Source organism: Cellulomonas carbonis (assembly GCF_014636275.1).
GTDB lineage: Bacteria > Actinomycetota > Actinomycetes > Actinomycetales > Cellulomonadaceae > Actinotalea > Actinotalea carbonis.
On the sequence record NZ_BMEB01000004.1, the window covers coordinates 57,672 to 115,342 of the forward strand.

General features: G+C 75.2%; 47 protein-coding genes (2 of these 47 cut by a window edge). 23 read left to right on the plus strand and 24 right to left on the minus strand.

Annotated features, from left to right (window positions below; all coding sequences use genetic code 11):
* The 4 genes from IEV86_RS12665 to IEV86_RS12680 all read right to left on the minus strand — a co-directional run.
* Window positions 1-235, minus strand: partial view of a GH1 family beta-glucosidase gene (locus IEV86_RS12665; RefSeq protein ID WP_043605245.1) — the start only. It extends 1,247 nt beyond the left edge of the window; 235 of the gene's 1,482 nt are visible here — the first part of the coding sequence; it begins with the start codon at window positions 233-235; its stop codon lies beyond the left edge, outside the window.
* Window positions 232-1,140 (minus strand): carbohydrate ABC transporter permease, encoded by a 909-nt coding sequence (locus tag IEV86_RS12670; protein WP_043605248.1) that lies wholly within the window; start codon window positions 1,138-1,140, stop codon window positions 232-234. Before IEV86_RS12670 ends, IEV86_RS12665 begins: the two co-directional genes overlap by 4 nt.
* Entirely contained in the window at window positions 1,137-2,159 is a 1,023-nt protein-coding gene (locus tag IEV86_RS12675; protein ID WP_043605251.1) for a carbohydrate ABC transporter permease, read from the minus strand. The genes IEV86_RS12670 and IEV86_RS12675 overlap by 4 nt, the downstream gene beginning before the upstream one ends.
* Before the next feature lie 137 nt (window positions 2,160-2,296).
* Window positions 2,297-3,607: an ABC transporter substrate-binding protein gene (locus IEV86_RS12680; RefSeq protein ID WP_043605296.1), complete on the minus strand. Its 1,311-nt coding sequence runs from the start codon at window positions 3,605-3,607 to the stop codon at window positions 2,297-2,299.
* Window positions 3,608-4,208: 601 nt separating this feature from the next.
* Here IEV86_RS12680 and IEV86_RS12685 point away from each other — a divergent pair.
* The 6 genes from IEV86_RS12685 to IEV86_RS12710 all read left to right on the plus strand — a co-directional run bounded on the left by IEV86_RS12685 (window position 4,209) and on the right by IEV86_RS12710 (window position 9,059).
* Complete coding sequence (locus IEV86_RS12685) at window positions 4,209-5,294, plus strand: hypothetical protein (RefSeq protein ID WP_052426110.1); 1,086 nt, start codon at window positions 4,209-4,211, stop codon at window positions 5,292-5,294.
* Entirely contained in the window at window positions 5,291-5,755 is a 465-nt protein-coding gene (locus IEV86_RS12690; protein ID WP_052426111.1) for a phage holin family protein, read from the plus strand. Before IEV86_RS12685 ends, IEV86_RS12690 begins: the two co-directional genes overlap by 4 nt.
* Window positions 5,752-6,462, plus strand: coding sequence for a DUF3618 domain-containing protein (locus IEV86_RS12695; protein ID WP_043605258.1), 711 nt, complete (start codon window positions 5,752-5,754; stop codon window positions 6,460-6,462). The genes IEV86_RS12690 and IEV86_RS12695 overlap by 4 nt, the downstream gene beginning before the upstream one ends.
* Before the next feature lie 123 nt (window positions 6,463-6,585).
* On the plus strand, window positions 6,586-7,392 hold the full coding sequence (locus tag IEV86_RS12700; RefSeq protein WP_052426112.1) for a hypothetical protein: 807 nt from the start codon (window positions 6,586-6,588) through the stop codon (window positions 7,390-7,392).
* Window positions 7,389-8,573, plus strand: coding sequence for a YihY/virulence factor BrkB family protein (locus tag IEV86_RS12705; protein ID WP_052426113.1), 1,185 nt, complete (start codon window positions 7,389-7,391; stop codon window positions 8,571-8,573). Before IEV86_RS12700 ends, IEV86_RS12705 begins: the two co-directional genes overlap by 4 nt.
* A 93-nt stretch (window positions 8,574-8,666) precedes the next feature.
* Window positions 8,667-9,059 carry a cupin domain-containing protein gene (locus IEV86_RS12710; protein ID WP_043605260.1) on the plus strand — a complete coding sequence of 131 codons (393 nt, stop codon included), beginning with the start codon at window positions 8,667-8,669 and terminating at the stop codon, window positions 9,057-9,059.
* A gap of 28 nt (window positions 9,060-9,087) precedes the next feature.
* On the opposite strand, the gene IEV86_RS12715 is transcribed toward IEV86_RS12710, so the two are convergent.
* The gene (locus IEV86_RS12715; protein WP_052426114.1) at window positions 9,088-9,576 is read right to left on the minus strand and encodes a methyltransferase family protein; all 489 of its coding nucleotides are present in this window, start codon (window positions 9,574-9,576) and stop codon (window positions 9,088-9,090) included.
* Window positions 9,577-9,678: 102 nt separating this feature from the next.
* Here IEV86_RS12715 and IEV86_RS12720 point away from each other — a divergent pair, with 102 nt between their 5' ends.
* Complete coding sequence (locus IEV86_RS12720; protein WP_052426115.1) at window positions 9,679-10,389, plus strand: helix-turn-helix transcriptional regulator; 711 nt, start codon at window positions 9,679-9,681, stop codon at window positions 10,387-10,389.
* A gap of 133 nt (window positions 10,390-10,522) precedes the next feature.
* On the opposite strand, the gene IEV86_RS12725 is transcribed toward IEV86_RS12720, so the two are convergent.
* Window positions 10,523-11,917 (minus strand): urease accessory protein UreH domain-containing protein, encoded by a 1,395-nt coding sequence (locus IEV86_RS12725; RefSeq protein WP_152605613.1) that lies wholly within the window; start codon window positions 11,915-11,917, stop codon window positions 10,523-10,525.
* Between the two features lie 173 nt (window positions 11,918-12,090).
* Between IEV86_RS12725 and IEV86_RS12730 the strand changes: the two genes are divergently transcribed.
* A complete protein-coding gene (locus IEV86_RS12730; protein ID WP_161784036.1) occupies window positions 12,091-15,021 on the plus strand; it encodes a putative bifunctional diguanylate cyclase/phosphodiesterase in 2,931 nt (976 codons plus the stop codon).
* A gap of 5 nt (window positions 15,022-15,026) precedes the next feature.
* On the opposite strand, the gene IEV86_RS12735 is transcribed toward IEV86_RS12730, so the two are convergent.
* Window positions 15,027-16,574, minus strand: coding sequence for a helix-turn-helix transcriptional regulator (locus tag IEV86_RS12735; RefSeq protein WP_081978656.1), 1,548 nt, complete (start codon window positions 16,572-16,574; stop codon window positions 15,027-15,029).
* A gap of 115 nt (window positions 16,575-16,689) precedes the next feature.
* Between IEV86_RS12735 and IEV86_RS12740 the strand changes: the two genes are divergently transcribed.
* Window positions 16,690-18,579 carry a phosphoenolpyruvate carboxykinase (GTP) gene (locus IEV86_RS12740; protein ID WP_081978657.1) on the plus strand — a complete coding sequence of 630 codons (1,890 nt, stop codon included), beginning with the start codon at window positions 16,690-16,692 and terminating at the stop codon, window positions 18,577-18,579.
* Between the two features lie 59 nt (window positions 18,580-18,638).
* On the opposite strand, the gene IEV86_RS12745 is transcribed toward IEV86_RS12740, so the two are convergent.
* Window positions 18,639-19,160 carry a DUF6328 family protein gene (locus IEV86_RS12745; RefSeq protein ID WP_043605273.1) on the minus strand — a complete coding sequence of 174 codons (522 nt, stop codon included), beginning with the start codon at window positions 19,158-19,160 and terminating at the stop codon, window positions 18,639-18,641.
* 548 nt (window positions 19,161-19,708) lie between these two features.
* Between IEV86_RS12745 and IEV86_RS12750 the strand changes: the two genes are divergently transcribed.
* A complete protein-coding gene (locus IEV86_RS12750; protein WP_052426116.1) occupies window positions 19,709-20,536 on the plus strand; it encodes a TspO-related membrane protein in 828 nt (275 codons plus the stop codon).
* A gap of 66 nt (window positions 20,537-20,602) precedes the next feature.
* Here the strand turns inward: IEV86_RS12750 and IEV86_RS12755 are convergent, their stop codons facing one another.
* The 4 genes from IEV86_RS12755 to IEV86_RS12770 all read right to left on the minus strand — a co-directional run bounded on the left by IEV86_RS12755 (window position 20,603) and on the right by IEV86_RS12770 (window position 24,944).
* Window positions 20,603-21,205, minus strand: coding sequence for an NYN domain-containing protein (locus IEV86_RS12755; RefSeq protein WP_229734638.1), 603 nt, complete (start codon window positions 21,203-21,205; stop codon window positions 20,603-20,605).
* Between the two features lie 112 nt (window positions 21,206-21,317).
* Window positions 21,318-22,643, minus strand: coding sequence for a Glu/Leu/Phe/Val family dehydrogenase (locus IEV86_RS12760; RefSeq protein WP_081978658.1), 1,326 nt, complete (start codon window positions 22,641-22,643; stop codon window positions 21,318-21,320).
* 115 nt (window positions 22,644-22,758) lie between these two features.
* Window positions 22,759-23,976, minus strand: coding sequence for a M15 family metallopeptidase (locus tag IEV86_RS18135; RefSeq protein ID WP_268235233.1), 1,218 nt, complete (start codon window positions 23,974-23,976; stop codon window positions 22,759-22,761).
* A gap of 167 nt (window positions 23,977-24,143) precedes the next feature.
* Window positions 24,144-24,944 (minus strand): aldo/keto reductase, encoded by an 801-nt coding sequence (locus IEV86_RS12770; RefSeq protein ID WP_043610486.1) that lies wholly within the window; start codon window positions 24,942-24,944, stop codon window positions 24,144-24,146.
* Window positions 24,945-25,131: 187 nt separating this feature from the next.
* Between IEV86_RS12770 and IEV86_RS12775 the strand changes: the two genes are divergently transcribed.
* A complete protein-coding gene (locus IEV86_RS12775) occupies window positions 25,132-25,650 on the plus strand; it encodes a flavodoxin domain-containing protein (RefSeq protein WP_043610488.1) in 519 nt (172 codons plus the stop codon).
* Window positions 25,651-25,687: 37 nt separating this feature from the next.
* On the opposite strand, the gene IEV86_RS12780 is transcribed toward IEV86_RS12775, so the two are convergent.
* From IEV86_RS12780 to IEV86_RS12790, 3 genes are read right to left on the minus strand one after another with little or no spacing between them, the layout of a single operon-like run.
* Window positions 25,688-26,917, minus strand: coding sequence for an APC family permease (locus IEV86_RS12780; RefSeq protein ID WP_229734639.1), 1,230 nt, complete (start codon window positions 26,915-26,917; stop codon window positions 25,688-25,690).
* A gap of 13 nt (window positions 26,918-26,930) precedes the next feature.
* Window positions 26,931-27,974, minus strand: a complete 1,044-nt coding sequence (locus IEV86_RS12785; RefSeq protein WP_052426307.1) for a LacI family DNA-binding transcriptional regulator — start codon at window positions 27,972-27,974, stop codon at window positions 26,931-26,933.
* Window positions 27,971-28,465 (minus strand): DUF2505 domain-containing protein, encoded by a 495-nt coding sequence (locus IEV86_RS12790; RefSeq protein ID WP_043607600.1) that lies wholly within the window; start codon window positions 28,463-28,465, stop codon window positions 27,971-27,973. Before IEV86_RS12790 ends, IEV86_RS12785 begins: the two co-directional genes overlap by 4 nt.
* 84 nt (window positions 28,466-28,549) lie before the next feature.
* Between IEV86_RS12790 and IEV86_RS12795 the strand changes: the two genes are divergently transcribed.
* On the plus strand, window positions 28,550-30,022 hold the full coding sequence (locus IEV86_RS12795; RefSeq protein ID WP_043607601.1) for a sensor histidine kinase: 1,473 nt from the start codon (window positions 28,550-28,552) through the stop codon (window positions 30,020-30,022).
* A gap of 374 nt (window positions 30,023-30,396) precedes the next feature.
* Here the strand turns inward: IEV86_RS12795 and IEV86_RS12800 are convergent, their stop codons facing one another.
* Window positions 30,397-30,645, minus strand: coding sequence for a WhiB family transcriptional regulator (locus IEV86_RS12800; protein WP_034227434.1), 249 nt, complete (start codon window positions 30,643-30,645; stop codon window positions 30,397-30,399).
* 319 nt (window positions 30,646-30,964) lie between these two features.
* Here IEV86_RS12800 and IEV86_RS12805 point away from each other — a divergent pair, with 319 nt between their 5' ends.
* Window positions 30,965-31,390 carry a hypothetical protein gene (locus IEV86_RS12805; RefSeq protein ID WP_052426308.1) on the plus strand — a complete coding sequence of 142 codons (426 nt, stop codon included), beginning with the start codon at window positions 30,965-30,967 and terminating at the stop codon, window positions 31,388-31,390.
* A 46-nt stretch (window positions 31,391-31,436) separates the two neighbouring features.
* Here IEV86_RS12805 and IEV86_RS12810 read toward each other — a convergent pair whose 3' ends face one another.
* The 5 genes from IEV86_RS12810 to IEV86_RS12830 form a co-directional block, all read right to left on the minus strand.
* Window positions 31,437-35,483 (minus strand): FtsK/SpoIIIE domain-containing protein, encoded by a 4,047-nt coding sequence (locus IEV86_RS12810; protein WP_188484694.1) that lies wholly within the window; start codon window positions 35,481-35,483, stop codon window positions 31,437-31,439.
* Between the two features lie 168 nt (window positions 35,484-35,651).
* Window positions 35,652-38,243: an ABC transporter permease gene (locus IEV86_RS12815; RefSeq protein ID WP_043607604.1), complete on the minus strand. Its 2,592-nt coding sequence runs from the start codon at window positions 38,241-38,243 to the stop codon at window positions 35,652-35,654.
* Window positions 38,243-39,046 (minus strand): ABC transporter ATP-binding protein, encoded by an 804-nt coding sequence (locus IEV86_RS12820; RefSeq protein WP_052426311.1) that lies wholly within the window; start codon window positions 39,044-39,046, stop codon window positions 38,243-38,245. The genes IEV86_RS12815 and IEV86_RS12820 overlap by 1 nt, the downstream gene beginning before the upstream one ends.
* 163 nt (window positions 39,047-39,209) lie before the next feature.
* Window positions 39,210-39,941 carry a response regulator gene (locus tag IEV86_RS12825; protein WP_043607605.1) on the minus strand — a complete coding sequence of 244 codons (732 nt, stop codon included), beginning with the start codon at window positions 39,939-39,941 and terminating at the stop codon, window positions 39,210-39,212.
* On the minus strand, window positions 39,938-41,278 hold the full coding sequence (locus IEV86_RS12830; RefSeq protein ID WP_043607607.1) for a sensor histidine kinase: 1,341 nt from the start codon (window positions 41,276-41,278) through the stop codon (window positions 39,938-39,940). Before IEV86_RS12830 ends, IEV86_RS12825 begins: the two co-directional genes overlap by 4 nt.
* Window positions 41,279-41,332: 54 nt before the next feature.
* Between IEV86_RS12830 and IEV86_RS12835 the strand changes: the two genes are divergently transcribed.
* The 5 genes from IEV86_RS12835 (at window position 41,333) to IEV86_RS12855 (ending at window position 46,615) form a co-directional block, all read left to right on the plus strand.
* Complete coding sequence (locus IEV86_RS12835; RefSeq protein ID WP_043607618.1) at window positions 41,333-42,016, plus strand: response regulator transcription factor; 684 nt, start codon at window positions 41,333-41,335, stop codon at window positions 42,014-42,016.
* 51 nt (window positions 42,017-42,067) lie between these two features.
* Window positions 42,068-43,408: a sensor histidine kinase gene (locus IEV86_RS12840; RefSeq protein ID WP_043607608.1), complete on the plus strand. Its 1,341-nt coding sequence runs from the start codon at window positions 42,068-42,070 to the stop codon at window positions 43,406-43,408.
* A gap of 84 nt (window positions 43,409-43,492) precedes the next feature.
* Window positions 43,493-44,731: a 5-(carboxyamino)imidazole ribonucleotide synthase gene (locus tag IEV86_RS12845; RefSeq protein WP_081978795.1), complete on the plus strand. Its 1,239-nt coding sequence runs from the start codon at window positions 43,493-43,495 to the stop codon at window positions 44,729-44,731.
* A gap of 7 nt (window positions 44,732-44,738) precedes the next feature.
* Complete coding sequence (gene purE, locus IEV86_RS12850; protein WP_043607609.1) at window positions 44,739-45,269, plus strand: 5-(carboxyamino)imidazole ribonucleotide mutase; 531 nt, start codon at window positions 44,739-44,741, stop codon at window positions 45,267-45,269.
* Between the two features lie 194 nt (window positions 45,270-45,463).
* Complete coding sequence (locus tag IEV86_RS12855; RefSeq protein ID WP_052426309.1) at window positions 45,464-46,615, plus strand: acyltransferase family protein; 1,152 nt, start codon at window positions 45,464-45,466, stop codon at window positions 46,613-46,615.
* 9 nt (window positions 46,616-46,624) lie between these two features.
* Here the strand turns inward: IEV86_RS12855 and IEV86_RS12860 are convergent, their stop codons facing one another.
* From IEV86_RS12860 to rfbB, 3 genes are all read right to left on the minus strand, one after another.
* The gene (locus IEV86_RS12860; protein WP_052426310.1) at window positions 46,625-47,551 is read right to left on the minus strand and encodes an LCP family protein; all 927 of its coding nucleotides are present in this window, start codon (window positions 47,549-47,551) and stop codon (window positions 46,625-46,627) included.
* A gap of 526 nt (window positions 47,552-48,077) precedes the next feature.
* Window positions 48,078-49,343 (minus strand): LCP family protein, encoded by a 1,266-nt coding sequence (locus IEV86_RS12865; RefSeq protein ID WP_052426494.1) that lies wholly within the window; start codon window positions 49,341-49,343, stop codon window positions 48,078-48,080.
* A 117-nt stretch (window positions 49,344-49,460) separates the two neighbouring features.
* On the minus strand, window positions 49,461-50,456 hold the full coding sequence (gene rfbB, locus IEV86_RS12870; RefSeq protein WP_043609169.1) for a dTDP-glucose 4,6-dehydratase: 996 nt from the start codon (window positions 50,454-50,456) through the stop codon (window positions 49,461-49,463).
* A 159-nt stretch (window positions 50,457-50,615) separates the two neighbouring features.
* Here rfbB and IEV86_RS12875 point away from each other — a divergent pair, with 159 nt between their 5' ends.
* From IEV86_RS12875 to IEV86_RS12895, 5 genes are all read left to right on the plus strand, one after another.
* The gene (locus IEV86_RS12875; protein WP_052426493.1) at window positions 50,616-53,336 is read left to right on the plus strand and encodes an N-acetylmuramoyl-L-alanine amidase; all 2,721 of its coding nucleotides are present in this window, start codon (window positions 50,616-50,618) and stop codon (window positions 53,334-53,336) included.
* A gap of 124 nt (window positions 53,337-53,460) precedes the next feature.
* Window positions 53,461-54,345, plus strand: coding sequence for a class I SAM-dependent methyltransferase (locus IEV86_RS12880; protein WP_052426492.1), 885 nt, complete (start codon window positions 53,461-53,463; stop codon window positions 54,343-54,345).
* Window positions 54,342-55,178, plus strand: a complete 837-nt coding sequence (locus IEV86_RS12885; protein WP_229734640.1) for an ABC transporter permease — start codon at window positions 54,342-54,344, stop codon at window positions 55,176-55,178. Before IEV86_RS12880 ends, IEV86_RS12885 begins: the two co-directional genes overlap by 4 nt.
* Window positions 55,175-56,359: an ABC transporter ATP-binding protein gene (locus IEV86_RS12890; protein WP_043609167.1), complete on the plus strand. Its 1,185-nt coding sequence runs from the start codon at window positions 55,175-55,177 to the stop codon at window positions 56,357-56,359. The genes IEV86_RS12885 and IEV86_RS12890 overlap by 4 nt, the downstream gene beginning before the upstream one ends.
* On the plus strand, window positions 56,356-57,671 hold the 5' portion of the coding sequence (locus IEV86_RS12895) for a glycosyltransferase family 4 protein (RefSeq protein WP_229734641.1). It continues 142 nt past the right edge of the window; 1,316 of the gene's 1,458 nt are visible here — the first part of the coding sequence; its start codon is at window positions 56,356-56,358; its stop codon lies beyond the right edge, outside the window. The genes IEV86_RS12890 and IEV86_RS12895 overlap by 4 nt, the downstream gene beginning before the upstream one ends.

The window sequence follows — 57,671 nt, forward strand, 5'->3', positions numbered from 1 at the left end:
CGACGTCCTCGGGCCAGCGGTGGTAGTGGTCGCACGCGACGTCGCCCGTGTCGCCGTTCGCGACCGCGCCGGGGACGCGGCAGAACGTGTCCCAGATCGACGGCACGCGACCGTCCTCGGCGGCGGCACCCTCGATCTGGAAGGCGGCCGTCGCCGCGCCCCAGACGAAGCCGGGCGGGAAGACCAGCTCCGTCCCGGGGGACGTGGCGGGCGTGGGGCTGGTGGTGACGGTCATCCCTTGACGGCTCCCTGCATGATGCCGGAGACCAGCTGGCGTCCGGCGACGACGAAGAGCAGGACCAGCGGGAGCGTCGCGATGACGACGCCGGCCATGATCAGCGAGTAGTCCTTGAAGTACGACGCCTGGAGCAGCTGGAGCGCGACCGGCAGGGTGGGGTTCCCGCTGCCCAGGACGATGAAGGGCCAGAAGAAGTTCGTCCACGACGCGACGAACGTGAACAGCGCGAGCATCGCCGCCGCCGGCCGCGCCGCCGGCATGGCGACGTTCCAGAAGGTCCGGATCATCGAGCAGCCGTCGACGCGTGCCGCCTCGATGAGCTCGAACGGGAGCGCGGCGTCGAGGTACTGCGTCATCCAGAAGACGCCGAACGCCGTGACCATCGCGGGCACGATGACCGCGACGAGCTTGCCGGTCCAGCCGAGCTCGCGCATGACGATGAACAGGGGCACGACGCCCAGCTGGGACGGCACGGCCATCGTCGCGATGATGAAGACGAGGAGCTTGCGGCGCCCACGGAAGCGCAGCTTCGCGAACGAGAAGCCGGCGAGCGTGGAGAAGAACACGACGGACACCGACGTCAGGACCGCGACGATCAGGCTGTTGAGGACGGACTCCCAGAAGCGGATGTCCGAGCTGATCACGCGCCCGAGGTTGTCGAACAGGTGCGGGCCCGGGACGAGCGAGGGGACCGGGTTCTGCGCGATCGTGGGCGCGTCGGAGGACGCGAGCAGGAACGCGTAGTAGATCGGGTAGAACGACGCGAGCACCACGACGGTGAGCAGCAGGTACGTGACCCAGCCCGGCCGGCGGTCCATGCCGCCGTGGACGCCGCGCCGGCGTGCGGCGGCTCGTGCGGCACCGAGGCCGGCCGTCTGGCGGATCATCGGCACGGACGTCATCGGACGCCTCCCGTCTTCTTGGTGCGGGCGATGTCGCCGGCCGACGCGATGCGTCGCGTGATGGCGAAGTTGACGAGCCCGATCAGGACGATGATCAGGAACAGGATCCAGGCGACCGCCGCGGCGCGACCGAAGCTCTTCTGCGGGCCCCAGCCGAGGTCGTAGAGGAAGAGCGTGATCGTCATCCACTGCTTGTCGGCGCCGCCGCGGCCGTACTGGTCGTACATGCGCGGCTCGTCGAAGATCTGCAGGCCGCCGATCGTCGAGGTGATGACCACGAAGATGATCGTCGGGCGAAGCATGGGGACGGTCACGGAGAAGAACTGGCGGAAGCGGTTCGCGCCGTCGATGACGGCGGCCTCGTAGAGGTCGCGCGGCACGGCCTGCATGGCCGCGAGGAAGATCAGGGTGTTGTAGCCGGTCCACCGGAAGTTGACCATCGTCGCGATCGCGACGTGGCTCGCGAGGGTGTCCGCGTGCCACCGGATCGGCTCGATCCCGATCCCGCCGAGGAGGGTGTTGATCATGCCGGCGCCGTCCGCGAAGAGCCGCGAGAAGATCAGCGCGGCCGCGACGGGCATCACGACGTAGGGCAGCAGGACGCCCATGCGCCAGAACGTCTTGGCGCGGAGGTTCGCGTCGAGGACCGCGGCGACGACGATCGCGGCGAGCACCTGCGGCACGGACGACAGCAGGAAGATGCTGAACGTGTTGCGCAGGGCCACGAGGAACGTCGGCTGCTGGATGACGTCGACGTAGTTGTCGAGGCCGACGAACTCGCCCTGGCCGCCCAGCAGGTGCCAGTCGTGCATCGAGACGAACGCCGTGTACACCAGCGGGAAGAGCCCGACCAGCGCGAACACGACGAAGAACGGCGCGATGTAGAGGTACGGGGAGAGCCGCACGTCCAGGCGGCCCAGCGTGGTGCGGAGCCGTGAGGGCTGGGTCCGCGGCGGCGCGGGGGTCCGCGGGCCGTCGGCGGCAGGGGTGCCCTGCCGGGGCGGGGTGACGGTGGCCATGGCGTTCCTCGGTAGTGGGGGGATCGGCGGCTCCGGTGGGCCGGGCGGAGGGAGACCTCCACCCGGCCCACCGGTTCACGCGCGCTCAGGGCCGGTCAGGCCGTCGCGCTGATGGGCTCGGTCGAGCCCGGCGGACCTCACTCGAGGCCGAGCTCCTCGTACGCCTGGAGCGCCTTGTCCCACGACGACGCGGCGTCGTCGGTCTTGTCCACGTCGACGCGGGTCAGCGCGTCCTGGACCGTCTGGTGGATCGCGAAGTAGTTCGGACCCTTGTGCGGGGTCGCCGTGACGGCCTCCGCGCGGTTGACGAGGATCTCGCCGGTGGGGGCGTCGTTGAAGAACGGGTTCGTCATCGACAGGAGCTCGTCGCTGCTCTGCGCCTCGACCTGGCTCGGGAAGGTGCCCTTGGAGGCGAAGGCCTTGAGCTGCTGCTCGGGGGCGGTCAGCCACTTCGCGAGCGCGATGGCCTCCTCCGGGTGCTCGGTGTGCGTCGGGACGGTCAGGTAGGAGCCGCCCCAGTTGCCGCCGCCGCCGGGGAAGACGTCGGCGATGTCCCAGCCCTCGACGCCCGCGGCGTTGCCCTCGATGATGCCGAGCATCCAGCCCGGGCAGGCCATCGTCGCGAACGCGCCCGACTGGAAGGCCGCGAACCAGTCGTCGCTCCACTGCCGCAGGCCGGCCGACAGCTCGTCGTCGACCGACGCGGTCACGACGGCGTCGTAGATGTCCTTGACGGTGTCGTGGTCGATGCCGATCGGGGTGTCGTCGTCCTCCTCGTAGGCGTTCTCGACCTGGTTGATCATGCCCTGGTAGGTCGCGCCGGCCGAGTCGAACCACGCGGCGTCCGACTTGGCGACGAACTGCTTGCCCACCTCGAAGTAGGTGTCCCAGTCGCCCTCGAGCAGCGCGGCGACCTCGGCCCGGTCCGTGGGCAGGCCCGCGGCCTCGAACAGGTCGGCGCGGTAGCAGATGCCCTCCGGGCCGATGTCCGTGCCGTAGCCGATGAGCTGGCCGTCGGCCGTCGTCGCGGCGTCGACCTTCCAGTCGATCCAGCGGCCCTCGAGCTCCGGGTCGGACAGGTCGTTGAAGTTCTCCGAGTACTGCATGAGCTCGGCGAGCCAGTCGACCTCGATCGCCTCGATGTCCGACAGGCCCGAGCCCGCGGCGATGCGCGTGTTGAGGTTGTCGCGGGCCTCGTCGGCCGTCGCGGCGCGCTTGTGCTCGATCGTGATGTTCGGGTTGAGCTCCATGTACTCGTCGAGCAGGCCGTCGTCGTAGCCGAACTCGTTGAACGTCGCGATGGTCAGCGTGACCTTCTCGTCGCCGCCGCCCTCGCCTCCGCTGCCCGTCCCGGTGTCGTCACCGTCTCCGGCCCCGCCACCGCACCCGGCCACGAGGGCGACGGTCGCGATGCCGGCGCCGAGGGTGAGCCACTTCCTGGTGTGCACGTCCGACTCCTTCGTCTCGTGGACGGCTCCACTGCCGTCCCTCTCCAGCCGCGGGTCGGGGGTCCGAACGCGGCGCTGGCGCACGTGAGTACCGCGATGAGACCGGTCTCATCGTTGAGCCGACGGAAGCCGTCCCGAGTGATGGGACCGGTTTCATCGCGGTGGGCCCACGGTGGCCTGGATCACTCCGCGGTGTCAAATGTCGTGATGAAACCGTGACCCAGTCGTCGCCCTGACGTGCTCGTCCGGACGCGCACGCGACACCGGGTCGCGCACCCGGAGCCGCCGTCGGACCACCCGCTCGGACCAGTCGACGACGCGGTCGGCGAGCGCGGGGCGCCCGCCCCGAGCGGCGTGATGATGCCGCGAACCTGCGGCGACGCAACTCGAGAGCGCGCTACTCGTTCGGCTCGCGCGATGTCAAGACCCGGCTTAGCGTCGACGACGTCGGGGTCGCCGACCTGTCCTCCAGGTGACTCCGGCTCGGGTCAGGCCGAGCTGGGACAGAGCCGGCCGCGAACTGCACCGACGCTCGCGTCGGCGGACCGTCGCCCGGACGGGCACACCCCATCGACGCGCACACCCCTCGGAAGGAAGCACGATGACCTACGACTACCAGACGGGACAGCCGTACGGCTCCGGAACCGGCGGAACCGACGGCTCGCGCAAGGACGCCGCCAAGGAGGCCGCACGCGACACCGCGGGCACGGCCAAGGAGCAGGCGGCCGGCGTCGCGCACAGCGCCAAGGAGAGCGGCCAGCACCTCGCCCACGAGGCGAGGTCCCAGGCCAAGGACGTCGGTCGCGAGGCCGGTCAGCAGGCACGCCAGCTCGTCGACTCGGGCCGTCGCCAGCTGACCGACGAGGCGTCGTCGCAGCAGCAGAAGCTCGCGGGCGGCCTGCGCTCGTTCGGCGAGGAGCTCCAGACCATGGCGGGCGCCAGCGAGCAGCCCGGCCTGGCCACCGACGTCGCACGCCAGATCTCCGACCGGGTCGACACTCTCGCCGAGTGGCTCGAGCAGCGCGAGCCGGGCGACCTCCTGCAGGAGGTCAAGACCTTCGCCCGCAACCGTCCAGGCACGTTCCTCGCGATCGCCGCGGGCGCCGGCCTCGTCGCCGGTCGTCTCACGCGCGGTGTCAAGGAGGCGTCGTCCGACGACACCGGCGGTGAGGTCGCCGTCCGCTCGGACTACGCGACGCCCACGGGCTACGGCACCGAGGGCTACGCGGCCGAGGCCGCGGGCCTGGCCGGGACGACCGGGACCGCGCCCGCGCGGACGTCGGCGTTCGGGGCGGCCGCCGCCCCGACGACGAGCACCTACGGGACCGGCGCCGTGTACGGCGAGTCGGGCACGTACGGCACGGCGCACGGCGACGACGCCCTCGGGACCGCGGGCGGCGACCCGACCGCGGGCGTCGAGGGTGGCACCGGAACGGCCGTCTACCCCGACGGCGCGGCCACGACCGACCCCTACGGGACCGGCACCACGTCGGCCGACGACACCGCGACCCAGGTCTACGGCCAGGGCTCGTACGGCGCGTACGGCGCCGGGACGCAGGACCCGCCGTCGGGCGAGGGCCAGTACACGTCCGGCACGGTCGGCTACGGCGTCGGTGAGGGCGAGGCCCCCGAGCGCGAGTCCAGCAACCCCTGGACGCCGGTCAGCGGCGAGGAGGAGCAGCGATGACCCAGGCTCCCGGCGCACCGGGCGGCGCCACGGCCGGCGCCCCGCTCGGCTCGGCGGCGCCCGCCGACGACGCGGCCGAGCGCCCGTCGCTCGGCGCGCTCCTGTCCAACATCACCGAGGACCTGTCGACCCTGTTCCGGCAGGAGGTCGCCCTCGCGAAGGCCGAGGCGACCGACTCGGCGAAGAAGGCCGGCAAGGGTGCAGGGATGTTCGGGGGCGCCGGCGTCGCCGGTCACCTCGTCCTCGTCTTCCTCTCGGTCGCCCTCTGGCAGCTCCTCGACGTCTGGATGCCCTCGGCGCTCGCGGCGTTCCTCGTCGCCGTCGTCTGGGGGATCGTCGCGGCCGTGCTGGCCGCCAAGGGCCGGGCCGAGATGAAGCGGGTCAAGGGCCTGCCGCAGACGCAGGACACGGTCAAGAAGATCCCGAACGCACTGAAGGGCCACGAGGAGGAGAACCGATGAGCACCGACCCGGAGCAGATCCGAGCCGACATCGCCCGCACCCGGGCCGAGCTGAGCGACGACGTGGACGCCCTCGAGGAGAAGGTCAGCCCGAGCGCCATCGTCGAGCGTCGGAAGGCCCGCGTGCGCGACGCCGTGGGCACCGTCAAGGAGAAGGTCATGGGCACCGCGCACGACACCCGGTCCTCCGTCTCGGGCCACGCGCACAGCGCGACCGGCTCGGCGAGCAGCACGCTGCACGACGCGCGCGACTCGGCGAGCGGTGCGGTGCACAGCGCCGCGGGCTCGGTCGGCTCGGCCGCCTCGAGCGTGGGCCACGCCGCGGCGGGCCTGCCCGGCACCGTCCGCACGCAGACCGAGGGCAACCCGCTCGCGGCCGGGCTCATCGCCTTCGGCGTCGGGTGGCTCACGGGCAGCCTGCTGCCCGCGACCACCAAGGAGAAGGAGGCCGCGCGCGTCGCCCAGGAGAAGGCGCAGCCGCTCGTGGACTCGGCCAAGGAGAAGGCGTCCGAGGTCGCCCAGCAGCTCAAGGAGCCCGCGACCGAGGCGGCGCAGGCCGTCAAGGAGCGTGCCACCGAGGCGGCGCAGACGCTCAAGGAGGAGGGCCGCTCGGAGGCCGACAGTGTGCGGTCCGACGCGCAGTCGGCCACCGACACCGTGCGCTCCGACGCCCAGCAGCACGTCGAGGAGCAGCGCCAGCAGTACTGACGTCCGCACGGGCGCCCCGCCGCACCGCGGTGGGGCGCCCGTCGTCGGGCGCCCGGGCGAGCCGTCGAGGGACCGGAGGGGGTGACGCACGTGGGACCAGCGGGACCGCCCGTATGGGCGTCCGTGACGGGCGCCGCGCTCGGCGTCGTCGTCGACCTGGTCGCCCGGCTCCGGCGCGGCCGCCCGCTCCACCCGCAGGGACTCGTGCTCCGCGGACGGGTCGTGCGTGACGGGACGGGGCACACGGAGCGCAGCGGTGCCGCCTGGGTCGACGAGCCGGGAGAGTCGGACGTCGTCGTCCGGCTCTCGCGCGGCGGTGGTCTGCCGCGGTGGTTCCCCGACGTCGCGGGTCTCGCCTGGCGGGCCGACGACGGCGACGTGCTGCTCTCGAGCCCCCTGGGCCGCGCGCCCGTGCTGCGCCTGGTCCCGTTCCTCCGACGACGGCACGGCCGGACGTCGTACAGCTCGCTGCTGCCGTACGAGAGCGACGCCGGACCCGTGATGCTCCTGGCCGAGCCGCTCGTGGGCCGCGCGCTGCCGACCGGTCGCGAGGCCCTCGCCGACGCGCTCGCCGCGGAGCCGCTCGTGCTCCGCCTGTCCTGGGCGCGTACGGACTCGCCGTGGCGGGCGTTCGGACGGCTCGAGGCGCGCGTCGACCGCGAGGTCCGCCGTGCGGACCCCGGCGCGCCGGCCCCGGACACGACCCTCCGGCTGGACCCCCTGCGGACGCCGCCCGGGCTGCGCACCTACCCGTGGGTCGAGGCGCTGCGTCGTCCCGCGTACGGGGCCGCGCGACGGCACCCGGTGGCCCCCGACGGCGCCCGCGACGCCCCCGCCGACCGCCCCGACCGCCCCGACCGCGCACCCGCGCGGGCGTCGGGCCCCGCACCCACCGCCGCCCGGACCGAACCGGACAGGAGAGCGACATGAGCCGCAGGACCTCGGACAGCAGCCCGCAGGGCGGGACGCAGCAGTCCGCGCACGACCGCGCGCAGACCGCACCGCACCCCGACGACCCCCGCAAGCCCGACTCGCCCGACGACGTGCCCAAGCCGGGGTGGAAGTACACCGCGCGCAAGGCGTTCCGGGAGTTCCAGCACGACCAGGCGACCGACCTCGCCGCGGCGCTCACGTACTGGGGCGTCCTCGCGATCGCGCCGACGCTGCTCGCGCTCGTGTCGATCCTGGGGCTGTTCAGCGACGGGGCCCAGACGGTCAGGAGCGTCGTCGAGTTCGCCGAGCGGCTCGGCATGCCGCCCGACTCCCTCCAACTGGTCGAGGAGCTCATCACCAACCTGACCTCGCAGCAGGGCGCGGGACTCAGCTTCGTCATCGGACTCCTGCTGGCGATCTGGTCGGCGTCCGGGTACGTGACGGCGTTCAGCCGCGCGATGAACCGGGTCTACGAGATCGACGAGGGTCGACCGTTCTACAAGCTGCGCCCGGTCCTCTACGCCGTGACGCTCGTCATGCTCGTCCTCGTCGCGATCATCGTCGCGGCACTCGTGCTCTCCGGCCCTGTCGCCGAGGCCGTGGGCGAGACGATCGGGCTCGGCTCGACCGCGGTGACCGTGTGGAACATCGCGAAGTGGCCGGTCATCGTGGTGCTCGTGGCCCTCGTGATCGCGGTCCTCTACTACTGGACGCCGAACGTCCGGCAGCCGAAGTTCCGCTGGATCAGCGTCGGTTCGTTCGTCGCCATCCTCGTATGGGCCCTGGCGACCGCCGGCTTCGCGATCTACCTCGTCGTCTCCGGCGGCGAGAGCTACCAGGCGTACGGCGTCTTCGCCGGCGTGATCATCTTCCTGCTGTGGCTCTGGCTCACGAACAACGCGCTGCTGTTCGGCGCCGAGGTCGACGCCGAGCTCGAGCGGACGCGCGAGCTGGTCGCGGGGATCGAGGCCGAGGAGACGATCCAGCTCCCGCCGCGCGACACGAAGGCGTCGGTGAAGAAGCAGGAGAAGCACGAGGAGGACGTCGAGAAGGGCCGCGAGCTGCGCCTCACCGCGGGTCGCTCCGACGGCTCGGACCACGACTCCGACGACCGCTCGGACGACACGACCGACCGTCACGGCCGGTCGGACACGCGCCGCTCGCGGCGCGCCGACTGAGCCGGCCGCTCCGGCCGAGCGGACGGACCCGAGCGGCCGGAGCGGGCGCGAGCCGCCCACGACCACCCACCACCCGAGGAGAGGAACCACTCGATGGAGCACTACACGATCGCCGAGGTCGCCGAGGAGAGCCCCGACTTCCGGCGCGTCCTGTGGACCGGCGAGCACACCCAGCTCGTGATCATGACCATCCCGGCGGGAGGTGAGATCGGGGAGGAGGTCCACGAGGAGATCGACCAGATCCTCACGTTCGTCTCCGGGCACGGCGAGGCCGTCGTGGGAGGCCAGAAGCGCAAGGTCGCGGCGGGCGACCTCGTCGTCGTCCCCGCGGGCAAGAAGCACAACTTCCTCAACACGGGCGAGAACCCGCTGATCCTCTACACGGTCTACGGCCCGCCCGAGCACGCGGACGGCGCGGTGCACCGCACCAAGGAGGAGGCGGACGCCGCGGAGGAGGCCGGCAAGGACGAGCCCCCGACGTCCTGAGCCGTCGACATCCCCCGACGACGGGCGCTCACCGCACGTGCGGAGGGCGCCCGTCGTCGCGCGGGGCAGGGCGGCCCGGGACCCCGAGGAGGCGCGGCGTGCGGCGGCGGTAGCGCTCGTACGCCGCGCCGAACCGCTCGGCGAGGTGGACCTCCTCGTGCCGGGTCTTGCGGTCGAGCACGACGACCAGCCCGAGCCATGAGACGAGCGGCTCGGGCCGTCGGCGCAGCACCGCGAACGCCCCCGTCGCGAGGACGAGGCCCGCGTACACGGGGTGCCGGCTCACCCCGTACGCGCCGTCCGTCAGGAGCTCGGCGTCGTCGGGCGGGACGACGCGCGGCGTGAGCCGTGAGCCGTGCGGGAGGGCTCCCGCGACCGAGAGCGCCGCACCGACGAGGCCGGTCGACACGGCGGCGACGACGACGGCCCGGGGGAGCGCCCACCGGGCGCGACCAGGCCAGGCGGTACCCGCGATCGTCAGGGCCTGGGCCGCGACGAGCGGCGTGTCGTGGCGCACGCACCCAGGATGACGCACCGACGCGCGCCCCGTCGGGCCGCGTGCGGGAGGACGCGTCGAAGGTCCCACGACCGCGCCAGGACGCGGGAGGAGGATCGTCCCATGGCCAGGCGGGCGACGGACGCGTACCGGGTGCTCTCGTGCGAGAGCCGCCAGACGATCCTGCGCCTGCTCCAGGACCACGGGGCCCCGATGGGCGTCGAGGACGTCGCCGCGGGCGTCGGGCGGCACGTCAACACGGTGCGGGAGCACCTCGACCGGATGGTCGGGGCGGGGTTCCTCGAGCGCAGCCCCGAGGTGCGCACGACGCGCGGCCGCCCCCGGATGCTCTACCGCGCGCTGCCCGTCGCCCCCGTCACGGACCCCGACCAGGCCGTCCGCGACCAGCTCGTCCGCGTGCTGCTGGCCGGCTACGGGACCGAGCGCGGGAGCCGTCGCCCCATGGCCGAGGAGGCCGGTGAGCGCTGGGCGCTCGACTTCCCCTGCACGACGGCGGGCCACGACGACGGCACCGCGGACTCGCAGATGACGGCGCTCGAGCGGCACTTCCGCGACCTGGGCTTCTCGCCCGTGCTCGACCGCTCCGCACGGTCGCTCCGCCTCGAGCACTGCCCGTTCGCCGACCTCGTCACCGAGCACGGCGACGTCGTGTGCGGCGTGCACCTGGGCCTCGCCCGCGGGATGCTCGCGCGCCACGAGGGGCCGCTGACCGTCGACAGCATCGGACGCCGCGACGGCGCCTGCGAGATCCGGCTGCGCGAGCGCCAGGACGTCGCGGCACCGCGTGCGGCGGTCGCCGCCGCGACCGCCTGACCCCGCGCCCCGGATCCGACGGGGCCGCGCCCTGCGTCCGACCGGGCCGCCCTGCGTCCGCCGGGGCCGTGCCCTGCGTCCGACGGGGCCGCGCCCTGCGTCCGACGGGGCTGCGGCCCGCTCCCGCCCCGCGTCAGGGCGCCTCGACCACGTGCACGGTCCCGGTGTACATGCCCATGGCGCACGAGTAGTCGAGCCGGCCCTCCTCGGGCGCGGGCAGCTCGAGGACGGTCACGCCCGGCTGGAGCAGCACCGGCGCGCTCCCCGTCCCCAGCGCGGGCGCGTAGAGCGCGCTCGCGCAGCTCGGCACCGTCGAGTCGATCTCCCAGCGCAGCGGGACGCCGGCCAGGACGGTCGCGACCTGCGGCTCGTACCCGTCCACGACCTGCGTGGTCCGCAGCACCTGGACGCCGTCCTCGACCGTGACGTTCGCCGAGACCGCACCCGCCGCTCCACCCGCGACGTCGGCCGAATCGCCGGCACGGCCGAGACCGGGCGCCAGGACCGTGACGGCGCCACCCACGTTGACGGCCGCGAACGCGAGCACCACGACGCCCGCGACCCGGAAGAACCGGGGCGACGCGCCGCCGCGCGCGAGCGACGTCAGCCCGCCGATCCCCAGCAGACCGGGGACGGTCCCGAGCGCGAAGAGCGCCATGACGGCCCCGGCACGCAGCGGGCTGCCCGTCGCGAGCGCGTACAGCTGGACGGTCTGCGTGAACCCGCAGGGCAGCAGGAACGAGGCGGCGCCGACGGCGGCGGCCCGCGCGTCGCTGTACCGCGCCTCCGCCCGCCCCTCGAGGCCCAGCCGCGCCGCGAGACCCGCCGGAAGGGCGAGCGAGCCGCGTGCGAGACGCGGCGAGACGCCCGTGAGCTGGAGCCCGACGGCGACCATCGCCAGCGAGACCACGAGCGTCAGCAGCGCGACGGTCCCGCCGCTCATGCGCACCGCCGAGCCGACCGCGCCGAGCAGCGCGCCCAGCACGCCGAACCCGACGACGCGCCCCACGTTGAACGCGACGTGCGGCCGCAGGCGTCGCGCCGTCGTCGCCTCGGGGTGCTGCTGCGCGTGGCGGCTCGAGACCGCGAGCACCAGGCCGCCGACGAGCGCCATGCACGTCGACAGGCCGGCCGCGACGCCGAGCAGCACCACGAGGGCGAGGCTCCCGCTCGTCCCGAGGGCCCCGAGCCGCGCCGACACGTCCTCGACGCCCGCGGCACGGGCGAGCGCCGCGACACCGAGCACCGCGACCGTCGCGAGCGCCACGTCGCGCCACACCCGGGCGTCGCGCGAGACCCACGCGCGCGAGTCCTGCCCGAGCGAGTAGCCCGCGGCCACGACGGCGGCCTGCACCGCGTCGGTCGTGGCACGTCGGTCGGCGTCCGCGTCGGTCACGACGCGGACGCGTCCGGTCGTCGCGGACACGTCGACGGAGCGCACGCCGGGCACCGCCCGGACGGCGCGTCCCACGCGCACCTCGCACGATCGGCACGTCATCCCACGCACCGCGATGTCGGTCCTGGCCACGGCTCTCCCTCCCGGGCGTCGCGTTCCCGGTCGCAGAACGGTACGTGCCCGACGGCGCCCGTCGCGCGGGACCCACGTCCCGGGCTCACCGAGGACGTCCGCACCGGGTGAATCCCTCGGCCGGTCGGGCCGATCGGGTTGAGTCCGGCCCGTGGCTGTCGATGGTTCACCTGATGAGCGACGAGCCGCGGGAGACGTCGGGGGCCACCACGGTCCTCCTGCTGGGTCATGTCCGTGAGCGCGGCGGCGACGCCGCGGTCGCCGAGATGCTGCGGCGGGCGGACGTCCCGCTCACGGCCGCGCAGCTGACCGACACCGCGACGTGGATCTCGTACGCGACGCGCATCCGCCTCTTCGCGGCCGCGACCGAGGTGCTCGGTGACCCGACGACGATGCGTCAGGTCGGCCGCAGCGCCGCGGTGCACGGCGCGCACCACGCGCTCATCGTCCTGCTGCGGGGCATGGGCACGCCGCGGGCCGTCTACCGCGTGCTGCACAAGGCCGTGCCGAAGTTCACCACGACGTCCACGATGCGCGTCCTGACGACGACGGCGCGCTCGGCGCAGCTCGACTACCGGCTCCACGACGGGTACGAGCACTCGCGCCTCGACTGCGAGTACGCGCAGGGCCTCTTCGAGGCGGTGCCCACGCTGTTCGGGCTGCCCCTCGGCCACGTCCTGCACGACCGCTGCCAGTCCGACGGCCACCCGTCGTGCACGTACGAGGTGACGTGGGCCCCCCGGCGGCGCCTGCGCGCGGGCGAGCGCGAGCGCGACCGCGCCGTCGAGGTGCGCGCGCTGCGCGGGCAGATCGAGGAGCTCCAGCACGCCGCCTCGGACCTGGTCGCCAGCAGCGACGTCGGGCAGGCGCTCGACCGGATCGTCGAGCGCGCGGCCGCCGCGGTGCTCGCACCCGCCTACCTCCTGGTCGTCGAGCCCGACGAGGGCGGCGAGCCCGACGTCCGCTCGGCGGGCCTGACGCCCGAGCGCCGCGACGCGATCGCGTCCGACCTCCTCCACGGGCGCCCCGTCGGGGCCTCCGTCGCGGTCGTCGACGTCGCCTCCCGTCGCCGGCGGCACGGGCGGCTCGCCGTCGTCTACGGACCCGAGCACGCACCGCTCGTCGAGGACCTCGGCATGCTCGAGGCGTACGCGGGTCACGCCGCGGCCGCGCTCGACCTCCTGAGCGCGCTCGAGGAGTCGCGACGGCACGGCGAGCGGGCATCCGCGCTGCTCGCCCTCGCGGAGGACCTCGCGCGCGCCGACGACGAGACGAAGGTCGGTGAGGTCGCGGCGGGTGCCGTGCCCGGTGTGGTCGGGAGCCGGTCGGCGACCGTGATGCTCTGGGACCCGGGAGCAGGTGCGCTGACCCCTGTCGCGTCGGGTGGGCTGCGGTCCGACCAGCGTCGGTTCCTCCTGGGCCACCACGTGCGCGCGGACGAGTCGCCCGAGATGGCGATGCTCCTGACCCGTCGGGACCCGGTCGTGCTGCGCCGGTCCGAGGTCAGCGTGAGCCTGCGCCCGATCTTCGACGGGCTCGAGGTCGAGACGGTCGTCGTCGCGCCGCTCGTCGCCGGGTCGGCGCTCCTCGGCGTCCTGACCGCGGGGTGGACGACGGTCCTCGAGGGGCGCTCGCTCGAGGAGGCGAGCAGCCGGGTCGTGGCCGTGAGCGCCCAGGCCGCGACCGCGCTGGAGAAGGCGCGCCTGCTCACGACCGTCCGGCACCAGGCGATGCACGACGCGCTGAGCGGGCTGCCCAACCGCGTCCTGTTCACGCGCACGCTCGACGAGACGCTGCGCGCGGCCGAGCCCGGATCCGCGACCGCGGTGCTCTTCTGCGACCTCGACCGGTTCAAGCACGTCAACGACGAGCTCGGCCACGCCGCCGGCGACGAGCTGCTGCGCCAGGTCGCGGCCCGCCTGCGCGGCGTCTTCCGGCCGGGCGACCTGGTCGGCCGGCTCAGCGGTGACGAGTTCGCCGTCGTGCTCGCCGCCGTGGACGAGCCGAGCGCGCTCGCGGTCGCGTCACGCGTGGTCGAGTCGCTCGACCAGCCGTTCCGCATCGAGGGGCGTGAGCTGCGCGTCACGGTGAGCGTCGGCGTCGCGCTGCACACCGGCACCGACGGTCGCGGCGACCGGCTGCTCGCAGCCGCGGACGCCGCGATGTACGACGCGAAGCAGGCCGGCCGGAACCAGGTCGCCCTCGCGGGGGCCGTGACGAGCCGGCTCGTCGTGCCGTCGCTCGAGGCCGAGCTCGGCCGCGCGGTCGAGAGCGGTCAGCTGCGCCTGTACTTCCAGCCGGTCGTCGACATCGCGGGGGACGGCGCGCCCGTCGTCGTGGGCGCCGAGGCGCTCCTGCGCTGGGCGCACCCGCGCCTCGGCCTCCTCGCGCCCGGTGCGTTCCTGCCGCTCGCCGAGGAGACCGGCCTCGTCACCGACCTGGACCTGTGGGCCGTCGACGCGGCGTGTGCGGCCGTGTCGGCGTGGCCCCAGGACGGGCGCCGTCTGCGCGTCGCGGTCAACCTCGCGGGCAGCACGCTCGTCGACGACCGCCTGGGCGCTACCGTGCGCGACGCGCTGCGCCGCCACGGCGTCTCACCGGACCAGCTCGACCTCGAGGTCGTCGAGAGCCGGTCGCTCGTCGACCTGCCAGGCGTCGTCGACCACATCGCCGAGCTGCGGCAGATGGGGCTGCGGATCGCGCTCGACGACTTCGGCACCGGGTTCTCGACGCTCGCGTGGCTCCAGGCGCTGCCCGTGGACCAGGTCAAGATCGACCGCTCGTTCGTCATGCGGCTGCCCGACGACGCGGCGTCGCTCGCGGTCGTCCGCGGCGTCGTGGCGCTCGCCGAGGAGATCGGGCTCGACGTCGTCGCCGAGGGCGTCGAGACCGCCGAGCAGCTCGCGGCGCTGCGTGCCGCCGGCTGCCGTCACGTCCAGGGCTACCTCCTGGGCCGCCCCGCACCGCTGCTCGACGTCGTGGGACCGACCCGCGCCCGCACGACGCCGCACGACGACCACCCGGTGTGGGAGGCGGCCCCCGACGCGCGGCCCGCCGACGGGCTCGCCGCCGACGCGGTGACCGAGCCGATGCCCGAGGTCTGACCGGCTCAGCCGCGTGCCGCGTGCCGCTCGAGGAACGCGTACACCTCGGCGTCGTCGACCCCCGGGAACGTCCCGCCCGGCAGCGGTGCCAGGACCTGCGCGTGCAGCGCGGCGCTCGGCCACGCGTGCGCCGACCAGCGGTCCGCGAGCCCCGGGTCGGGGCGGCGGCAGCACGCCGGGTCCGGGCAGCGCGACGTGGCGCGCGTGGTGGTGTCGCGCCCGCGGAACCACTTCGCCGCCGCGAACGGCACACCCACCGTGATCGAGAAGGCGCCCGTCGACGTCGAGCCCGTCTGGGTCGTGCACCAGAAGGTCCCCTCGGGGGTGTCCGTGTACTGGTAGTACTCGGTGGTCCGGTCGCGTCGCTCGAACGCCGACCGCGCAGCCCACTGCCGGCACACCAGCTGTCCCTCGATCGCACCCGTGCCGTCCGTGGGGAACCGCACGCCGTCGTTCTCGTAGCCCTTGTACAGCGCGCCGTCGTCGCCCACGCGCAGGAAGTGCAGGCGGACGTCGAGCTGGGACGTCATGAGGTTGGTCATGCGCTGCGCGGCGGTCTCGTGCGTCACGCCGAACGCGTCGCGGAAGTCCTCGACGGCGAGGTCCCTGGTGCGCTTGGCCTCGGTGAGGAACGCGACGGCCGCGGTGCGCGGCAGCAGGCACGCGGCCGCGAAGTAGTTGATCTCGACGCGCTGACGCAGGAAGTCGGCGTAGCTGCGCGGCTTGGCGTGCCCGAGGACGCGGTGCGCGATCGCCTGGAGAGCGAGGGACCGCAGCCCGTGCCCGCCGGGGATCGAGGCCGGCGGCAGGTAGATGCGCCCGGTGGCGAGGTCGGTGACCGTCCGCGTCGAGTGCGGGAGGTCGTCCACGTGGATGAGCGTGAGGCCGAGGTGCTCGGCCATGCGCGCGACGGCGCGGTGCGTGAGCGCGCCCGAGGTGTACCCCCCGTGCCGCAGGGTCTCCTCGGCGGCGTCCTCGATCTCGGGCAGGAAGTTGTCGCGCTCGCGCATCCAGTGCCGCAGCGCCGTCGTCGCGCGGCGCGCCTCCTCGGGCGTCGCGATCGCGGCGTCCTCGCGCCGCGCGAGCTCGCGGTGCAGCCCGACGAGCGCCTCGAGCGCCTCGGTGGGCAGCGTGCGTCCCGGGCGGACCGCCGGCAGGTGCAGCCCCGCGTAGAGCGCCGACGCCTGGGCGCGCTCGAGCTCGATCTCGAGCGCCGCGCGCCGCGACGGCGGCTCCTCCGCGAGCAGGTCGGTCGTGGTCGTGCCGAGCGCCTCGGCGACGCGCTGGAGGAGCGTGAGCCGGGGCTCGCGGCGGCCGTTCTCGACGAGCGAGAGCTGGCTCGCGGTGGTCCCGACGGCCGAGCCCAGCTGGTCCAGCGTGAGGCCGCGCTGCGTGCGCAGGTGCCTGATGCGGCGTCCCAGGGTGAGCAGGCCGCCGGTCGCGGGAACGGGTCGTGGGTCGTCGGGGATCGCGATGATCGCGCGCGACCGGCGGGGCTCGGAACGGGACTCGTTGCCGGAGTCGGCACGGGACTCGGCACGGGACTCAGCCATGGCATGACGGTAGCGAAAGAATCGCGGAAATTGCCACGGGTTCGCGTTGAAAGACTGCGCCAGGTGGCGCACGGTGGGGGAGGAGGCGCCGGACGGCGGCGCCGGGAGGGACACCATGACCACGCTCCAGGACCGCCCCGCCGCCCCGACGCACGCCGCCGACGGGGACCTCCGACGGTCCGGCCCCCCGCCGGCGGGTCAGGGCGCCCCGCCGACGCGCCACCGGGCGCTGCGTGCGTGGGTCGCGGCGCTGGCCGAGCTGACGCGGCCGGACGACGTCGTGTGGTGCGACGGGTCGGCCGAGGAGTACGAGCGCCTGTGCCGTCACCTCGTCGCGGACGGCACGTTCCTCCCCCTGAACCCGGACAAGCGCCCGCGGTCCTTCCTCGCCCGGTCCCACCCCGACGACGTGGCGCGCGTCGAGAGCCGCACCTTCATCTGCTCGGAGCACCCCGACGACGCCGGGCCGACCAACCACTGGCGCTCACCCGCGGCGATGCGCACCGAGCTCACGTCGCTCTTCGCGGGGGCGATGCGCGGACGCACGATGTACGTCATCCCGTTCTCGATGGGCCCGGTCGGCTCACCCCTCGCGCAGTACGGCGTCGAGGTCACGGACTCGCCGTACGTCGTCGTCAGCATGCACCTCATGACGCGGGTCGGGACGCGCGTCCTCGACCAGCTCGGCGAGGACGGCGACTTCGTGCCCGCGGTGCACAGCGTCGGCATGCCGCTGGTCGACGACGCGGGCCACCGCACGCCCGACGTCCCCTGGCCGTGCAACCCCACCAAGTACATCGTTCACTTCCCCGAGAGCCGCGAGATCTGGTCCTACGGCTCGGGGTACGGCGGCAACGCGCTGCTCGGCAAGAAGTGCTTCGCGCTGCGCATCGCGTCCGCCATCGGCCGCGACGAGGGCTGGCTCGCCGAGCACATGCTGCTGCTCCGGCTCACCTCGCCCGAGGGTCGTGCGCACCACGTGGCCGCGGCCTTCCCCTCGGCGTGCGGCAAGACGAACCTCGCGATGCTGCGCCCGACGCTGCCCGGCTGGACCGCCGAGACGATCGGCGACGACATCGCGTGGATGCGCCCCGGACCCGACGGCTCCCTGCGCGCGATCAACCCCGAGGCGGGCTTCTTCGGCGTCGCCCCGGGGACGGGCGAGACCTCCAACCCCACGGCCGTCGCGATGGTCGCGTCCGACACCGTCTTCACCAACGTCGCCCTCACCGACGACGGCGACGTGTGGTGGGAGGGCCTCACCGACACCCCGCCCGCGCACCTCGTCGACTGGCGCGGCGAGGACTGGACGCCCGACTCGGGCCGGCCAGCGGCGCACCCGAACTCGCGGTTCACGGTCGCCGCCGAGCGCTGCCCGAGCATCGCACCCGACTGGGACCACCCGGACGGCGTGCCCGTCGACGCGATCGTGTTCGGCGGCCGCCGGGCGAGCAACGTCCCGCTCGTGCTCGAGGCGGACGACTGGGCGCACGGCGTGTTCCTCGGGGCGACCATCGCGTCCGAGCAGACCGCCGCGGCCGAGGGGACCGTGGGCGAGCTGCGGCGCGACCCGTTCGCGATGCTCCCGTTCTGCGGCTACCACATGGCCGACCACTGGGCGCACTGGCTCCGCACGGGGGAGCGGCTCGGCGACCGCGCGCCGCGGATCTTCCAGGTCAACTGGTTCCGCAAGGACGCGGACGGCCGCTACCTGTGGCCCGGGTTCGGCGAGAACTCGCGGGTGCTCGAGTGGGTGCTCCGCCGCGTCGAGGGCTCGGCCCGCGCGCAGGCCACGCCGGTCGGCCTGGTCCCCGCGGAGGGTGCTCTCGACCTGACGGGTCTCGACCTGCCCGAGCGGGACCTCGCGGAGCTGTTCGCGGTCGACCGCGACGCGTGGCTCGCCGAGTGCGACCTCACGGAGGAGTTCTTCGCCCGGTTCGGGGACCGCGTCCCCGACGAGCTGCGGGCTCAGCTCGGCCGGCTGCGCGCGCGGCTCGGCGCCTGACGCGACCCGCCCGTCCGGGACGCCGACGGCGTCGTCCCGGGCGGTGCGGGCGCACCACCTCAGCCGACGGACGGGCCGCCGTCCGAGCGCCGCCCGAGCAGCACCGGCAGCGCGAACCAGGCGCCGACCAGGACGGTCAGCAGGCTGCCGGCGGCCCACAGCGCCGCGGTCCGGTCGACCACGACGTCGAAGACCAGCAGGACGACCCCGCTCACGGTCAGCGCGAGGAAGACCAGTCCCACGCGCATGAGGCGGTCGGCCGCGGTCACGAGCACCGACTTGGCGCGCCGACGGAAGAGCTGTCGGTGCAGGCTCACGGGTGCGACCAGGAGGGCCGTCGTCGTGGCGGCCAGGAGGACGAGGACGAGGTACAGCTGCTTGTGCTCCGCGCCGAGGTCCGTGAACCGGCTCTGGAACGGGACCGTGAGCAGGAAGCCCGTGAGGATCTGGATGCCCGTCTGCGTGACGCGCAGCTCCTGGAGGATCTCGCCCCAGTTGCGGTCGAGCCGCTCGACCGGGGTCTCGCGACGTCCGTCCGGCCCGGGCTCCCGCCCGGCGCGCTCGTCCTGGTCGCGGGCCATGGCCGTCCTCTCGCCGGGGACGACGGGGCGGGGGCCACCGTCGGAACGGGGGAAGTGTGCCGCACGAGGGGGCCGGTGCGCTCGCGGAAGCGCACGTCGCCCGCGCACCTCGGATGCGGCCGGTGCGTGCCGGCGGCGCCCGGCGCCCGGTCGGCACGCCGGGCGGGGCGCGGGCTGCTGTCGGCTCGGCGACGGAATCCGTCGCGGGCTACGAGCCCCGGAACGAGTGCGCCCCCGCTCGCCGGGCGAGCGGGGGCGATGACGGCCGTCTCGCCTGCACAGGGCGTCACGCACCGCCGCGACCCGAGGGTCGGCCATCGCTCTCGCGGTGGCATGGAGGAATACCGACGACGGTAACGCGTACTCCGTTCGGGTGCACCCCCTCGACGGAATCCGTTCCAAGCCCGACCCACACCCGTCCCATGGTTGTCACATACGGGCACCGGGTCCCGACCGGGCCCGCGAGCGGGCGGTCCCACCGCCCCACCGCGCGGCCGGTCCCGCCGCCCCGCCGCGCGGTCGACCCGGGTCGTGGTGATGATGGACGGATGGACCCGTCGAGCACGATCCCCACCGAGCACGCACGCACCGCGGACCTCGTCCGCCAGGTCACGGTCCTCGTCGGGTCGCTCGTCGCGATCGCCGGCGCGTTGGTCGGGTCCGGCGCCGCGGGCGGCGAGTCGCAGACCGAGGTGGGCGACGGCGCTCTCGCGGCCGACGCGACGCTCGTCGCGCCGGCCGGGCCGGCCTTCTCGATCTGGTCGGTCATCTACACGGGCCTCCTCGCCTACGCGGTCTGGCAGGCGCTGCCGTCGCGGCGCACCGACGCCCGGCAGCGGCGCGTCGGCTGGCTCGTGCTCGCGTCCATGGTCCTCAACGCCGCGTGGATCGCCGTGGTGCAGGCGGACGCGCTCGTCTGGAGCGTGCCCGTGATCGTCGCGCTGCTCGTCGTCCTCGCGGTCGTGCACGTGCGCCTCGTCGCCTCGCGGGCGTCGGGGCTGCTCGAGCGCGTCGTCCTCGACGGCACGCTCGGCCTCTACCTCGGGTGGGTCTGCGTCGCGACGGTCGCCAACGTGGCTGCCGTGCTCACCGCCGAGGGTCTGACGGTCCTGGCGCTCGGCCCCGAGGCGTGGGCCGCGGTCGTCCTGGCCGTCGCGGCCCTCGTCGGCATCGGCCTGGCCGTGCACGGCCGGGGTCGCCTCGCGATCGGTGCCGCGATCGCCTGGGGCCTGGCGTGGATCGCCGTCGCGCGCTCGACCGGTGAGCCGACGTCGCTCACCACCGCCGTCGCCGCCGCGACCGCGGCGGCGGCCGTGGTCATCGCGACCCTCATGATGCGGCTGCGGCGCGACGAGGACGCGGGCGTCATGGCGTGACGACCGTCCGCCGCGCCCGCCGGGCGCGGCAGGACGGCCGGTCGTGACGGGCTCGCGCCCGCCCTGTCAGAGGTAGCGCAGCGGGTCGAACTCGTCGAGCGAGATGATCCGCAGGCGCGGCAGCCGGACGTTGAACGCCTGGACGTCGGTCTCGAGGTCGTGGATCTCGAGACCGCCTTCGGTCAGCTGCTGCAGCTGGGTGCTCGTGAACTCCTTGAACGCGAGCATCCCGACGTGGCGCCCCGGTCCCAGGAGCGCCGCGAGCTGCGGTGCGAAGTCGCCGTCGTGGCTCGCGAGGAGGACGTCCCCCGCGCGGTCGGCCAACGCGTCCAGCGTGCGCTGGATGCCGATGTCGACGACCTTCTCGTGCGCCTCGCCGGCCAGCGGGATCGGCTGGAAGCCGATCGCCATGAGCGCCTGGACGAACGACATGGGCATCGTGCCGTGCGACGCGTTGAGGAAGAACAGCCCCTTGACGTCGTCGGCGCCCCACACGCCCCGCGCGAAGTCGAGCACGCGCTCCCAGCGCGGCCGCTGCTCGGGCGACGGCCGGGCGTTGAGGATCGAGCCGCCGAGCGTCGCGTCGATGTTCTCGCCGTCGACCAGGAGGTACGTCGTGCGACGCCGCGCGCCGTCGCGCTCCGCGTCCGTCGTGCTGTCGGTGATCACGCGACAGAGCCTACGGGGGCGGGCGCCGGTCCGGGGGCGCCGCACGCACGCGCCCCCGGACCGAGGTGCCGCGCACGTGGCAGCACGCCGGTCCGAGCCGGCCACCTGCCCGTCAGGGGTAGAGACCGCGAGTGCGGTGCGCCGTGGCGACGCGCTCGACGCCGATCAGCATCGCGGCGTCGCGGAGCGTGACCTCCTCGCGGCGCGCGACCTCCGCGACCGCCGCGTACGCCTGGAGCATGCGCTGCTCGAGCCGCTGCTCGATCTCCTGCTCGCTCCACCAGTAGGCCTGCTGGGCCTGGACCCACTCGAAGTACGACACGACGACGCCGCCCGCGTTCGCGAGGATGTCGGGCACCACCGTGACCCCGCGCCGCGTGAGCATCGCGTCGGCGTCGGCCGTCGTCGGGCCGTTGGCGCCCTCCACGACGAACTCCGCCTTGACCTCGTTCGCGTTGCGGGCCGTGATGACGCCCTCGACCGCGGCCGGGACGAGCATGTCGACGTCGAGCGTGAGCAGGTCGGCGTTGTCGACGGGGTCGGCGGCGTCGAAGTCGACGACCGAGCCCGTCCGGCGCACGTGGTCGACCAGCCGGGCCATGTCGAGCCCGCCCTCGCGGCGCACGCCGCCGTACTGGTCGCTCACGGCCTCGACCTTCGCCCCGGCCTGCGCGAAGAACACCGACGCGTGGGAGCCGACCTTGCCGAAGCCCTGGACCGCGACGCGAACGCCGCGCAGGTCACGGCCCACCTCGCGCAGCGCCGCGCGTGCCGAGTGCACGACGCCGCGCGACGTCGCGGTCGCGCGCCCGAGGGAGCCGCCGACCTCGAGCGGCTTGCCGGTGACGATGCCGGGGATCGTGTAGCCCTGGTTGACCGAGTACGTGTCCATGACCCACGCCATGGTCCGCGCGTCGGTCCCGATGTCGGGCGCCATGATGTCCCGCTCGGGCCCGATCATCGGCATGATCTCGCTCGTGTAGCGGCGGGTGACGCGCTCGAGCTCGGCCGAGGAGTACTGACGCGGGTCGATCGCGACGCCGCCCTTCGCGCCGCCGTACGGCAGCTCCACGATCGCGCACTTCCACGTCATCCACATCGCGAGCGCGCGCACCTCGTCGACGTCGACGCTCGGGTGGAAGCGCAGCCCGCCCTTGCCCGGTCCCCGGCTGACGTTGTGCTGGACGCGGAAGCCGTGGAACAGCGCGGTGGTGCCGTCGTCGCGGCGCAGCGGGATGGCGACGTTGATCTCCCGACGCGGCGTCGCGAGCATCGCGTGCATGCCCGGGTCGAGGCCGAGCCGCTCGACCGCGCGCGCGAGCTGCACCTGCGCGGTCTCGAGCGGGCCGGGATGGCTGGGGTGCGCCGCCTTGGGCGCGATGTCCGGGACGGCGTCGACGGGGTGCGTCTGCTCGGTCTCCGGCTCGGTCGTCGTCATGTCGCTGGCCTCCTGGGTGCGGGATGCAGGCAGGGACCGGCTCCGGGTCGTCGTCGGCCCCGCGCCTACTCTGGCACCTCCCGGGCACGAGTGCCGACTCCGGCGGCGCGAGCCCTCAGCCGACGTACTCGAAGTGCCAGTACTCGGGGTTGCTGCCGCCCTCCCGTGCCCACGACGGCGCGACCCAGCCGTAGGCCGGCCCGTTGCTCACGAGCCACTCGTAGCGTGCCGAGCCGAACGCGTACGCGGACCACTCCCACGTGTCGAAGGCGGTGCCCCACCCGTGGTTCGAGGTGCCGGGGCGCGCGGCGACGCTGCCGTAGTGCTCGCGCATCGCGACCTGGTCCTCGTACGAGCGGTAGGACATGTCGACTGCGACGTTCTCGCCGAACGCCGCACGGAAGGCCTCGTTGAGCCGTGTCAGCGCGGCGGCGGCGTCCGCGCGCAGCCACTGCGCGTTCCCGCGCGCGTCGACGCACCAGCCGAGCGCGGACATCGCCGAGCGGGGGAGGCGGCCGTTGCTGCCGTCGCCGGCCTCGGACGGCGTCGACGTGTAGAACGTCGCGGTGCCGGTGGGCGGCTCGTACGAGTCCGGTCCGCCGCAGTCCGGCCCGGCACCCGCGGCGCGCGAGGGTGCCGGCCGGCCGGCCGCGCCGTCGTCCTGCGCACCAGCGGCCGCGGCTGCCGCGGCGGCACGGGCCTCCTCCTGCGCGCGAGCGGCCGCGGCGGCCTCCGCGGCCTCCGCGGCACTGGCCTCCTGCGCCGCGAGCCAGGCCCCGTGCGCGTCGGACAGCGCCGCGGTCGCGGCCCTCAGGTCCGCGGTCGCCGCCGTGATGCGGGCGGCACCGGCCGAGGGACCGGGCGAGGGGTCGGCGGCCGGGTCCCCGGCAGGGTCGGACGCGCGGCCGGACGGGTGGTCGGCCAGGCGGTCGGTCGGGTGCTCGGTCAGGAGCGCGCCGAGCGCTGCCGCGCCGTCGGCGACCGCGACGCGCACGGCGTCGTCGTCGACCTGCCCCTCGGTCCGCGCCAGCAGCGCGGTCGCCTCCGCGAGCACCGCGGCCGCGTCCGCGGCGGCGGCCTCGCGGGTCAGCGTCACGAGCGTGACCCGCGCCTCCTCGGCACGCCTCGTGCGGTCGAGCTCGGGGCGCTCGCGCTCGGTGCGCATCGCCTGCTGCGCGGCCGCGGCCGCCTCGCGCTCGGCCCGCTCGCGGGCCTGACCCTGCACGACGGCCAGGGCCACCGCCACGACGACCGCGACCAGCACGACGACCGCGGCGAGCGCCGTCGGCGACGCGACCGCCCGGGACGGCGTGCGCAGGCGGGGTCTGGTCACCGCACGAGTGTGCGGGGCGTCCGGCCGCGCTGTCGAACGTCGAGGCCCCCGCCCGGGCTCGGTGCGGGGGCCTCGACGACCGTCGGTGGAGGACGGTCCAGCTCGGCGGCGGCTCGGCCGCGGCTCGGCGGCGGCTCGGCGGCGGCTCGGCCGCGGGCCGGGTGCGGTCAGCCCCCGACGGTGCTGAGCGCGTCGATCGCGGCGACCTCCTCGTCGCTCAGGTGGACGTCGAGCACGTCGATGTTGCGCTCGATCCGCTCGGGCGTGACCGACTTGGGGATGACGACGACGCGGTGCCGCAGGTGCCACACGAGGACGACCTGCTCGACCGAGACGCCCTTGGCCTCGGCGAGCCCCGTGAGGACGGGGTGCGAGGTGTCCGTGCGCTTGAACGGGCTGTACCCCTCGAGCGCGACGCCGCGCTGCGCGTGCGCGGTGACGAGACCGAGGTCGAAGTCGGCCGGGCTCCACGGGATCTGGTTGATCGCCGGGGCCTCGCCGGTCGCGTCGACGAGCTCGTCGATCTGTGCGACCGAGTAGTTGCTCACGCCGATCGCCCGCACGAGGCCCTCGTCCCGCAGGTCGCGGAACGCCTGCCACGTCGCGGGGGTGGCCTGCTTGTTCGGCGGCCAGTGCACGAGCCACAGGTCGACGTACTCGGTCCCGAGCGCGCGCAGGCTCGCCTCGAGCGTCTCGCGCTCGCGGCCGGCCGCGTCGGGCGGCAGCTTGGTCGTCACGAAGACCTTCTCGCGGTCGACGCCCGAGTCGGCGATGCCGCGGCCCACCTGGTCCTCGTTGCCGTACGCGGTCGCGGTGTCGACGTGGCGGTAGCCGACCTCGAGCGCGTGGCGCACCGCGCGGTACGCGTCGTCGCCGTCGGACTGCCAGGTGCCGAGGCCCAGGAGCGGGATCGGGATGTCGCCCGCAGGGGTCCTCAGCTCGATCGTGGGGATGTCGGGAGCTGTCATGCCGGACAGTCTGCGCGAGGTCGTGGCCGACCGCGACGGCGATGGGTGACGGGCGACCCGCGGACCACCCGGCGGAGACGGCCGGCGGGCGACCGGGGACCTCCGGCCCACGCGCCGGGCGCGTGCGCGACGGATCCTGGTTCCGCGGGCACCGGTCGTGGGCCCCGGAGCGGGGGAGGTGGGACGCATGAGGGTCCTGGTGGCGGTGGCCTCGCGACACGGGTCGACGCGCGAGATCGCGGAGGAGATCGGGGCGGTCCTGACGGGGTCGGGGATGACCGTCGAGGTCCGCGACCCCGACGAGGTCGACACGCTCGAGCCGTACGACGCCGTCGTGCTCGGCTCGGCCGTCTACGTCGGTCGCTGGGCCGCGTCCGCCCGCGCGATGGTCGACCGGCTCGCGGCGGGCCTCGCGGCCCGGCCCGTGTGGCTCTTTTCGTCCGGACCGGTCGGCACGCCGCCCGTCCCGCTCGGCGACCCCGACGAGGTGCCGTCGCTCATGACGCGCCTCGGCGCCCAGGGCCACCGGACCTTCGCGGGCAGGCTCGACAAGAGCTCGCTCGCGCTCGCCGAACGCGCCGTCGTCGCGCTGCTCCAGGCCGAGCAGGGCGACTTCCGCAGCTGGCCGGACATCCGCGACTGGGCCCGCACGATCGCGCACGACCTGCACCGGCTCGAGGTCCGGCAGATCCGCCTCGTGCGCTGACCTCGGCGCGCGAGGCCGCGGCGTGGGGTCGGGCGCGTCAGGGTGCGCCGACGGCGCCGCCCGTGGCGGCCCCGACCGCGCGCGCCACCACGCCGACCACGAGCGACGCCGCGACGAGTCCGCACCCGAGGAGCCCGAGCAGCGGGACGGCGCGGCGCCCGAGCGTGAGCGCCGCCGCGTGCGCGACGCTGTAGTAGACGAGCACCGAGGCCGACGAGACCGCGATCGCGCCCGGCAGGTCGAGCGTCAGGAGCCCGATGACGACCGCTGCGCCGACCACGACCTGGGCCCGGACGGGCCGGGGCTCGGCGCGTGGCCCGGCCAGCGTGGCGAGGGAGCGGGGGAGCACGCCGTCGCGCGCCATCGCGAGCGTGGTCCGGGAGAGCCCGAGCAGGATCCCCAGGGCCGACCCCGCGGCGGCGAGCGCCGCGACGACGGCCGTCACGGCGACCGCGCCCGGCAGCCCGAGCGCCGCGGCGGCGTCCGCGACCGGGCGCGCGGACGCGGCGACCCCGGTCACGCCGAGCACGTCGACGAGCGCCCACGCGGTCGCGGCGTACGTGGCGAGGACGACGCCGAGCGCGAGCGCCACGGCGCGCGGGAGCGTCCTGGCGGGGTCGCGGACCTCCTCGCCCAGGGTCGCCACGCGCGCGTAGCCCGCGAACGCGAAGAACAGGACACCGGCCCCCTCGAGCACGCCCAGCACCGTGCCCGGACCCGCGGCGCCGTCCCCGCCACCGGGCGCGTCGGTGGGGCCGGACACGACCGCGGCCACGACGACGACGGCGAGCGCGAGGAGCGTCAGCGCGACGACGGCCCGGGTCACCGCGACCCCGCGCCGGACCCCCGCGGCGGCGAGGCCGGTCAGCACCACGACGGTCGCGACCGCGACGGTCCGGGCCTGGTCGGGCCACGCGTAGGTGCCGACCGCCCACGTCGCGGCACCCGCGCTGAGCGTCTTCCCGACGAGGAACGCCCACCCGGCGAGCGCACCCCACGCGGGCCCGAGTCGCGCGCGGCCGTACGCGTAGGCGCCGCCGGACGTCGGCTGGCGCGCCGCGAGGCGTGCCGTCGAGTCCGCGTTCGCCCACGCGACGAGGGACGCGAGCACGAGCGCGACGGGGAGCAGCCGGCCGGCCGCCGCGGCCGCGGGGCCGAACGCCACGAAGACGCCGGCCCCCAGCATCGCGCCGAGCCCGACGACGACCGCGTCGGTCAGCCCGAGCCGCCGCGAGAGCGGTGCGTGCGCACCGGGGTCCGTCACCACGCCCACGACCGGCTCAGGCGGAGGCGCGCGGGACGACGCGCGTGCCGAAGATCCTCGGCTCCTCGGGTGCGCCCTCGCCCGCGATCTGCGCGAGGAGCAGCTCACCAGCGACCCGGCTCATCTCGACGACCGGGCTCGCGACCGTCGTCAGGGGCGGCTCGGTCGACGTCGCGACGCCGAGGTCGTCGAACCCCACCACCCGCACGTCGTCGGGCACGGCACGGCCCGCCCGCTCGAGCACGCGCAGCGCCCCGACCGCCATGAGGTCCGACGCGACGAACACGCCGTCGACGTCGGGGTGCTCGCGCAGCAGCCGCTCGGTCGCGGCGGCCCCGCCCGCGGTGGTGAAGTCGCCGTGCACCGTCCCCGCCGGCTCGACGCCCGCGTCGCGCAGGGCGTCCGCCCACCCGTCGAGCCGGTCCACGCCGGCGGCCATGTCGGGCGGTCCCGCGACCGTCGCGACCCGGCGGCAGCCGGCGGCCAGGAGGTGCTCGGTCGCCTGCCGCCCGCCGAGCCGGTTGTCGACGTCGACGTACGGCAGGCCGTGCGCGCCGTCCACCGGGCGCCCGACGAAGACGCACGGCAGGCCGGCCGACGCGAGGACCTCGGCGAGGCGGTCGCCGCGGTGGTGCGACACGACGACGGCGCCGTCGACGTTGCGGTTGCGCAGGTACCGCTCGGTCCGGACCGCCTCGGGACCGCGCCGCGCGATGAGCAGGACGAGCTGGATGCTCGTCGGGCCCAGCGCGGCCGTGAGCCCCTGGAGGGTGCTCGCGAAGTACGGGTCGGCGAGGACGTGCGGGTCGGGTTCGGGGATCACGAGCGCGACGGCGTCGGTGCGCCGCGTCACGAGCGTGCGGGCCGCGCGGTTGGGCGTGTAGCCGAGCTCCGCGACGGCCGCGTCGACCGCGGCCTGCGCGTCCGGGCTGACCCGCAGGCCCCCGTTGATGGCCCGGGAGGCGGTCGACCGCGAGACGCCCGCGCGAGCGGCGACGTCCTCGAGCGTCGGGGCGGCGCTCGGTGCCGCGGCGACCACCGGGCCGTCCTGCTGCGTCACCGCCGCAGCCAGGCGGCGGCGGTCTGCTCCTCGACGCGGATCGCCTCGCGGATCGCCCCCGCGGTCGCCTGCTCGACGGCTGCGGCGAACAGCGGGACCGAGGCCTTGAGCTCGCCGTCGTACTCCTGCGTCGTGGTGCCGTCGTCCTCCTGGACGAGGCGCATCGTGCCGGTCAGGCGCACGGGGGCACCCGTGATCTCGACGACGACGGTCCCGCGGCGCTCGCCCGGGGCCGGCGGCTCCCACGCCTCGACCTGGCGGACCTCGAGCGTCGAGCCGAGGAGCGAGCGGAACTGGGGCGGGACGGCCGTCGTGGGCATCTGGCGCCGCGTCGTCACGGTGAACGCCTCGTCGCTGGTCCCCACGACGTCGACCTGCTGCTGGAGCGCGCCGGTCGAGCCGACCTTCTCGGCGACGAAGCGCTCGTCGGCGAGGAGCGCCGCGACGCGGTCGACGTCGGCGGCGTGACGGACCTGGGCGGTGAGGTGCACCGGTTCCTCCGGGTGACGGGATGAGGGAGAGGCTAACAACCAGCCGGGACGTCGGGGGTGCGGCCGGCGACCTAGGCTTCCCCCGTGTCCACGCTCAGCGACCTCGTGCCCCGGCACGCCGACCTCGACCCCGCCGACGTCGAGTGGCTGCACCTGCTCGTGGGCGACTGGCAGCTCATCTCCGACCTCGCGTTCGCGGACCTCGTGCTGTGGCTCCCGACGCGTGAGGAGGGCTGGGTCGCGATCGCGCAGGCGCGTCCCTCGACCGGTGCGACGGTGCACTACGACGACGTCGTGGGCAGCGCGCCGCCGGAGGGGCAGCGGCCCCAGCTCGAGAAGGCGCTCGCCGAGGGCGAGATCCAGCGCTCGCGCGAGCCCCGGTGGTTCGGCACCTACGCGGTGCGCGAGGAGGCCGTCCCCGTCGTGCACGGGGGACGCCCGATCGCCGTCGTCGCGCGGCAGACGAACCTCGGCGGGGCGCGCACGCCGAGCCGGCTCGAGCTCAACTACGTCGAGGCCGCCGACGACCTCGTCCGGATGATCTCGCGCGGCGAGTTCCCTTCGCCCAACGCGCCGACCGGCCCGCGCCGCGGTGCGCCGCGTGTGGGCGACGGCCTCATCCGGCTGAACTCCGAGGGCGAGGTCCTCTACGCCAGCCCCAACGCCCTCAGCGCGTTCCACCGGTTCGGGGTCATCGGGTCGCTCGTGGGCAGGTCGCTCGCGGAGGTCACGACCGGCCTGCTCGAGGACAGCTCGTCGGCCGACGAGTCGCTGCCCGTCGTCGTGATGGGGCGCGCGCCGTGGCGGACGGACCTCGAGTCGCGCGGCGTGTGCCTCTCGCTGCGTGCGGTGCCCCTCACGGACCACGGTCAGCGGGTCGGCGCGGTGCTGCTGTGCCGCGACGTGTCGGAGCTGCGCCGCCGCGAGCGCGAGCTCATCACCAAGGACGCGACCATCCGGGAGATCCACCACCGGGTCAAGAACAACCTGCAGACCGTCGCGGCGCTGCTGCGGCTGCAGGCGCGGCGCATGACGTCGCCCGAGGCGCGCGAGGCGCTCGACGAGGCCATGCGACGCGTCACGACGATCGCGCTCGTGCACGAGACGCTGTCGCAGACCCTCGACGAGACCGTCGACTTCGACTCCCTGGTCGACCGGTCGCTGCGGCTCGCGGCCGACGTCGCGTCGGCCGGTGCGTCGGTCCGGACGGTGCGGACGGGGACCTTCGGGATGGTGCCGGCGGAGGGCGCGACGGCGCTCGCGCTCGTCCTCACCGAGCTCGTGACCAACGCGGTCGAGCACGGGTTCGTCGGGCGTGAGCGCGGCACGGTCGAGATCGTGGCCGAGCGTGCGGGCGCGCACCTCACCGCGACGGTCGCCGACGACGGCGTGGGCATCGCGCCCGGCAGCGCGGGTGCCGGGACGGGCCTGGGGACGCAGATCGTCGGGACCCTCGTGCGCAACGAGCTGCGCGGGTCGATCACCTGGTCGGCGCGCGAGGGCGGCGGGACGTCGGTGCGCATCGAGCTCGAGCTCCAGGACCGCCGCGCGGTCTGACCGCCGGGTCGGCCGTCGACGGGTCGGCCCGACCGCCGGGTCGGCCCGACCGCCGGGTCGCCCCGACCGCCGGGTCGGCCGTCGACGGTCGCCGCCGGGGCGGGTGGGTGGATGTGCCTGCGTCCGGTGCGGGCCGGGCCACCCATACGACTCGCGGACGCGTGACCGGGTCGTGGGCGGTCGGGCGTCGACGTCGCGTGGGTGGACGTGCCCGCGTCCGGTGCGGGCCGGGCCACCCACGTGGTCCGCGACGATCCGTGACCCGGTGGCGCGGCGGTCGGGCGGGCTGGACGTGGACGAACCCCGGCCCCGACGCGGGAGGCGTCGGGGCCGGGGTTCGTGGTGGTGCGGGGTCGCTGTGTGCGACCGGGGGGTCAGCCTGCGCGCCGGGCGCGCGCGGTGCGGCGCTTGAGCGCGCGGCGCTCGTCCTCCGAGAGACCGCCCCAGACGCCCGCGTCCTGGCCGGACTCGAGCGCCCACTTGAGGCAGGTGTCGACGACGGGGCAGCGACGGCAGACGGCCTTCGCCTCCTCGATCTGGACGAGCGCGGGCCCCGTGTTCCCGATGGGGAAGAAGAGCTCGGGGTCCTCGTCCAGGCAGGCAGCGCGGTGGCGCCAATCCATGAGTGTCACTCCTTGGGCACGCGGCGAGCCAACCCCGGACGGGGGTGGCTTCGGATCGGGGGTGTCGTGCGGAACGTCCTATGACTAGGAACAAGCCTCACACGGCCCCGACCAGGGCACAAGGGGTTACGCGAGGGTTTCCTTCCGGTGACGCTGAGTCCTTGGTCACACCGGTGCTCGTGCATCCTCCCACAGCCGGACGAGTCCGGGCACATCCGGTCCACCGGCCGTCGGGGGTGCGGTGCCGGCCCGGAGCGGTGTGCCAGCGGCGGTGGCCCCACCTGCGGCGACGGTGTCGGACGGCCTTAGGGTCGGGCGCGTGAGCAACCGTCCCTCGCGTCCGGCAAGGCCGACCCCTCCGCGACCCGCCCGACGCCCCCCGGCGGGCGTCGTCGCCGTCGTCGCGGCGGTCTGCGTCGAGGCGCTCGCGCTGGCCGCGGGCGCCGTGGTCGGACTGGTGCAGGTGCTGCGGGGGACGGAGTCCGCGGTGGGGGTCGCCCTCTTCCTCGTCGTGTTCGCGCTCGCCGTCGCGGCGGCGCTGGTGGCGTCCGCGCGTGCGCTGTGGGCGGGCCGGCGCAGCGGCCGCGCGCCCGTCGCGACGTGGCAGCTCCTTCAGGCGGCGACGGCCTTCGCCGTCGGGCGCGCCACGGACACCCCGGCGGCATGGGTGGTCCTCGCCGTGTCGGTAGGCGTGTTCGTGCTGCTGCTGACCCGGCCGGTCGTGGCGCACACCGTCGACCACTGAGGTCTCCCGGCGCCCGCAGCCGCCCGGACGGACCCGTCCGACGGCCTCAGCGGGCGATCTGGACGGCCGTGACCCGCCCGCGATCGACGAGCGCCGCGCGGCCGGGCACGGTGGGCGCCGCCGGGTCCACGGCCGCGGACAGGTCCTCGCCCGCGGCGTCCGCCGACGACGCGTTGCCGGGCCAGAGCGCGACGAGCGGCGCCCCGTTCCGCAGCGCCGCGAGCGCGCCGCGGAACGCCGTCGCGACGCGGTCCGCACGTGCCGACGCGACGACGGGGACCCCGTCCTCGAGCAGCGCGAGCACCCGGTCGTCGACCGACGGGTCGCGGCGCACGAGGACGTCGAGGTCGTCGAGGACGACCACGGCTCCTCCGGGCAGCGCCGGCGTCCCGCCCCCGGGCTCACGCACCACCTCGGTGACCACGCTGCACCCGAGCCGCACGAGGCGGTCGGCGACCGTGCGGACCGCGGTCGTGCGGCCGGAGCCCGCCGGACCGGACACGAGGAGGCCCCGGCTCGCGTCGAGCGCCACGGTGCCCTGCAGCCTCGCGCGGGCGTCGTCGGCGTCCGTGCGGCCGCCGTGGGCGCCATGGGCGCTGACGCCGCCGTCGCCGCCGTCGCCGCCGTCGGCGCTCACGGCCCCGTGAGCGCTCACGGCCCCGTGCCGACCGTGAGCAGCGTGGGCGCCGACCAGCACGAGCGCGGCCGAGGTCGGCGCCGCGACGCCCACGGCCGCCGCCGGGAGCCCCTCCAGCGCCAGGTCGGTCGGCAGCGGCACGAGTCGCGGCGGTCGGTCGAGCACGCGCACGTCGGCTCCGGCCGCCGCTGACGGCGGGAGCCGTCCCGGCGGGCGACCGACGTGTCCCACGACGCCCGACGGCACGTGCACCGCGCGTCCGGGGACGCGGGCCGGTGACCACAGACGTGCCGGGAGCCCGGCGACCTCGGCGTCGTGCCGGTCGCCCACGTGGAGGACGAGGCGCTCGGTCGTGACCGGGAGCAGGCGGTGCAGGTCGCGCGGAGCGCCCGCGACCACGATCGCGACGCGCCCGGCGGCGTCGCGTGCGAGCGTCTCGACCAGGTCGTCGCCCGCGCCCCGCGGGAGCCGCTCGAGCGCGCTGCGGACCGCGGCGACGTCGTCGACGACGAGCACCGTGCCCGCGCGGGCCGGGACCGTCCGGAGCATCCGCAGCAGTGCGGCGGTCGTCGCGGGCTCGTCCGCGCCGACGACCGTGCCGAGCGCGTGGTGGTCGGCGTCGCTGAGCGCCGCCCAGACCCCCGCACCGGCGTGGACGACGTGCACGGGCCGGCCGTGCGCGAGCGCGGCGTGCGTGACGGCGAGCGCCGTGGTCGACCGCCCGGACCCGGGACCGCCGACCACGGCGAGGTGGCCCCGCGCCGCCCACGCCAGGGCGCCGCGGCGCCGCTCGGCGGGCAGGTCGGTCACGCCGAGCGTCAGCGCGTCCCCGTGCTGGGCGGGGAGGGGGACGTCCGCGGGCAGGGGCGGGAGCCAGGGCGGTTCCGGGTCCGGGTCGTCCTCCGCGCGGTGGGCGAGCGTGACGGCGGCGACGAGCTCGTCGACCACGTGGTCGCCGGGCACACCGTGGGTGACCGCGCGTGGTGCACGGTCGGGCACCTGGTCCGTCCGCCACGCGTCCCACGGGTCCGCCCCGCGGACCGGGTGAGGCGTCGCGACACCCGCGGGCAGAGCCGCCCAGGCGGTCTGGACGAGGATCGGCGGCGCTCCTGGCCGGGACACGACCGCTCGTCCCGCGACGTCGGGTGGCAGGCTCGCGGCATCGGTCACGCCGACGACGTCGCGCGAGTCCGCGTCGTCCGCGACGCGCAGGCAGATCCGCAGCGGCAGGTTCGCGCGCAGCTGGGCGTCGACGACCCCGGCCGGGCGCTGCGTGGCGAGCACGAGGTGGATCCCGAGGGACCTGCCCTGGGCGGCGAGACGCACGAGCGACGGGACGAACGCGGGCAGGTCCTCGGCGAGAGCGCGGAACTCGTCGACGACGACGAGCAGGCGTGCCGGTCGGCGCTGGTCCGGCAGGTCGCGCAGGTCCGCCGCACCCGCCGACGCGAGCAGGCGCTCGCGGCGGCGCAGCTCGGCGCGCAGCCCCTCGAGCGCGCGCTCGGACGCGGCCCCGTCGAGGTCGGTGACCTGGGCGACCACGTGCGGCAGCGCGGCGGCCCGGCCGAGGCCTGCGCCGCCCTTGTAGTCGACGAGCACCACGGCGAGGTCCGCGGTGCGGTACCGCGCCGCCAGCCCGAGCACGAGCGTCTGGAGGAGCTCGGACTTCCCGGCCCCCGTCGTCCCCGCCACGAGGGCGTGCGGGCCGTCACGGAGGAGGTCGACCACGACCGGCCCGCCGGCCCCGACCCCGAGCGGCACCGCGAGCGTGCTCGCCTCGCGTCGCCGGCGTGCTCCCGGGTCGGGCGGCGGGACGACGTCGGCGAGTGCGACCCGCGGCGGGAGGAGGCTCGCCGTCGTGCCCTCGTCACCGGTCTGCGCGGCACGTCCCCCCGGGTGCCGGGCCGGAGCCGCACAGCGCCGGGCGTGCTGCTCGGCGGTGCGCTCGTCGAGCCCGGGAGCCCGGACGCGGCCGGACCAGCCGGGTCCCGCGAGCGACGCGGACCCGTCCGGCAGCAGCCGCACCGCCCACGAGCACCACGCGGGCAGGTCGCGCTGGTCCTCGACGAGCACGACCACCGCGGCGCCCGCCCCGCGCAGGAAGAAGCGGTGCAGGACCGTCCGCCACGGCCGCACGCCGTCGACCAGGACGACGGTCCGCGGTCCCGACCGTCCGAGCACGTCGGCGGCGCAGGCCGCGGTGCCGGCGACCCGCGCGCCACGGTCGTCGGACAGCCGCGTGCCCGCCCAGCGCAGCCACGCCCACGCGGACCGCTCGGTGGTCAGGAGGGTGAGCTCGGCGGACTCGGCGAGGACCTCCGCGACCAGGGAGCGCGCGACGGCGAGCGCCCGGTCGCGAGGGCCGACGAGCCCGAGCGCGCCGTCGACCGCGAGGCCCCACCAGTCCGGGCGGCCCGTGCCTGCGGCGTCCGCGAGGGCGTCGCCGCGGTCCGCCGCGGCGCGGCACGCGGCGCACGCGGGATCGGCCAGGACGAGCGCGCCGTCGACCGCGGTCCGCAGCGACTGCGGACCCCGACGGCCCGACCGTGCGGGGTCCTCCGCGGACGTGGGCCCGGGGCGTCCAACGACCGCGTCGTCGCTGCGTGGGGTCCGGTGGGCGCCGTCGGAGCGGCGGTGCCGGTCCGTGCGGACCAGGAGGGCGGTGAGGGGCGCGACCAGGGCCATGGCGAGCAGCACGGGGCTGCGCAGCAGCGACGCCATCACCAGGCCGCCCGCGAGGGGCACGAGCACGGCCGGGTCGCGAGCCGCCACGGCGAGCGCCCTCAGGCGTCCCGGCGCCCCGGCCGGCGTGGTGCGGGTGACCGACGCCGGCGGCTCCAGGGCCGACGCTCGCAGCTCGACGGTCGTCGCGCCGACGAGCACGAGGTCTCCCGGGCGCAGCCGCCGAGCGCGACGCCCGACGCTCGTCCGGCGTGGGCGGCCCCGCCGCGACGTCACGAGCACCGTCCCGTTGGCCGACGCGTCGTCGCGGACCCACCAGGAACCGGTCGTACCGCCTCGTCGGCGTCGACGGCCCACGGTGGCGTGCCGCCGGGAGACCGCGGGGTCCGGCAGGTCCAGCTCACCGACCGGCACGGGCGGCGTCGCACGGCTCCCTCCTGGAGCCGGGGCCTCGCGCCGCCCCACGAGCACCGTGCCGTCGCGTCCGGGCGCCGCCGTCGCACCGACCCCGTGGCCGTCGACGACGGCGAGGTGCCACGGTGCGTGCAGGACCGGTCGGACCGGGTCGGGTGCGGTCGAGCCCGCGCGCACGAGCGACCCCGCGACCCATGGCGGCGCGCCCGCGACGTGGTCGTCCCCGAGGGGCGACCCGCTCGCCGACAGGGGGAGCCGGGCGGTCTCGCCGCCGAGCGACGCGAGCGCCTCGCGGCACGCCGCGAGGTCGGTCCCCTCGGCCACCACGACGTCACCGACGGGCTCGAACGTGAAGCGCACCCGCGCACGGTGGCGCGGGTCCACGTCCCGGGCGTCGCAGGACACGAGGGGCTGGGGACGGATCACCGTCCCCAGCCCCTCGCCGACCTCGCCGACCTCGCCGACCTCTGCGACCTCGACGGCCCCGGCTCGACCTGGGGCCGGCCGATCGGCCGGCCCGTCGACGCGTCAGTCCACCGCGAGCGCCTGCACGGGCGACGTGCGCGCCGCGGCACGGCCGGGCAGGACCGACGCGAGCAGACCGGCCCCGACGGCGACGACGAGGACGAGCGCGAGGTCGCGCCACGGGACCTCGAGCCGGACCTCCCCGACGACGGAGAGCACCGTCGCGGACCCGGCCCAGCCGTACAGGAGCCCGAGGACCGAGCCCAGCAGCGCTCCGACGCCCGCGATGACCATCCCCTCGACCGCGAGCGTGCCCCGCAGCTGACGGCGTGACAGACCGATCGCGCGCAGCGTGGCGGACTCGCGGCGTCGCTCGATGACCGAGAGCGACAGCGTGTTCGCGACACCGATGAGCGCGATGACCACGGCCGCCGCGAGCAGCCCGACGACGACCGCGAGCAGCGTGTCGATGACGCGCTGGAACATCGCGCGCTCGAGCGCCGCCCCGGAGACCCACACGGGGGACTCCGCCACCGCGTCCTGCAGGTCCGCGACCGTGCCGGCCACGTCGGCGTCGTCCGCGAGCCGCACCCACACCTCGTCCACGGGCACGTCGGCGCCCGTCGCCTCGAGCGTCGCCGGGGTGACGACCGTGCCGTACTTGAGCGTCGAGACGACGACCGTCAGGGACGCGCTCCCGTCGCCGACCGGCTCGCCGGTCGCCTCGTCGACCGCGGAGACCTCGACCAGCTGGCCGTCGTCGAGCCCCAGGTCGGTCGCGGTCCGCTCGCCGACGACGATCGTGTCGTCCGCGAGGCCCTCGACCTGCTCGGGCGCGCGCAGCAGCCGGGTCAGCTCGTCGCGCGACCCGACGTACGCGCCGGTCGTCGTGGAGGTGTCCGCGGCGTCGCCGTCCGCCAGGCGCAGCACGGGCGTGCGCAGCGGCAGGACCGTCTCGACGCCCTCGACCGCCGCGACCGTCTCCACGAGCGCGTCGGTGACGACCTGCTCCTGGGCGTCGGACGACTCGCGGCCGAGCGCGACGTCGACCGGGAACTCCGCCTCGAGCTGCTCGCCCAGCGTCGTGCGGGCGCTCGCCGCACCCGTGCTCATCATCGCCACGAGCGTCACGCCGATGAGCAGCGCCGTGCTCGTCGCGGCGGTGCGGCGCGGGTTGCGGACCGCGTTCGCGGACGCGAGGCGAGCGGCGGGACCCGTCCGGCCCAGCAGGGCACCGACGCGCCCGACGACGCCCGGGACCCAGAACACGGCCCCGACGAGCACCCCGACGAAGGACAGCGCGCCGCCGAGCAGACCCACGCCCAGCGCGAGCACGGGGCTGATCCGGGACAGGCCCAGCGCCGCCACGAGCAGCAGCCCGACGCCCGCGACGAGCAGCACGCTCGCGACGACGAGGCGCGGTCGCCCGGCACGCGACGTGACGGCGGGTGCGTCGGCCGGCCGCAGCGCCGCGAGCGGTGCGACGCGGGTCGCGGCGCGCGCCGGCGACAGCGCGGCGAGCACCGTGACGAGCGTGCCGACGACGAGCGGCGCCAGCACGACGGCGGGGGTCATGACCACCACGGACGGCAGCGGGACCTCGGGGTTGAGGCCCCCGAGCACCGTCAGCAGGACCTGCGCGAGCGCGACACCCGACACGATGCCCACGAGCGACCCCCCGACGCCGAGGATCGTGGCCTCGGTGAGCACCGACCGGCGCAGCTGCGACCGGTCCGCGCCGACGCAGCGCAGCAGCGCGAGCAGACGCGTGCGCTGCGCGACGAGCACCTGGAACGTGTTGGTGATGACGAGGCCCGCGACGAGGAGGGCGACGCCCGCGAAGCCGAGGACGATCGCGGTGAACACGTCCTCGTCCCCGGTGAGCTCGCGCGTGCGGATCTCGGCCTGCTCGTCGACGGTCCGGACGACGACCCCCTGGGGGAGCGCGTCGGCGACCGTGGCGCGCACCGTGCCGACGTCCACGCCGTCGTCGACCGCGACCAGACCCGTCGCGTACGTGACCTCGCCCCCGGCCGTGGCCGTCCACGCGAGGACGTCGTCGGGGAAGGCGACGACGCTCCCGCCCGTGTCCGCGAAGGCGCCGGCCGAGTCCTCCGTGAGGCCGACGACGACGACGTCCTCGTCCTGCGTCGACCACGTGCCGCCGTCCTCGACGTCGGCGCCCGGGGTCCACACCTCGCGCCGGAGCGTGAGCTCGTCGCCGGTCCCGACGCGCAGCCGCTCGGCGACCTCGCTCGGCAGGCTCACCTCGCCCGACGCCTCGGGCAACCGCCCCTCGACCACGTCCTGGGACTCGAGCCGCGGGTGCGAGGCCCGCGGGGTCACCTCGCGGTAGGTGCTGCGCGTGCCCGACGCGAGCTCGAGCCACTGCCCGGTCTGCCCGTCGGCCGCGACGACGCCCGGCAGGCCGCGGAGCTGCTCGAGGGCCGGCTCGGTGAGCACGTCCGCGTCGGGGACGACGACGAGGTCGGCGTCGGCGAACGACGCGGACACGGCGTCGTAGCTCGTCCGCTCGATGACGCCGCCCGCGACGAGGGTCGCCGCGACGAACGCGGTGCCGATCGCGATCGCGATCCCCGCGGCGGTGAGCCGTCCGATGCTGCGGCGCATCTGCGCGAGCGTGAGGCGCAGCATCAGCGCACCGCCGTGGCGGTGGGCTCGTCGAGCGAGCGCAGGGCGTCGAGGCCCGCGAGCACCGACTCGGGCGTCGGGTCGGAGATGTCGCCCGCGATCCGGCCGTCGGCGAGCAGGACGACGCGGTCCGCGTACGCCGCGGCGGACGGGTCGTGCGTGACCATGATCACCGTGGTGCCGAGCTCGCGCACCGAGCGCCGCAGGAAGCTGAGCACCTGCGCGCCCGCCCGCGAGTCGAGGTTGCCCGTGGGCTCGTCGGCGAACACGACCTCGGGTCGGCCGATCAGTGCCCGCGCGATCGCGACGCGCTGCTGCTGCCCGCCCGAGAGCTCGGCGGGGCGGTGCGTCAGGCGGTCCCGCAGGCCGAGGGTGTCGACGAGCGTCTCGAACCAGCCGCGGTCGGGCGTCCGGTTCGCGAGGTCGAGCGGCAGGACGACGTTCTGCTCGGCCGTGAACATCGGGAGCAGGTTGAACGACTGGAACACGAAGCCCACCCGGTCGCGGCGCAGACGCGTGAGCGCCCGGTCGTCCATCCCGGTGATCTCGGTCGCACCCAGGTGCGCGTGCCCCGACGTGGCGCTGTCGAGCCCGGCGAGCAGGTGCATGAGCGTCGACTTGCCGGAGCCCGACGGCCCCATGATCGCGGTGAACGCGCCCGAGGCGAAGTCGACGTCGACGCGGTCGAGCGCGACGACGGCGGCCTCACCCGTCCCGTAGACCTTGGTCAGCCCGCGGGCGCGGACGGCGGTCGTCGGCGCGCCCGTGGGGACGGTGGTCGGCAGGGACCGGGGGTCGGGCGGCAGGTCGTACGGCACGGAGGCCTCCTGGGTCGTGTTCGCTGGTACGCGTCGACGCTACGGAGCCGGGCACCCGCGCCGCGTCGAGCCGGGGCATGGTCGGTGCCGGGCCCGAGGTCATCCCGAGGGGGGACCGGCCGGGCGCACCGGTCCGCCCACGGACCTCGGGTCAGGCCCCCGGACGGACGAGGCCGCTCTCGTACGCGACGACGACGGCCTGCACGCGGTCCCGCGCGCCGAGCTTCGCGAGGATGCGGCCGACGTGGGTCTTGACGGTCGCCTCGGCGACGAAGAGGTCCCGCCCGATCTCGGTGTTCGACCGCCCGCGCGCCATGAGCAGGAGCACCTCGCGCTCGCGGTCGGTGAGCTCGGCGACGCCCGGGTGCGGTGCGGCCGCGTCGTCGTCCGGGAGCGCCGTCACGAGGTGCTCCAGCAGGCGGCGGGTCGACGACGGCGCGATGACGGCGTCGCCGCGGTGCACGGTGCGGATCGCCGCGAGCATCTCCTCCGGCGGGGCGTCCTTGAGCAGGAACCCGCTCGCCCCGGCCTTGATCGCGGCGAGGACGTACTCGTCGAGGTCGAACGTCGTGAGGACGATGACGCGCGGCACGGCTCCGTCGGCGGGGCCTGCCGCCTGCCCGTCGTGGGCACCCGTGAGCCGCGCGGTCGCGGCGAGCCCGTCGAGCTGGGGCATGCGCACGTCCATGAGGACGACGTCGACAGGGACGACCGCGAGCCGGCGCAGCGCCTCGACCCCGTCGCCGGCCTCGACCACGACCTCGAGGTCCGGCTGGGAGTCGATGACCATCCGGAAGCCCGCCCGGACGAGCTGCTGGTCGTCGACGAGCGCGACGCGGACGGGGGCGCTCTCGAGGGGCGCGCTCTCGGAAGGCGTGGTCATGGGGTCTCCTCGCTCGTCGGGCCCGTGCCCGCGGTGGTCGTCGGGGCGCCCGCCGCGCCGACGGGGAGCGCCCGCGGTGCGCTGGTGGGCAGCGGGATCTCGGCCCGCACGCGGTAGCCGCCCCCGGGCCGGGGGCCGACCGCGAGCGTCCCGCCGAGCATCGCGGCGCGCTCACGCATGCCCAGCACGCCTTGCCCCGCGCCGTCGGAGGTCGCGGCGGCACCGCGCCCGTCGTCGGTGATCTCGACGGTGAGCGACGACGGGCGCCACTGCACGACGACGGTCACGGCGACGTCGGGGCCACCGTGCTTGAGGACGTTGGTGAGCGACTCCTGCGCGATGCGGAACACCGTGAGCCCGGTGCCCGGTGGCAGCGGCCGTGCGTCGCCGAGGCGCACGAGCGACGCGCGCACGCCGCTCGCACGGACCTGGTCGACGAGGGCCTGGAGGTCGTCGACCCCGGGCTGCGGCGAGAGCTGGGCGGTCGGAGCGGCCGGCGGGGGCAGGACTCCGGGCGTCGTCGGCGGCCCCGCCGGGCGGCCCGGGTCGTCGGCGCGCAGCACGCCGAGCAGCCGTCGCATGTCGCCGAGCGCAGCGCGGCCCGTCTCGCCGATGGTGGTCAGGGCCCGCTCTGCGGCGCCCGGGTCCTGCGCCGCGGCGTACCGGCCGCCGTCCGCCTGGGCGATCATCACCGAGAGCGAGTGGGCGACGATGTCGTGCATCTCGCGCGCGATGCGCGCCCGCTCCGCGGCGGTCGCGATGCGGCCCTGCTGGTCCCGCTCGACCTCGAGGCGCGCCGCGCGGTCCACGAGCGCGTCGATGGCCTCGCGGCGGGCGCGGCGCACGAGGCCGATCGCGAACACCGTGACCGCCATGAGCGACATCGCGATGCCGAACGCCGCCGACGACACCGGGTCGTCGAGGCCGCCGGCGCCCATGGCGGCGACGACGAAGACCGCGCACCCCAGGAACGTGCCGGTGATCGCGGTGCGGTAGGCCCACACGGGACCGTGCGCGGTGACGGAGTAGAGCGCGAGCAGCACGAGCAGGTCACCGGGCACGACGAGCAGCGAGCCCGCGAGCAGGTGCGCGAGCGCGGCCGCGAAGACGACCACGGCCGACGCCACGGGACGCACGCGCCGGAACGCCGTCGCGAACGCCATGACGGCCGCCGCGACGTAGGTGACCGCCGCGGGCGCGCCGGGCGCCTGGCTGTCGTAGCGCAGCACGTCGGTCGTCAGGGGGACGAGGAGCAGCGCGAGTCCGACCGCGGTGACGGAGTCCACGGCGAGCCGGTGGTCCGTGTCCCACGCGACGACCCGCTCCCACCAGCGCACGCGCCCAGCCTAGGGTGCGGTGACGGGCGACCCCGCTGTGGCAGCATGGGCGCCATGACCCACGTTCTCTTGGCGGAGGATGACCCTGCCATTGCCGAGCCCTTGGCACGCGCCCTGGGTCGGGAGGGCTACGACGTCGTCGTGCAAGGCACGGGTCAAGGAGCCATCGACGCGGCCCCCGGTGCCGACGTCGTGATCCTCGACCTCGGCCTGCCCGACATGGACGGCCTCGACGTCGCCCGGTGGATCCGCGGCCAGGGTCTGAGCACGCCGGTCCTCGTCCTCACGGCACGCGCGGACGAGGTGGACCTGGTCGTCGGGCTCGACGCGGGTGCCGACGACTACGTGACCAAGCCGTTCCGCCTCGCCGAGCTGCTCGCGCGCGTCCGTGCCCTGCTGCGGCGCACGCACCCCGACGGTGCGGACGGCGAGGAGCTCGTCGCGCAGGACGTCCGGATGGACCTCGCGGCGCACCGGGCGTTCCAGGGCGACCGCGAGCTGCACCTCACGGCCAAGGAGTTCGACCTGCTGCGCGCGCTGGTGCGCGAGGCGGGCTCGGTCGTGGCGCGCGACGCGCTCATGCGCCAGGTCTGGGACTCCGACCCGACGGGCTCGACCAAGACGCTCGACATGCACGTGTCGTGGCTGCGCCGCAAGCTCGGCGACGACGCGAACGCGCCGCGCTACATCTCGACCGTGCGGGGGATGGGCTTCCGCTTCGAGACCGGCACCGCCTGACCGGTCCGGTCCACCGGTCCCGTCCACCGGTCCCGTCGAGAAGGAGGACGAGTGCGCCGACGTGTGCTCCAGGCGACGGTCGCGGCCGTCACCCTCGCCGTCGTGCTGCTCGGCATCCCGCTCGCGTTCTTCAGCGCGCAGCTCGTGCGCGACGGCGAGCTGCGCGACCGCGACAACCGGGCCGCGGCACTCGCCCGGCAGGTGGAGACCCGCCTCTCGACCGAGCGGCCCATCACCGACGAGCTGCTCGAGTACTACGTCGGGGGCGACGACGGGAGCCTCGCGGCGTCCGTGTCGGTCGTGACGGCCGACGGCGAGCGGTTCCGTGCGGGCGAGCCGGTCGAGGGCCGCGCCTACCCGCAGGTCGTCCGGACCGACTCGGGTGCCGTCGTGCTCCTGTCGCTGTCCTACTGGGACGTGTTCTGGCGCACGGCCCGCGCGGTCGGCCTCGTCGTCGCCGCGTCCGTGGTCGCCGTCGCGGCCGGGGTCGCGGTCGCGCTCTGGCACGCCCGCCGGCTCGCCGCGCCGCTGGTGTACCTCGCGGCGAGCGCCGAGCAGCTCGGCTCGGGCCAGGTGCGGCCGCGCCTCGAGCCGTCCGGAATCGAGGAGATCGACCTCGTGGCGGCGGAGCTCGCGCGCAGCGCCGACCGCATGGCCGGCCGCCTCGCGGCCGAGCGTCAGTTCGCGTCGGACGCGTCGCACCAGCTCCGCACACCGCTCACGGCGCTGTCCATGCGGCTCGAGGAGATCAGCTCCGCGACCGAGAAGGACGAGGTCCGCGAGGAGGCCCGCATCTCCCTCGAGCAGGTGGAGCGCCTCGTCACGGTGGTCGACGACCTGCTCGCGCGCTCGCGCCGGGCCCAGGGCGGGACCACCGAGGCCGTGCACCTGCTCGACGTCGTGCGCCAGCAGCAGGAGGAGTGGGACCCGTCGTTCGCGGCGGCCGGGCGCCGGCTCGCGGTCGAGGTCGGCGACGACGTCGCCGTCCTCGCGACGCCCGGCGCGCTCGCCCAGGTGCTCGCGACGCTCATCGAGAACTCGCTCGTCCACGGCGGCGGCACGACGACGGTGCGCTCGCGTCCGTCGGGTACCGAGCGCGCCGTGGTCGTCGAGGTCACCGACGAGGGACCCGGGGTCCCCGACGAGCTCGCGCCGCGCATCTTCGAGCGCGAGGTGACGTCGGGCCGCGGCACGGGGCTCGGTCTGGCGCTCGCTCGCGACCTCGTCGCGGCCGACGGCGGCCGGCTCGAGCTCGCGCAGCGGCGCCCCCCGGTGTTCGCGGTGTTCCTGTCCGGCGTCCCGCGGACGCTCGACCCGAACGTCGTGCTCCCGCGGGGATCGCTCGTGTCGCAGCGCGGGCGGCGCGGCGGGCGGCGCCGACCCCGCCGCTGACGCCGTGCGCCGCCGCGCGCGGGACCCGATCCCGCCACGGACGGCGTCGGGGCCCCCGCCGACGCGTTGTTAGTCTCGGCGCTCGTGACGGCTCCGGTGGTGGCGGTGGTGGGCGGCGGACAGCTGGCCCGGATGATGAGCCCGGCGGCGACGGCCCTCGGGATCGGGCTTCGGGTCCTCGTCGAGCACGAGGGGACGTCGGCCGCGCAGGTCGTCGTCGACACCCCGGTGGGCGCCCCGGCCGAGGGGGTCGTCGACCTCGTGGCGGGCCCGCCCCAGGCGGCGGTCCTCACGTTCGAGCACGAGCACGTCCCGGCCGACGTGCTCGCCGAGGTCGCCGCGCGCGGCGTCCCCGTGCGGCCGTCGGCGGCCGCGCTCGTGCACGCGCAGGACAAGGTGGTCATGCGTCGGCGCCTCGGCGAGCTCGGCGTGCCCTGCCCGCGCTGGGCGGAGCTGCCCGACGCGGCCGCGCTCGACGCGTTCCTGGCGGGGTGCGGCGGCGAGGCGGTCGTCAAGACCGCGCGTGGCGGGTACGACGGCAAGGGCGTGCGCGTCGTCCGGTCCTCCGACGAGGTCGCGGACTGGTTCGCCGCCGCGGCCGACGGTGGGCCCGCGCTGCTCGCGGAGGAGAAGGTCCCGTTCGTGCGGGAGCTCGCGGTGCTGCTCGCGCGGCGCCCGTCGGGAGAGTGCGCGACGTGGCCCGTCGTGCAGACGGTGCAGCGCGACGGGGTGTGCGCCGAGGTGGTCGCACCAGCACCCGGCCTCGATCCCGACGTCGAGCGCGCCGCCGTCGACGCGGCGCTGCGGGTCGCCGAGGGGGTCGACGTCACCGGCGTGCTCGCGGTCGAGATGTTCGAGCTGCCGTCCGGTGCGCCCGCCCGCGTCGTCGTCAACGAGCTCGCGATGCGGCCGCACAACTCGGGGCACTGGACCATCGACGGCTCCGTCACGAGCCAGTTCGAGCAGCACCTGCGCGCGGTGCTCGACCTCCCGCTCGGCGCGACCGGGGCCCGGGCTCCGTGGACGGTCATGGCGAACGTGCTCGGGAGCGAGCACGGCGTCCTCACGGACGCGCTGCCCGACGTCGTCGCGCGTGACCCGGGTGCCAAGGTGCACCTGTACGGCAAGGAGGTCCGGCCGGGACGCAAGCTCGGGCACGTCACCGTCTACGGGGACGACCTGGACGACGTCCGGGAGCGCGCGGCCGTGGCCGCCGCGGCGCTGCAGGGCAGCACGGCGACGCGCGACGTGCGCGGCGCGGGCACGACGGGCGGCGCGGACGCGCCGGGCACGACGGGCGGCGCGGACGCGCCGGGGGAGTGAGGACGTGATGGATCAGCCCCTGGTGGGTGTCGTGATGGGCTCGGACTCCGACTGGCCCGTCATGGAGGCCGCGGCGCAGGCGCTCGACGAGTTCGCGGTGCCGTACGAGGTCGACGTCGTCTCTGCGCACCGGATGCCGGAGGACATGGTCGCGTACGGCCGTGGAGCGGCCGACCGGGGCCTGCGCGTGCTGGTCGCCGGCGCCGGCGGCGCCGCGCACCTGCCGGGCATGCTCGCGTCGCTCACGCCCCTGCCGGTCGTCGGCGTCCCGGTGCCGCTCGCGCACCTCGACGGCATGGACTCGCTCCTGTCGATCGTGCAGATGCCGGCGGGGGTCCCGGTCGCCACGGTGTCCGTCGGCGGCGCCCGGAACGCGGGCCTGCTCGCGGTGCGCATCCTCGCCGCGGCCGACGACGACCGGGGGGCGGCCCTGCGGTCCCGCATGGCCCAGTTCCAGGAGGGGCTCCGCGAGCAGGCCGTCGCCAAGGGCGAGCGGCTGCGGGCCAGGCGCGGGTCGACGACGGGCTTCACCGCCTGACCGAGGCGCCGCCTGACCGAGGCACCGCCTGACCGAGGCGCCGCCTGACCGAGGCACCGCTCGACCGAGGCACCGCTCGACCGAGGCACCGCCTGAGCGAGGGCTCCGCGTGACCTGCCCGGTGTCGCGCTGGTCCGTGCGGCGGCCCGAGCGGTCCGCGGGCGATCTCGGAGGACCGCGGTTATGGTCACGAAATGGTCACGACGCGTCCCGCGCCGCTCGCCGCAGCCCCTGCGGCGGAGCCTCGCACGCCTGCGCGCCCCCGCCTGCACGCGCTCGACGGCGTCCGCTTCCTCGCTGCCGCGGGCGTCGTCCTGTACCACTTCGTCGCCCGCTGGCACACCGGCTGGGGCGAGGCGCCGGGTGAGCGCTTCCCCGTCCTGGGCCACGTCGCGACGTACTTCGCGCTCGCCCCGGAGCTCTTCTTCGTCGTGAGCGGGTTCGTCATCCTGTGGACCGCATGGGGTCGCAGCGTGCCGCAGGTCGCCGCGTCGCGGCTCGCGCGCATCTACCCGGCCTACTGGACCGCTCTGGCCCTCACGAGCCTCCTCCTGCTCGTGCTGTGGCGCGACGGCAAGCAGGTCTCGTTGGGCGAGGTCGCGGTCAACGCGACCCTGCTCCAGGAGCTCGTGGGCGTCCGTCACGTCGACGGCGTCTACTGGACGCTGTGGGTCGAGCTGCGGTTCTACGCGCTCGTCCTGCTGCTCGTCGCGGTGGGCGTCACGCGCTCGCGGGTCCTGGCGTTCGCCGGGCTGTGGCCCGTCGCCGGCCTCGCCGCCGAGCTGTCCGGCGCGCACGTCCTGCAGGAGGTCCTCATCAGCCGGTACGCGCCCCTGTTCGCGGGCGGGATGCTCCTCTACCTGATCCACCGCGACGGCCACGCGCGGCTGCCCTGGGCGCTCGTCGGCCTCAACGTGGCGATCGCCCTGAGCACGATCGTCCCTGCGCAGATGGGCTCGCTGAGCCGGAACACCGTCTTCGAGCCCAACCCCTGGATCCTCGCGGCGCTGACGGTCGGCTGCTTCGCGACCGTCGCCGTCGTCGCGCTCACGCGCGTGTCCCAGGTCTCGTGGGCGCCGCTGGCAGCGCTCGGCGCGCTGACGTACCCGCTCTACCTCGTGCACGAGTACTGGGGCTGGTGGGCGATCGCGCAGCTCTCCGCGCACCTGCCCACGTACGTCACCCTCGGGGTCGCGGTCGTGCTGTCGGTCGCGCTCGCCGCGGCCCTGCACCACGCCGTCGAGCGGCACGCCGCCCCCTGGGCGCGGCGCCGGCTCGAGGAGCTGCTCGGCGCCCGGTCCGCGCCGCGCCGTCGGACCGTCGGGTTCCGTCCCCAGACCGCCTGACGACGGGGTTCAGCCCTCGGGGAGCCCGCCCACCGGGCCGGCCGGGAGCGAACCCTCACGCAGGCCCTCCCACAGCGCGGGGTTGCGCTCGTCGTCGAGGAGGACGGTCGAGCCGACGCCACCAGGCCGGTGGTCGAGGTCCGCGAGGTACGGCGTCCCGGTGATGCCGCCCGGGCCCGTCGCGCTGCGGAAGGCGAGCGCGAGACGACCCAGGTCGACGATCCCGGTGCCCGTGCTCGTCGTCAGAGCGTCCGTCCCGGCCCGTGCGAGCGAGACCTGCGCGGGGAGGTCGACGAGGACGCCGGGGTCCGCCAGCGACGAGCTGAGCGAGCTGATGAGCTGCTGCTGGCGTGCGCCGCGCCCGATGTCGCCCGTCGGGTCGGCGTACCGCATCCGGGCGAAGGCGAGCGCGGTCGCGCCGTCGACCGTGCGGCACCCGGGCTCGGGCCACACCAGGCCGCTCAGCGGCTCGTCCACCACCTGGTCGTAGCAGAGCTCGACGCCGCCGACCGCGTCGACCACGCCCTCGACACCGCCGAAGCCGACCTCGACGTAGTGGTCGACCTTGAGGCCGGTGAGCTGCTCGACGGTCTGCACGAGCAGCGGCGCGCCGCCCCACGAGTACGCGGCGTTCAGCTTGTTCGGGCCGTTGCCCGGGATCTCGACGTACGCGTCGCGCGGGAGGCTGATGAGCGCCGACGGTCCCGACGTGGCGTCGTGCAGGAGCATGATCGTGTCGGTCCGAGCACCCTCGGTGCCGTCCTCGGCGATCGCCCCGTCGCGCGAGTCGGACCCCGCGAGCAGGTACGTGACGCCCGGCGTGTCCGCCGCGTCCGTGAGCACGTCGACGTGCTCGAGGCGCGAGTCGGCCCACAGCGCGAGCCCGATCGGCCACGCCAGCACCAGCGCGAGGACGACGGCGCCGACCGCGAGCACGCGGCGGCGGCGCGACCCGCGCGGGCGGGTCGGGACCCGGCTGCCGGCCGGAGCGGGCGCCGCTGCGCGCGTCGCGGGCGGCGGGGTGGCGGGAGCGGGTCTGGCCGAGGCAGCCGGGCCGGCGGCGGCACCGGCGGCGGCGCCGGTGCGCGACGACGGCGCGATCGACGGGGGCGTGCCGGGCGAGCGTGTCGCGGGCGCCGACGCGCCGGCCGCACGGGTCGACGTGCCGGTCGCGCGCGGCGCGGCCGGGCGGCGGGGGGCCGCAGGACGGCCGTCCCCCACGACGATCGGTGAGCCGTCGGCGCGGGGCGCCCGAGGTGCCGCGCCGCGTGGCGCGAACGACGGCGGGGTCGACGCGCCCGGCGCGCCGGACGCGCCGGGAGCGGTCGTGGCGCCGCTGACGGGGCGGCGTCGGGGCACGCCGGGCGCGCCGTCGCGGGCGGCCGCAGGACGCACCGGGCCGCCGTCGCGGGCCCGGCTCGACGTCCGGCGAGGGGGCTCGCGGTCCTTGTCGTCGGTCACGTCAGCCGCAGACCGTCGTGACGTCGTCGGGCGTGATGGTGTCGACCGTGGGCTCCGTCGACGGGTCCGGCGTCGCACCGGTCCCGTCGGTGCCGGTGCCGCCGTCGGTCCCTGGCGGCCCCTCGGTGCCGTCCGTACCGTCCGTGCCCTCGGTCGGGGTCGGTCCGGCGGCGGGCGCCTGCGCGACGACGGGCTCGTCCGCCGCGATGCGCTCGAAGATCAGGTCGGCGTCGGAGGTCCACTCGACCTGGTTCTCGTCACCCGGCCAGGGCGTGAACGGAACCGTCATGAAGTGGATGTTGCCGCTCGGGACGCCCCGCAGGCTGTAGGCGAGCCCCGCGAGTGTCGTGATGTTGCCCGTCGCGGGGTCCGACGTGAGGGACCGGGTCGCGGCCGTGAGGAAGCGGTAGAGCGCGGGGAAGTCGGTCAGGAGGTTCTTGGAGAGCACCTCGTTGACGGTCGCCGCGAGGAGCTGCTGCTGGCGCTCGACGCGACCGGTGTCGGAGCCGTCACCGAGGCCGACGCCCTTGCGTGCGCGGGCCAGCGCGAGCGCGGTCGGCCCGTCGAGCACGTGCTGACCGGCTGTGATGTCGAGCCCCGCCTCGGCCGACCTCATGTCCGTCGGGATGCACATCGGGATGCCGCCGAGCGCGTCGACCATGCTGATGAAGCCCGCGAAGTCGACGACGACCCACCGGTCGATCGCGACGCCCGTGAGCGACTGGACGGTGCGGATGGTGCACGCTGCGGCGTCGGTCACCTCGCCGCTCTGGCCGCCGAGCGAGAAGGCCTCGTTGAACCGGGTGTCGCGCGCCCGCGTGGTCGACCCGTCGCCGCGCTCGCACTCGGGGATGTCGACGTGCGAGTCGCGCGGGATGGAGACGAGCTCGACGCGGTCCCGCTCCGCGGAGATGTGCACGAGGATCGTGGTGTCGGAGCGCATGCCCTCGACGTCGCCGCCGATCGTCGCGTTCTCGCCGTCGCGCACGTCGGAGCCCATGACGAGGAGGTTGATCGGCTGCCCGGCGTCGAGGTCGTCGGGGTTCGACGCGGCGCTGTCCTGCGGCCGGTCACCCGTCAGGTGGGAGATGTCCGCCGTCGAGATGTTGTTCTCGATGTTCACGTAGGCGGCGGCCAGCCCGGTCGCGCCGAACGAGAGGCCGGCGGTGGCGAGCAGGGCGACCGCGCGCGCGACCCGGTGGCTGCGCAGCCGGCGCGCGTGACGGACGGCGCGCGGGGCCGGGTCGGCGGCGTGGCGGGGACTCACGGGCCACAAGCATAGGAGCGGCGTCCGCGCATCTCGGGGGACACCTGCGGCCGGACCGTGGAGGATCCGTGGAGATCGCCGGTGGCGCCGCGGAACCGTCGCGGCGCCACCGGGGGCTCAGCGACCCAGCTGGGCGTACTTGGCCTCGGTCGCGTCCTTCTGCGGCCGCCACCACGCCTCGTTCGCGCGGTACCAGTCGATGGTGGCGGCGAGGCCGTCGCGGAAGCCGCGGTACCGCGGCTCCCAGCCGAGCTCGTCGCGCAGGCGCGTCGCGTCGATCGCGTAGCGCATGTCGTGGCCGGGCCGGTCGTTGACGTGGTCGTACGCGTCGGCGGGCTGTCCCATGAGCTCGAGGATGAGCTCCACGACGTCCTTGTTGTTCATCTCGCCATCGGCCCCGATGAGGTAGGTCTCACCGATCCGACCGCGGTCGACGATCGCCCACACCGCCGAGTTGTGGTCCTCGACGTGGATCCAGTCGCGCACGTTCTCGCCCGTGCCGTAGAGCTTGGGCCGCACGCCGTCGATCACGTTGGTGATCTGGCGCGGGATGAACTTCTCGACGTGCTGGTACGGACCGTAGTTGTTCGAGCAGTTCGAGATCGTCGCCTGGACCCCGAACGAGCGGACCCACGCGCGGACCAGCAGGTCGCTCGCGGCCTTGGTCGAGGAGTACGGGCTCGACGGGTTGTACGGCGTCTCGGGCGTGAACTTGGCCGGGTCGTCGAGCTCGAGGTCCCCGTAGACCTCGTCGGTCGAGATGTGGTGGTACCGGCGCTCGTGCCGGCGCACGGCCTCGAGCAGCGTGTAGGTCCCGACGACGTTGGTCTGGACGAACGGCCACGGGTTCGACAGCGAGTTGTCGTTGTGCGACTCGGCCGCGAAGTGCACGACGACGTCCGCGTCCGCGACCAGGCGGTCGACGAGCTCGGCGTCCGCCACGTCGCCCTCGACGAGCCGCACGCGGTCGGCGACGGGCGCGAGGCTCGCCCGGTCGCCCGCGTAGGTCAGGGCGTCGAGCACCGTGACCTCGACCTCGGGGCGCTCGCGCACGGTCTGGTGGACGAAGTTGGAGCCGATGAACCCGGCTCCGCCGGTCACGAGCAGGCGCACGGTGCGGGCCTCCTGGGAAGTGGGGACTGATGCGCCGAGCGTAGCGACCACGCCCTGCGGCGAATGCGGACGTTCCGGGCATCGGCCCGCCGAAGGTTCATCTTCGGCCCCCGACGGTCGACACTGTCGACGTCCCACCTCCTGCTCCGAGGGATCCTCATGGCTCCGCGCGTCCTCGTCCCGCTCCTCGTCGCCGTCACGACTGCGGTGGCCGTGGCCCCCGCGGCAGGCGCCGCGCCGTCCCCGGCGCCCACCACCCCGGCACCCGCGACCAGCACGGCGACGGACCCCGCGGCACAGGCCCCGGGCGGCACCGTGGCGCCTGCCGCGGACGCGGCGGACCACCTCCCCGACGGCACCGTCGTCGAGGAGGTCCCGGTCACCGTCGCGCCCGCCGCGTCGTCGGACGCCGGCGCCGAGCAGGTCGCTCCGCTGCGCCTGCAGGACGTCCCCGACGAGGGTGTGGTCGCCGACGACGTCGCCGACGGTCGCGTGCTGACCGGGCCGGTCGCGCTCGACGGCGTGCAGACCGTCGGGGTGACGTGGGACGCGGGCGGCGTCGACCCCGCCGACGTCCGGCTGCGGACCCTCACCGACGGCGCGTGGTCGGACTGGGAGCCGGTCCCGCTCGCGGACGACGCGCCCGACCGGGGCACGGCCGACGCCGAGCGCGCCGTGCGCGCCGGCACCGACCCCGTGTGGGTCGGCGACGACGCCGAGGCCGTCGAGGTCTCGCTGCCGGCGGACGCGCCCGCCCCGGACGGCATGGCGCTCGTCCTGGTCGGGTCGCCCGAGGTCGACACCACCCCGGTCGCGGCCACCGGGACCGCGGACGCCGACCTGGCCGCGCTCGCGGAGGCGGGTCTGCCCGCGCGCCGCGTCATCAGCCGCGCCGAGTGGGGTGCGCCCGCCCAGGTCTGCACGCCGAGCGTCGCGTCGACGGTCACGCACGTCGTCCTGCACCACACCGCCGGGTCGAACGCCTACGCGACGGTGGGCCAGGCGATGCAGCAGCTGCGCAACGACGCCCTCTTCCACATCAACGGCCGGGGTTGGTGCGACCTCGGCTACAACTTCGTCGTCGACAAGTGGGGCAACGTCTACGAGGGGCGCGCGGGCAGCGCGCAGGCCGCCGTGGTCGGCGTCCACGCGGGCGGGTTCAACACGAGCAGCGTCGGCATCTCGATGCTCGGCACCTACACGACGACGACGCCCTCGCCCGCCGTCGAGGACGCGGTCGCGTGGGTCGCCGCGTCGCGGCTGCGCGCCTACCACCGCGACCCCGCGGGGACGGTGACGATCACGACCGCGGGCGGGCAGAACTCGTCCGTGCCGCCGGGAACGACGATCACGCTGCCCCGGATCTTCGGTCACCGTGACGTCGCGTACACCGCGTGCCCCGGGGTGGGGGGCTACTCGACGCTCCCGGGCGTCCGTGCGCGGGCCCGCGAGTACGTGACGCCGTCGTTCGTCGACGCGGGGGTCACGGCCTCGAGCGTGCGCGTCGGTGGTCAGCTGACCGTCCGGGCGCGCGTCCTGGGCGCCGTACCGTGGCGCGTCGAGATCCGCGACGCGCGCACGAACGTGCTCGTCGGCGGGGGGAGCGGCACGGCCGGTCACGGCGGGACCGCGTCGCTGACGTGGAACGCCGACGACACGACCCGGACGTCGGTCGGCCCCGGGACCTACCGCGTGACCCTCTCGTCCTCCGACTCGCGCGTCCTCCCGTGGCACACCACGGTCGAGGTCACCGGGAGCCTGCCGGCCCCGCCGAGCGTCGCCCCGGTCGCGCTCACGGGCGACCTGCGGTTCGTCCCCATCACCCCCGCGCGCGTCCTCGACACGCGCCCCGGCGCGAAGTCGCTCGGCGAGGCCGGGCGCGTCGACGTCGTCGTCGCGGGCGTCAAGGGGGTCCCGTCGTCGGCGCGCGCCGTCGCGCTCAACGTCACCGCCGTGAGCCCCTCGCGGACGACCTTCGTGCAGGCGTGGCCCGCCGGCGGCCGACCGCCGACGGCCTCGGTCCTCAACGCGGACGCCGGCCGCTCGGCAGCCGCCTCGGGCGTCGTCGTCGGCGTCGGCGGGGAGGGCAAGGTGAGCCTGCTGAACAACGCGGGCAGCACGCACCTCGTCGTCGACGTCACGGGGTACTACACGACCGCGGGCTCGGGCGGCTTCGAGCCGCTCGCCGAGGCCGCCCGCGTGCTCGACTCGCGGACCGGCGGCGGCGCGGCCATGACGAACGGCGTGCGGCGCACGGTCAAGGTCGCCGGGACGCGCGGCGTCCCCGCCGACGCGACGGCCGTCGTCGTCAACGCGACCTCGGTCGTCTCGCGCGGCAACGGGTACGTCGCGGTCGTGCCGTCCGGCGCGTCGGTCACGGCGACCTCCACGGTCAACCACCTGCCGGGTGCGGACGTCGCGAACCGGACGACGGTCGCGCTCGCCCGCGGGTCGCTCGACGTCGCGGTCGTCGGCGCGGACGCCCACGTCGTCCTCGACGTCGTCGGGTGGTTCGGCCCGGGCGGCGACGGCCGGTTCACCCCCGTCCAGCCCGTGCGGGCCTTCGACACGCGCGTGAGCGGTCCGGCCGTCGGGGCCGGGCAGACCCGGACGCTGCCGGTCCGGTCGCCGGCGGTGCTGCCGGAGCGTGCGCGGACCGCCGTGATGACGCTCACCGCGACCCGCCAGACCTCGGGTGCGACGTACGTCACCGCATGGCCCACGGGCTCGGCGCGGCCGGCGACGTCCGACATGAACACCGGGCGGCGCGACCAGGCCAACCTCGTCGTGGTCCCGCTCGGCCGGGACGGTGCGGTCGACCTGTACAACGACCAGGGGTCGACGCACCTCGTGGGGGACGTCTACGGCTGGTTCGACTGAGGTCGACCGCCGGCGGCGACCGGCCGCGGGCCAGGGCCCGCTCCTCGGGGGCCCGGCGCGCGGCCGGTCGCGAGCGCCCGCTGGGTATGCTGACGCGGCCTGCCCACCACCGATTGCGAGCGCGATGTCCCAGTACGACACGACCCTCGACCCCTCGGTGTCCAACAACAGCCACGTCCAGCTCCTCGACCTCGTCGGCGGCAACAAGACCGTGCTGGACGTCGGCTGCGCGACGGGCTACCTCGGTGCCGAGCTGGTCGCGCGCGGGTGCGTCGTGGACGGCGTGGAGTACGACGCCGACGCGGCCGCGACGGCGGCGAAGGCGCTCCGGCACGTCGTCGTCGGGGACCTGACGACGCTCGACCTCGACGCCGAGCTCGAGGGGCGCCGGTACGACGTCATCGTGTGCGGCGACATCCTCGAGCACCTCGCGGACCCCGCACCGGTGCTGCGCCGCCTAGTCGGCCTGCTGGCCCCGGGTGGGTCCGTCGTGATCTCGATGCCCAACGTCTCGCACGGGTCCGTCCGGCTCGCGCTGCTCCAGGGTCGGTGGGAGTACCAGGAGCTCGGGCTCCTCGACCGGACCCACATCCGCTTCTTCACGCGGCGCACGCTGCTGGAGCTGCTGCGCGGCGCAGGCCTGGCAGCCGCGGAGGTGCGCACCACGACCAAGGACCCCCTCGCGTCCGAGGTCGAGGTCGACGGCGCGGCCCTCCCGACCGGTGTCGTGGACTGGGTCCGCGGTCAGCCCGACGCCCTGACGTACCAGTTCCTCGTCCGGGCCGTCCCGGACGACTCGGTCGCGGCGGTCGACGCCGTCCGTGCGCGTGCCGAGGAGCTCGCGCAGCAGCTCGCCGAGGAGCGCGGCCGCGCCGTCCGGCTCGAGGCCGACCTCGCGCGCGCCCGGGCCGACCTCGACGCGGTGCGCTCGACGCGGTCCATGCGGCTGCTCGCCGCCCCGCGGGCCGTCTACGGCCGGCTCCTGCGTGCGCGGGGAGGCGCGCGTTGATCGAGCTCGTCCGCGAGCTGCGGCGCTCGCCGGAGCTCCTCGCCAACCTCACGCGCCGCGAGGTCAAGGGCAAGTACAAGCGCACCGCGCTGGGTCAGCTCTGGTCGCTCGCGAACCCGATCGCGGCGATGCTCATCTACTCCGCCGTCTTCGGGATCATCCTGCAGGTCCCCGTGCCCGAGGGTGACCCGAGCGGACTGCACTCGTTCCCCGTCTTCCTGCTGTGCGGCCTGCTGCCCTGGTCGTTCTTCATCGGCGTCGTGAACGGCGGCATGGGGGCGCTCGTCGGCAACGAGAACCTCATCAAGAAGGTCTGGTTCCCTCGCAGCGTGCTCATCGTGGCGACGACGCTCTCGACCATGTTCACGTGGTCGATCGAGATGCTCGTCCTCGCGGTCGTGCTCGTCGTCCTCGGCGCGCAGGTGTGGGTCTACCTCCCGCTCGTCGTGCTCGTGATGGCGCTGCTCGCGCTGTTCGCGACCGGTGTCGCGATGGTCTTCGCGATCGCGAACGTCTACTTCCGCGACGTGACGCACCTGTCGTCGATCCTGTTCCAGGCGTGGTTCTACCTGACGCCCGTGCTGTACCCGGTATCGATCGTCGCGGAGCAGTCGGACCGGATCGGTCCGCTGCCGGGCGGCATCACGGTGCTCGACGTCTACCGGCTCAACCCGATGGAGCGGTTCATGGAGGTCTTCCGGAACCTGCTGTACGACAACCGGCTGCCCGACCTCGGGTCGGTGCTCTACTGCGTCGGCTGGACGGCCGTCGCGCTGGTCGTCGGCGCGTGGGTCTTCCAGCGGCACCAGGGCAAGCTCGCGGAGCTGCTGTGAGCGACGCAGCCATCACGGTCGACGGCGTCTCCAAGCGCTTCCGCATCTACCACGAGCGCAACCAGTCGCTGAAGGCCGCCGTCATGCGCCGACGGCGGTCCGTGCACGAGGACTTCTGGGCCCTGCGCGACGTCGGCTTCGAGATCCCGCAGCAGTCGACGTTCGCCCTGATCGGCGACAACGGCTCGGGCAAGTCGACCCTGCTCAAGTGCATCGCGAAGATCCTCACGCCCGACGCCGGGACGATCACGCGCCGCGGACGGATGGCCGCGCTGCTGGAGGTCGGCTCGGGCTTCCACCCCGAGCTCTCGGGCCGGGACAACGTCTACCTCAACGGGTCGATCCTGGGGATGACCAAGCAGGAGATCGACTCCAAGTTCGACAGCATCGTCGGGTTCTCGGGCGTCGAGCAGTTCATCGACCAGCCCGTGAAGAACTACTCGTCGGGCATGTACGTGCGGCTCGGGTTCTCGGTCGCGATCCACGTCGACCCCGAGATCCTCCTCGTCGACGAGGTCCTCGCGGTGGGTGACGCCGCGTTCCAGGAGAAGTGCGCCGAGAAGTTCTCCGAGTTCCGGCGCGAGGGCCGCACGGTCGTCGTCGTGAGCCACTCGGTGCCGACGCTGCGGACCATGTGCGACCAGGTCGCGTGGTTGTCGCACGGCGAGCTCGTCGAGACGGGCGAGGCCAACGCGGTCCTCGAGCGGTACCAGGACGCGAGCCGGACCGACGTGCGCACCGACGAGCGCGGCCGGGTGCACTGGGGCAGCGGCGAAGCCGTCGTCGACGACGTCGAGCTCGTGAGCGACGGGCGGCGCGTGGACACCGTGCGGACGGGCGAGGAGCTGACGATCCGCATCCACTACACCGCGCGGCAGCGCATCGAGCGGCCTGTGTTCGGCCTCGCGATGGAGTCGCACGACGGCGTGTACCTGTGGGCGAACAACACCAAGGACCTCCACTTCGAGGTCGACCAGATCGAGGGCACCGGCGTCGTCGAGTGCCGCATCCCGCGGCTCATGCTCCAGCCCGGGTCGTTCCACGTCATGGCCTCCGTCGTCGACCAGTCGACGCTGCACGTCTTCGACTACCTGCGCGAGGGCGCGCGGCTCGGCGTCGTCACCGGCGTCCCGGTGGAGTCTGGCGGCTACCTCGCGCTGGACGGGCGGTGGTCGCGGTGACCGGGGCCCCCGGGGACGCGGCCGGCTCCGTGGCACCGGCCCCCGGCGCCGACGCCTCCGCGGCCACGACGCGCCGCCGGGTGCTCGTCGTCACGCTCGACACCATCGCGGACCGGATGGCCGGGCCGGCGATCCGGGCGTGGGAGATCTCGCGCGCGCTCGCGCCCGAGCACGACGTGCGGCTCGTGACGTTCGGCCGGTGCACGCGTCAGGGCGAGGGCTTCGAGGCGCGGCACATCGGTGTGGGCGACTTCCGCAGCGAGGTGGACGCGTCGGACGTCGTCGTCGTGCAGGGCTTCGTGTTCAACGCGTTCGACTGGCTGCAGACGGTCGAGCAGGTCCTCGTCGTCGACCTGTACGACCCCTTCCAGCTCGAGACGCTCGAGGTCGACCGGTACAAGCCGACCGACGAGCGGCACCGCGCGCTCGCGTTCGCCCTCGGCGAGCTGTCGCTCCAGGTCCGGCGCGGCGACCTGTTCCTGTGCGCGTCGCGCCGCCAGCGGGACCTGTGGATCGGCCATCTCGCCGCGGCCGGACGCATCAACCCCGAGACCTACGACGCCGACCCGTCGCTCGCGTCGCTCATCACGATCGTCCCCTTCGGCACCTCGGCCGAGCCGCCCCGGCAGGAGCGCCGCGCCGTCAAGGGCGTGACCGCGGGGATCGCCGAGACGGACAAGGTCGTCCTGTGGGGCGGCGGCGTCTACAACTGGTTCGACCCGCTGACGCTCGTGCACGCGGTCGACCGGGTGCGGCGCACCGTGCCGGAGGTGCGCCTGTACTTCCTCGGCATGAAGCACCCCAACCCCGACGTGCCCGAGATGGCGGTCGCCACGCGCACGCGCGCGCTGTCGGACGAGCTCGGCCTGACGGGCCGGCACGTGTTCTTCAACGAGGACTGGGTCGCGTACGAGCGCCGCGCCGACCACCTGCTCGACGCCGACGTCGGCGTGAGCTGCCACTTCCCGCACGTCGAGACCGAGTTCTCGTTCCGCACGCGCATCCTCGACTACCTGTGGACCGGCCTGCCGATCGTGACGACCGCAGGCGACAGCTTCGCGGAGCTCGTCGCGGCGCGCGGTCTCGGCCGGGTCGTGCCGCCCGAGGACGCCGACGCGCTCGCCGACGCCCTCGAGGAGCTCCTCGTCGACCGTGACGGCGCCGCGACCGCCGCACGCGACGCGGTCCGCGAGGTCGCGCCCGAGTTCACGTGGCCCGTGGTCCTCGCGCCGCTCGTCGAGTTCTGCCGTACGCCGCGACGCGCCGCCGACGCCGCGCGGATCGCCGCCGAGCGGGAGGCGGCCGCGAGCGG

Coding starts and splice junctions, on each gene's coding strand:
- IEV86_RS12670 (WP_043605248.1), bottom strand. CDS start 1,140: ATGACGTCCGTGCCGATGATCCGCCAGACGGCCGGCCTCGGTGCCGCA.
- IEV86_RS12675 (WP_043605251.1), bottom strand. CDS start 2,159: ATGGCCACCGTCACCCCGCCCCGGCAGGGCACCCCTGCCGCCGACGGC.
- IEV86_RS12685 (WP_052426110.1), top strand. CDS start 4,209: ATGACCTACGACTACCAGACGGGACAGCCGTACGGCTCCGGAACCGGC.
- IEV86_RS12690 (WP_052426111.1), top strand. CDS start 5,291: ATGACCCAGGCTCCCGGCGCACCGGGCGGCGCCACGGCCGGCGCCCCG.
- IEV86_RS12695 (WP_043605258.1), top strand. CDS start 5,752: ATGAGCACCGACCCGGAGCAGATCCGAGCCGACATCGCCCGCACCCGG.
- IEV86_RS12705 (WP_052426113.1), top strand. CDS start 7,389: ATGAGCCGCAGGACCTCGGACAGCAGCCCGCAGGGCGGGACGCAGCAG.
- IEV86_RS12710 (WP_043605260.1), top strand. CDS start 8,667: ATGGAGCACTACACGATCGCCGAGGTCGCCGAGGAGAGCCCCGACTTC.
- IEV86_RS12720 (WP_052426115.1), top strand. CDS start 9,679: ATGGCCAGGCGGGCGACGGACGCGTACCGGGTGCTCTCGTGCGAGAGC.
- IEV86_RS12730 (WP_161784036.1), top strand. CDS start 12,091: ATGAGCGACGAGCCGCGGGAGACGTCGGGGGCCACCACGGTCCTCCTG.
- IEV86_RS12735 (WP_081978656.1), bottom strand. CDS start 16,574: ATGGCTGAGTCCCGTGCCGAGTCCCGTGCCGACTCCGGCAACGAGTCC.
- IEV86_RS12740 (WP_081978657.1), top strand. CDS start 16,690: ATGACCACGCTCCAGGACCGCCCCGCCGCCCCGACGCACGCCGCCGAC.
- IEV86_RS12745 (WP_043605273.1), bottom strand. CDS start 19,160: ATGGCCCGCGACCAGGACGAGCGCGCCGGGCGGGAGCCCGGGCCGGAC.
- IEV86_RS12750 (WP_052426116.1), top strand. CDS start 19,709: ATGGACCCGTCGAGCACGATCCCCACCGAGCACGCACGCACCGCGGAC.
- IEV86_RS12760 (WP_081978658.1), bottom strand. CDS start 22,643: ATGACGACGACCGAGCCGGAGACCGAGCAGACGCACCCCGTCGACGCC.
- IEV86_RS12770 (WP_043610486.1), bottom strand. CDS start 24,944: ATGACAGCTCCCGACATCCCCACGATCGAGCTGAGGACCCCTGCGGGC.
- IEV86_RS12775 (WP_043610488.1), top strand. CDS start 25,132: ATGAGGGTCCTGGTGGCGGTGGCCTCGCGACACGGGTCGACGCGCGAG.
- IEV86_RS12800 (WP_034227434.1), bottom strand. CDS start 30,645: ATGGATTGGCGCCACCGCGCTGCCTGCCTGGACGAGGACCCCGAGCTC.
- IEV86_RS12815 (WP_043607604.1), bottom strand. CDS start 38,243: ATGCTGCGCCTCACGCTCGCGCAGATGCGCCGCAGCATCGGACGGCTC.
- IEV86_RS12825 (WP_043607605.1), bottom strand. CDS start 39,941: ATGACCACGCCTTCCGAGAGCGCGCCCCTCGAGAGCGCCCCCGTCCGC.
- IEV86_RS12835 (WP_043607618.1), top strand. CDS start 41,333: ATGACCCACGTTCTCTTGGCGGAGGATGACCCTGCCATTGCCGAGCCC.
- purE (WP_043607609.1), top strand. CDS start 44,739: ATGGATCAGCCCCTGGTGGGTGTCGTGATGGGCTCGGACTCCGACTGG.
- IEV86_RS12855 (WP_052426309.1), top strand. CDS start 45,464: ATGGTCACGACGCGTCCCGCGCCGCTCGCCGCAGCCCCTGCGGCGGAG.
- IEV86_RS12875 (WP_052426493.1), top strand. CDS start 50,616: ATGGCTCCGCGCGTCCTCGTCCCGCTCCTCGTCGCCGTCACGACTGCG.
- IEV86_RS12880 (WP_052426492.1), top strand. CDS start 53,461: ATGTCCCAGTACGACACGACCCTCGACCCCTCGGTGTCCAACAACAGC.